The sequence below is a fragment of the Brachyspira hampsonii genome, assembly GCF_001746205.1.
GTDB classification, from domain to species: Bacteria; Spirochaetota; Brachyspiria; order Brachyspirales; family Brachyspiraceae; genus Brachyspira; species Brachyspira hampsonii_B.
In genome coordinates, this window is the sequence record NZ_MDCO01000012.1 from 403,698 (window position 1) to 461,368 (window position 57,671).

The following is a 57,671-nucleotide window of genomic DNA, read 5'->3' on the forward strand; positions in this document are numbered from 1 at the left end:
GCATATTTTTTCATAGCATTTATATGTGCAAACAACTCATCAGATTCTATACTCATAACAACAGACCAGCCTGAAACAGGTTCCTTATAAAAAGTAGCTATAGAGTCTTTGCCATTGAAAGGAGATTTAAACTCATAATATCCGGATTCATTTGCAACAGCATATTGTATATAATCAGCATTTCTTAAAACTTCGCTTCTAACATGTGAAGGGATAGGATCTGCTATAACCCATCTGTCAGGGTCCACAATAAATGGGTGTCCAGTATTTCCAAATTTTACAAGATTTAATTCCTTATCTATAAAACCCAACCAATCTATCATTGTTGATATTGCCCCAACCACATTTCCGGATGCATTTTTTATAGGTGAAAAAATCTTTACTACATATTTTGTATTATCAGCAGGGGAAGGATCTACTGTAGGAAGTACCGAAGATTGACCTGACATAACCTTTTGCCATACAGCTGTTCCTCCAAAATTTCTTGTATTTGGAGAATTAACAACCTTTCCATCCAAACTATCGGATACCACACTACCGTTAGAATCTAATACTACAATACCTTGTATATTATTATTATTTGCCACAACATTTTTAAGACTTGTTTCAAGAGCAACCCTATTTTCAGGCGTTCTATCTTGAAGGAATGTTATTAATTGAGGATATCCTCTGCTTATGGCTTCAGATGTATATATTGACTGTTCTAGCCATACATTTATCATTCTAGCATATACTTTGGTAGTAGATTCAAATCCAAATATGGCAGAACTTCTAATACCTTGAGAACCTATTCTAATAAGAAGTGTAACCAATATAATTGTCATTACAGTAACAAGCAGCATTACAAAAAATGGTATTTTTACTTTCAAGGATTGCAATTTTCTCACTTTCAAACTCCAACAATTATTTTACAAATATATTATAATACATATATATAATAACAATATTTTTTCTGAAGTCAAGATATATTTTTCATATATCGCAATAATTATCGTATATTTTTTATATATTTTTAATAATTAAAAGGAATTATATAATTTTTCATTTATTCTTTTTATTTTCAGCTTCGCTATTTCTTAGATATAAAGGCAGCAAATTGAAAATATTATCAAAGTTATTGGATTTTATTCTTGGTATTGATAATTTTATACTATTAGAAGCTCTTATTATATTGAATGATTTATCTAAGTTATTTATTTTATAGTCTTTTAAATTTTCTTTAAAATAATCTTGATTTTTATAAAATCCATCTCCGCATAAAGTAATATTTTTATCTGAACTGTCAATGGAGTTAATTATGTCTATAAACTGCTGATAGGTGAGGTCGGTATTTTCTATTATTTTTCTACTACTACTATTATATATATTGGCATAGATACTGCCTTTTCTGGCATCTATCATAGCAGCTTTTATACCTTCTTTTTCAGAAATATTTTCATATAAAGTTTCTAAACTTGAAATTCCAACTATAGGAATATTTTTAGTATAGCAAATTGTTTTTACTGTTGCAAATGCTATTCTCAATGCAGTAAAAGATCCAGGACCAATCCCCAATACAATACAACCTATTTTATCCAATGAAAAATTATTTACTTTTAAAAAGTTATCTAAAACAGGCAGTATTTCCTCATTATGATTTCTAACATCTTCTTTATTGTATTCTATTATTGAGCCATCTTCTTTTTGAATAGCTATAGAAAAGCTAGTAGATACTGTATCGAATGCTAGTATATTCATGACATTAAATCTAATACTAAACCTTTGAGTCTCATAACCTTATTTGCTATGGCTATATGGTTTTTCTGTTCTGTCATAATTAATTTATATAATGAATCAAGTTCCTCATTAATTTTTGAAACAACCTGATATTCGCGTCCTCTTCTCATGTATGATGATACTATTCTTATCCTGTATGCATCTTTTACTAATTTGTCTGTTAATGATCTTATCAAATCTCTAAATTTTTGAAAATCTTTTATATTGGCACTTTTTTCTAGCATGTTTCCAGCATCGTATATTTGTCTTTTTAATTCATCTAATTCATAAGAGTATCTTTTTATTTCTTTTTCTTCTTCAAGCATTGTTGCAAATGGAGATGATGATACAGCTACTTTCATAGAGGAAGCCATTGAAGAATCTTGTGAAGTCATAAGTATACTGTTTAAATTCATCTCTCTATTTCTTCTGTCTTGAACTCTCATTTATTTTTCTCCATAATTTATTTTTAATATATTATGTTAACTTAACATGAATCAGATAAAATTTCAATATATAATAAATCGTATTTTTATAATTTTGCTTTACTATTTTATTTATTATTAATATATGTATTACTGTATAGTATTTTGATAAAATTCTGCTTTATTGAAAAAAAAAATAAAAAGATTTATAATAAGACAAGGTATTTATTTGCGGACATTTTATTATGAACAGAGATGAAATTTTAAAAAGATATAATTTGATAGAAGATAATATTAACAGAGTAAAAGAAAAGTATAATATAAATTATGATGTAACTTTAGTAGCAGTAAGTAAATATTCTTCTATTGAAACAATAAAAGAGTTTTTATCATTAAATATAAACTTGCCATTGGCAGAGAGTAGGGCACAAAGTTTGAGAGATAGAGTAGGGGATATAGGTAAAATAAAAGATAATGTAAAATGGCACTTTATAGGACGCATACAAAGCAATAAAGTAAAATACATAGTAAAAAATGCGGATTTAATACAGAGTGTAGATTCTATAGAGATAGCAGAATGTATAAATAAAGAAGCATTAAAAAATAATAAAATACAAAATATACTGCTTCAGTTCAATATAAGCGATGAAGATCAGAAGGGCGGATTTAGAGCAGATGAATATATAGGAGTATATGAGAATATTATAAAAATGAGTAATGTATCAGTAAAAGGATTAATGGCAATAGGAAAAGATACTGAAGATACTAATATTATAGAGGAAGAATTTGAAAAACTTAACATAATATATAAGGAAATAAATAAAAAATATGATAATACTTTATCAATTCTTTCAATGGGCATGTCATCGGACTATGAGTTAGCCATAAAGCATGGTTCAAATATGGTTAGAATAGGAAGCAGTTTTTTAGGCAATTCTTGAATATTTTTGTTTTTTGAAGTAATGTAATATAACAATAAGTTTTTTAAAATAAAAAATCAAAAAGAATGTAATTAAGTTAGGCTAGGGTATAATACTGAAATACTTTAAATAATAAAATTTCACTAAGTATTATTTACAAATATTATAAGTAAAACAAATTATATTAACATAGTACATATTTTAAAAATATACGGCTGCAATAAATAAGATATATTACTGCTATGAGTAATAATAATACATTAATATTTATACTATGTAATTTCAGGAAATATATTTTTATTATTTTATGATAATAGCAAATTCCTATAAGAAAATAACCTAAAATAATAATTAGCAAAGTATTAGGCCTAAATAATAAAAATCAATATCACTGAAAACGTCTTGGTCTGTCTATTGTTATTAAATAGTTCCAAACATAGTAAAATATAGTATCTTTTGTAGCAAAGTTTTCTACAGCTTCATCTTTTTTTAGTTTTATCATACTATTAGAGAAAGCCTCATCTTTTTCTAATTCTTCTATTTTTAAGGATAATTCATCTGTATGTGCCTTTACCTTAGACATAAGTTCTACGGGAAGATTTCTCTCATAGTCTTTACTTGTTAAAGTTTCTAGGGCATATTCTATCTTGTCTGGTGTGATCCTTGCTGATATTTCTTGTTCTATTTGGGCTTCTGTATTTAGTATATTTTCAGTCCAAGTATTGAACTCATTAATCCATTCTTTATACATATTACCATATTTATCAGATTCTAAAGTATAATCATTCCTTATATCAGTTGGAAGTATATTGAGAAAATTCTTATATCTTTTTTCCATAGCGTATATAGATCCGCCGTCATTTTTGCATGATATAATTATTAAACTTAATATTAAAAAAAGTATTATTTTTTTCATTAGTGCATATCCGTAATTTTGTATTTATTTTTCTTTATTAATGATATATTATACTATAATATATAAAAAACTTCAATTGTTAATAAAATTGCTTGTATAAATATTATGTATTGAGTTTTTAACTTTTTTATTTATTATAAAAACATAATAACTTTAAGAAATTAAAAATGGAAAATCATGTAAACCCTTTAGTATATATTGGTATAGTGATAACTATATCATTGGGTTTATTATCAATATCATAATAAAGTCTATAAAAAATAACATGCATAAGTTAACATAATATACATTATCGGAATATAAATTTATTCTTTTTACGGCTTATTACAGCTTATAGCTTTTATCATTTATATTTAATATCAAAAACTTTAGCCATACTTTAATATTTCAAATTCTACTAATGCCTTAAATATTATAATTTTCTATAGATTTATTTTTTCCTTCTTACTTACTTAGAATCATTGTTTATAGTAATGACTAAATCATCACACATACACAGATTTTTATTAATTATTTATATTATATATAATAATTATAACAGTTTATTTTTATTATACAAATCATTATAAAGACTTAAGAATTCTTATATACACATATATTATATTTTTTATGCATTATATTTTTTACCAAAAATATATTATACATGCTGCAAAATGAATATGTAGATAAAATTACTGTAAATAAAATTATATTGTATATTTCTAATATTAACTGTATAAATTTACAAATTTATTATTTTAAAATTTATTATTTTATATTAAATCGATAATATTAATTATTGTATATAAATACTCAGTCCTTTGCCTAACATAATAATACAAAGTTTTGAAACATGTCTATTCTTATCTTGAAATAATACTGCATCATAATATGCTTATTTCAAAATTAATTTCATTTCTATAAGATTGTATGAACTAGCCATACGAAATGCACAGTCATACCAAACCACAACTTATTTTTCAGATGCTTTTCGTATTATCTACCCTAGCCTTATTTAATCAAATTAATAACAGCTGTAATTTTTATGCAGCATAGTATTTTTATATTATTTTCTTATATTGAGCATAAACTCATTTATAATATAACTATCTCATTAGAACAAGTATGATATATATATAATCAAATATTATCAATATATAATTTAATTATATGTTTTTTATATAATTAAAAATTATAATAAAATATTTGACATAAAAAATAAAAGCATTATATTATAATATTTAGTAAAAAAATAGGATTTTATATGGCTACAATAAGAGAAATAGCTAAACTTGCAGGTGTTTCAATAGGAACTGTTGATAGGGCTTTAAATAATAGAGGACGAATAGATCCTGAGGTTGAACAGAAAATACTTGATATTGCTAAGTCATTAAATTATAAACCTGATAAGATAGCCAAATCATTAGCCATTAGAAAAAAGAAATTTAAAATAGCTGCAGTACTTAATACTTATAATAATGTATTTTTTGAAGATGTTATAAAAGGTATAGAAATTGCTGGAAAAGAAATAGAAGAATTTGGAATGTCTGTTATTATAAAACGCTGTAAAGATTTTGATGCAGACAATCAATTAAATCTTATAGATGATGCTGTTAAAGAAGGTGCTAATGCTATGGCAATAGTTGCTATAAACGATAATAGAGTTATAAATAAAATATCAGAGCTTCATAATAATAATTTTCCTATTGTGCTTTTAAACTCTTTTATAAATAGCAATAATTGTATAGCTTATGTTGGATGCAATTATGATTTAGCAGGAGAAATAGCCGCTTCTATTTTAAATATTATATCTAATGGAAAGCATATTAATTTACTTGTATTTTCTAATAATTTTAATAAAATGCTTGGAAATAAAAAACGTGTTGATAGTTTGGTAAATAGACTTAAAACTGACTATCAAAATGTTAGGCTTCAGTCTATAATAGAAATGGAAAAAGATAATAATCTTAATTTTAATAAAAGTAAAGATTATTTATTAAAATATAGAAATACGGATGTTGTTATATGTCCCGGTGCCGAAACTAGTAAATATGTTATAAATGCCATTAAAGAATTAGGGCTATACAATAAAATAAAAATAATAACTTATGACTTTTCAGATGTTGTAAAAGAAGGACTTTTAGACAGAGGTATTATAGCTTCAATAACACAAAATCCAAAAGAACAAGGATACAGAGCAATAAAAGTTTTGTTTGAATATTTACTCACAAAAACTATACCGGATAAAAGATACACATACATAGAAACGCAAGTAATATTCAGAGAAAATTTATTATAGCATTTTATATTATTATTTATTTTTAGTATATATTACCACCATTTTATAAGTTCGGTTATCTCTTCTCTATATTCAACAAATTTAGGATCAGCAATATTTCTTGGATGCTGCAAATCTATATGTATTTCCTTTTTTATAGAAGTCGGCTTATTAGTCAATACTAAAACTCTTTCTCCCAAATAAACTGCTTCCTCAATATTATGAGTAATGAATATTATTGTAGTTCCTAAAGTTTTCCATATATTTAAAAGTTCATCTTCTAATTTAAACCTTAAAGATACATCTAATTGTCCGTAAGGCTCATCCATTAAAAGAAGTTCTGGTTCCACTGCAAATGCCCTTGCTATAACTACCCTTTGAAGCATACTAGCAGAAAGTTCGCTTGGATAAAAATTTCTAAACTTTTCAAGTCCTACCATTTTTATAACCTTATCAACTCTTTCATTTATTATATTTTCAGGCAGTTTTTTTATTTTTAATCCGAATTTAATATTATCTTCTACTTTAAGCCAAGGCATAGTAGAATACTCCTGAAATATATATGCTATATCATGTTTTTTCAAATCTACATGTTCGCCATCTATTTGTATAGCACCATAAGTAGGCTTATATAATTTTGTAAGGCTATTTAAAAATGTAGTTTTACCGCATCCAGTAGGACCTACTATGCATAAAAACTCACCTTTCATAACATTAAATGATATATCATTTAAAACCAATAAATCACCGAATTTTTTTGTAAGTCTGGAAACTTTTACTTTAACTTCTCTAGTATCATTTGTCATAAGTATATCCTTTTAATGTTATAAAGTTATATCCATATTGTCATTTATTTCATTTCTAATTTTTAAGAAATTAGGATCTGTTAATTTTCTAGGTCTTGGCAAATCTATAATATATTCTTTTTTTACAACTGTAGGACAATTTGTAAGAAGTATTATTCTATCGCCTAAATATACAGCCTCTTCAATATTATTAGTAACAAATACAACAGTTCTCTTTTCTTTCTGCCAAATTTTTTCAATTTCTTCTTCCATCATATACCTCGTTTGTGCATCCAAATGTCCGAAAGGCTCATCAAGAAGCATTACAACAGGTTCATTGCAGTAAGCCCTAGCTATACCTACCCTCTGCCTCATACCTCCTGATAATTGATTAGGATAACTATTTTCAAATCCATTAAGCCCTACTAGATCTATATAATATTTAGCTTTTTCTCTTCTTTCTTTTTTTGGTATGCCTCTTGCTCTAGGACCGAACTCTACATTTTCAATCACAGTTAAAAATGGAAATAAAGCCGTAGTCTGATATACAACACCTCTTTCAGGGTGCGGTGATGTTACCTTTTTACCATTAACTACTATATCTGAGTCTTCTGATGTTTCTAGTCCTGCTATTAAATTTATTAATGTAGTTTTTCCGCATTGACCAGGTCCGAATAATACTACAAATTCGTTTTCTTTAACTTCAAGACTAATATCTTTTATAACTTCTTTATATCCATGTTCGCTGAAAAATACTTTATTTACATGATTCATTTTTATAATAGTTTTATTTTCCATAACACAACCTAAATTAATTTTATATTCCTGTAGAATTCCAAATAGTTAATCTTTTTTCTATATATCTCATTAAAGAAGATAATAATAAACCAACTATACCTATAGTTATCATACCAGCCAAAACCTGAGGTATATTTGCAGTATCAGATCCTCTTATTATAACCCATCCTACACCTGCAAATGAACTAACCATTTCTGCTGCTAATACGCCCATCCAACTTACTGAAAAACCTACCTGCATACCATTAAATATTTGAGGCACTGAAGCCGGTAGTATAACATGCAAAAATATATCTCTGTCATTAGATCCAAGCATTTTAGCAGCCCCTATTAAAGTAGGATTAACCTGAGAACTTCCTGCATAAGCGTTTAAAGTAACATTAACAAAAGTACCAATAAATATTATAAATACTTTTGGAACCTCCCCTATTCCGAACCAAAGTATAGCCATAGGTATCCAAGCTATAGGAGGTATTTGTCTGAACACTTCAAAAAATGGTCTTACTATGGATCTTACATATTTATTTACTCCCATAGATATACCAAGTATAATTCCTGTTACAGCACCTATTGCAAAACCTGCTAATACTCTGAATATACTTATTAGTACATGACCTAATATGGTCTGCTGTCCTATATTATGACTAATACTCCATATTAAAAACTTAAATACTTCTAATGGTTTAGGTGTAGTTATTTTTATAGGGGTATAAGTTGTTAATAATTGCCATACAATTAAAAATCCTGCTATGGATATAATTGCCCAAATAGGTTTTTCAAAATCGGATAATTTAATTCTTTTTTTATCTTTCATAAATACCACCTATCATCTCTTAACAAATTTTTTCTCTAAATATCCTAATCCTACTGATAGAATAGCACCTACCGCCCCTATTGTAAGCATACCAACTATTATTAAATCAGCTCTGGCCAATTGTCTGTTTAACTGTATCATAAATCCCAAACCTCTGCTTGCAGCAAGCATTTCTGCAGCACATAGAGAAGTCCAAGATGCCCCCAATGATACTCGAAGTCCTGTAAATATATAAGGTAAAGCTGTAGGTATTGCAACTTCTTTAAGCATTTGCCCTCTTGAAGCTCCGAAAGTTTGAGCAACCCATAAATGTACCTGCGTAGTAGCTTTTATTCCGCTGTATGTGTTAATAACACAAGGCACAAATGCTGACATAAATACTATTGCTGATTTTGCTCCTAATCCTATACCAAACCATAATATCATCATAGGTATCCATGCTATAGTAGGTATTGGTCTTATAAGATCGAATAATGGAGTAGCTACTAAATTAAATTTACTAAACCAAGCCATGCATATTCCTAGAGGTATTCCTATAAGAGCACCTAAAAAATAACCTGTTAATGCTACTTGCAAAGATGCTAATATATGCTGCAATAATGTACCATTATCTGGAGCTTTGTTTGTAAGTTTATAAATAAAAGATTTAAAAACTGTATAAGGACTTGGAAGAGAATACGAAGGAAATAATTTAAATACATCTGTTATTAACTGCCATATTATAAGAAATATTACAACAGATATTACAGATATAATAAAAAATTTATTTCTCTCTCTTTTTTTATTGGCTATGACAATTTTTTCTTTTTCTCTAAGTGAGGAATTAATTATTATATTCTCTTCCATATAAAGTCCTTTACAATTATAATTATTATTAATTTAATGCTTTATTTAATAATTCAGTATCTACATTCTTATCAACAATAGGCAATTTATCTTCTGTAATAAGTGATTGGCTTGCAAAGAAGTCAGCTGTTATTCTTACAGAATCACCTGTTTTTATATTTTTAATTTCTTCTGTAGTAACAAAAGGACGAGTAGCTACTTCAGATTGACAAGCCTCTATAGTAGAGCTTGAGCCGTTTTTTGTATACCAATTTAATAATTCTTCTGCTGCCATATTAGTATCAGCTTGTAATGCATCGCATGCTTCTAAGAATGCTTTAATATATAAAACTATAGTATCTTTTTTATTATTAAATGCTTCATCTGACACTATTATTGAGTCAAACTGAGGTATATTTAATGTAGTTAAACTTGAAACTATTTTCATTCCGTCAGCTTCAGCAGAAAAAGAAGTAGGAGGATTCAAAGCAGCAGCATCTATTTTTTTTGCTTTTAATGCCTGATATGCTTGAGGGAATTCCATATGAACTATATTCACAGTATTAGGATCGACATTTATAGCTCTTAGCCAATGTATAACATTTAAATGTGATATTGTTCCAGTAGGTACAGCTATAGTTTTACCTTTTAGTGTAGCAGCATCTCCGTAAACTTCTGGAAAGTCTTTATTAACACCTTTTACAGTTAAAATGTCAGAGTCTGGATTAACTAATACTTCTATTCCGCCTTCAGAGTGTCCTATATCAGCAACAACATGAGCATTATAATTAGCTAAGGAATAAACAGAAGCAGCACTTAAAGTACCAACTTCCCACAAACCTGCACCTAATGCTTCGTTCATAGGACCGCCTGATGGAAAATATACTGTTTCAATTGTAAAACCATATTTTTCATCTAATTTATTATTTATCATATACTCAATAGGTACAGAGTTTAAAAAAGGCATTACAGATACTTTTAATGTTTTTGCATCCCCAGAAGATGATCCTCCTTTATTAGAACATGATGCTAATATAAACAAACCTGTAACTGCAATTAGCAGCGTAATAATAAATTTTGATATTTTTTTCATTTTATTATCTCCTTTAATAATATTTTATTTAAATAAAAATTACCAACTAGCATATCTTTTGTTCAGAGGATCACTGCACTCTATCAGCTTATGACACATTTCAAGAAGTAATTTATTTTTTATATCATCATATTCTTTATTAAAAAATAAATTATTCTCTTCATTAGGATCTTTTTCCAAATCATATAACTCACCATATTCTTCATCTAAAAATATAGAAAGTTTGTATTTTTTAGTTCTGTAAGTTTTTATAAATATTCCTCTATCATGAGCATCATAAGTAACAATAGCACCTTTTTTATATGTTTTCTCTTTATCTTTTCCCGTAAGTATATTTTTTATACTATGACCTTGTATACCATATGGTACTTCTTTTCCTATTAATTCCAATACTGTTGGTACTATATCTATATTTTCTATTATCTCATCACTTTTATTTTTTATAATATCTTTTCCATAAAATAGTAAAGGGGTTTTTATGAGGCAGTCATACATAAAAGGACCTTTTCTTAAAAGTCCATAATCTCCTAGATATTCTCCATGATCACTTGTAAATACTATTATTGTGTTATCCCACTCATTTTTTTCTTTTAATTTATCTATAATCCGTCCTATCTGTGCATCTATAAAACTAATCATACCATAATATAGTTTTTTTATCTCTTCAATTTCTTTTTCTGAATAGTTATGTTCTTCACCTCCCCCCGGCCAATAACCTCTGTCTCCTTGTTTAGTTAAATATTCTGGTCTTCTGCTATCTAATTTTAATTTACTGTTAAGTTCTTTAGGTTTAGCATCTTTATAAAGATCATAATATTTTTTTATAGGGTCAAATGGATGATGAGGATCTACAAAACTAACCCACATAAATAATGGGTTATCAAAATTATAATTATCTATCTCATCTATAGCTTTCTGTGCTGTCCAATAAGTTTGATGTAATTCTTCTTTTATAGGGTTAATTCCATCTTGTCCTTTACCTGTTTCCAAATTGCATCCATGACTATTTGCAAAATCTAAATACTCCCCTTGTTTATCATCTTCTGTTATATGTGTTATATCAAATCCATAATATGTTTTATCTCTTTCTCTTACCCTATCTCTTTTTGGAACATCTTCAAATTCCCAATTCAGATTTTTTAACTGAGGCCTGAAATGCATTTTACCTGAAGCTACATTGAAATAACCTTCTTTCTTTAGATGATCTGCTAGTGTTATTTCATCTTCATTTAATTCTGTGCCTATATTCCAAGCACCTGTATTCATAGGATATCTTCCTGTAAAAATTGATGCTCTTGATGGTGTGCATACAGGACTCGAACAAAAAGAATTAGTAAATACGCTTCCATTTTCTGCTAATTCATTTAATACCGGTGTTTTTACTTCATCATTTATGTATTCTATAGAATCGGCTCTCATTTGATCAGCTGTTATTAATATAATATTAGGTTTTTTATTCATTTTTTAATCTCTTTTATAGTTGCGTGTACTGTAACATTTATATTTATAGTATAGTAAATAAATCTTTGATTGTCAATTCTTTTATTAAATATTTTTGATTTTATTTTATTATTTATTAGGAATATAATAATCTTATGTTAATATTAAAATTTAATATATAAATACTTTCTTATACTATTGAATTTTTTGTTTAATAAATTAAATATATTATAATTTATTAATGTATAACAGTAATAAATAGAATATTTATTTTAAATGGACTTAATTAAAATTACATATACTTATTTCAAAATTAATTTATTTATAATTGAGGAAAGTATTCCCCTACCCGCTTAGCGTACAATACAAAAATTATTATAAAAATTAGACTGCTATTTATTAAACAGCAGCCTAATTTTATGAAATATTATTAATATTTATTTTTTAGATTTAGCTTTCATAACTTCTTCAGGTGTTAATAGTTTATCTATATAAATTTTATTATATTCGAAATAATCAAAGTCAAACATTTCGCTTTTTGATAAAGATGATGCAGAAGAAGAAATATTTCTTGCATTAATCCATATAACATCATTAGGATTAACTTCCCCTTCACTACTAACAGAATTAAAATTGCCATTCCATGCTAAATAAATATTATTTTGAGAATCCAAAACTTCTTTTTTAACTTCATTATTGTTCAAATCATATTCATCAGCATCATAAATAACGAATCCTCCAGGTGCCAAAGGCAATCCTTTACTAGGATCTGTTAAAGAATTAACAAATGCATCAAATGGGATATTTTGAACTTTAATATCTGTAAGATTACCTTTATATATATCTTTTATCCAAGAAATAAATATCTCCTCTAGACTATTACCAATATTTAAACTTTGAACAGAATTAACCAATCTAGTTTTTGAGTCTAATGAAGGACTTGAATGTGCTATGGCTCTAATAGCTTCTTTACCGCCTATATGGTTAATCCACCTCATAAATACTGACGAAGAACAATAACTAAAATAAAGAGAATTAATAGAACTTTTTTCAGTATTTATATTCCCAATAATTTCATTAATCTTCCAAGAAAAAAAAGAATAATAAGGATAGTTATTAAAAAATCTTTTTCTAGAATCGGCTGTCAAAGGTTCAAATAAAACAGATGTTGATTCTGAAAGTGCCTCGTTCATCCATACATCCATTTCCTTTCCTGAATTTTTTAAATTTACACTAGCATTAATTAAATGCTGAAATTCATGCAACATTGTACCAACTACGGCATCAGGATTATTTATACTATAAATATTTATATACATATATTTACCTTTATTAGCAGTTGCCTCGTAGTCAAATAAATCGGCTCCATAAAAAAAACCTGCAAAATCTCCAGGCTCTGAATTAGGATAAAAATTATATATCAAGAATACCATTTTATCATCATTAATACTTGGAAAAGATATTGGTTCACCATATACTCTTATTTCCTCATCATAATTTACTTCAAATTTAGTAAATAATTTCTTTACATTATCCATATCAAATGATTGACCATTTTGAATATAAATTATAGCATTATCCGATTCAGCAATTTTTTTAAACTCTGTATTAATAATATGAAGATCAGCACCTATATAAATAAGAGCATTAAATTTACTTATTTCTACATTGTTAGGATCATAATAAGTTATACCATCAATACTCTCTGGCGGATTTAAAACTTTGTTACCGCATGAGACTATAAATGTCATAGCAATAGTTAAATAGATAAATAGTAGTTTGTTCATTTTAATTCTCCATAAAATAATAATTTTTTTAATGAAAATCATTAATAAAAATATATTTGCTGAGAATTATAATATATATTTACTAAAATTCAATAATATTAATACAGGTAAGTAAAAATTCTCTAGTTTGGTATTAAAATTTCGATATTAATAACACTATATAGGAATATTTTAAATTAATTATAAAAGGCAATATTTATATGAAAGGCAAGCGTATAATAATAATAGGTGCTGGTTTATTGCAAGTACCTGCAATACAAATAGCTCAGGAAATGGGACTTTACACAATAGTTTTTGATTATAATAAAGATGCACATGGAATGAAAATAGCTGATTATCCTATGGTAGTTTCTACTAGAGATGTTGATGGAAGCGTAAGGGCGGCAAGAGATTTAAGTCAGAAAATGGAAATACATGGAGTTATAACTGTAGGTACTGATGCTTCTTCTACTGTTGCCGCAGTTGCCAATGCTTTAGGACTTCCGGGAAATAGATTTGAAGATGCTTATGCCGCATCAAATAAAATAAGAATGCGTGAAAGATTCAAAAAGAACAATGTACCTCAGCCGAATTTCTTTCCTGTATGGAATTATGAAGAAGCTATGGAGGCATATAAGCATTTAAATACTCCTGTTGTTGTTAAGCCTGCTGATAATATGGGTGCTCGCGGTGTAATGAAAGTATCAAGTGAAAGCGATATATTAGCAGCATTTAATAGAGCTAAAAGTGCCTCGCCTTCTGGGGAAGTAATAGTAGAAGAGTTTATGGACGGTCCGGAACTATCTATTGACATGCTTATATATAATGATGAGATATATGTTACAGGGGTTGCTGACAGAATAATAGAGTTTCCTCCATTTTTCATAGAAACAGGTCATATTATGCCTTCTGCATTAGAAAAAGAAAAGATAGATGATGCTATAAATGTAATGAAAGCTGGTATAAAAGCATTAAATTTGAAAATTGGAGCTGCCAAAGGTGATATTAAAGTTACAAAAAATGGTGCTATGGTTGGAGAAATTGCTGCAAGATTATCCGGCGGATTTATGAGTGCCTATACCTACCCTCTTTCTACAGGTGTTAATCTAATAAAAAATGCAATAGAAATAGCATTAGGAAATCCTCCAAGCGATTTAAAACCTAAATGGGATAAAGTTTCCGTTGAAAAAGCATTTCTTCCGGGTACAGGAATAATAGAATCTATTGAAGGGGTTGAAAATGCTAAAAAAATAGAAGGTGTTAAAGAAGTATTTATAAAAACAAAAACAGGAGATATATTAGTAACACCTACAAATAACTTGGAAAAAGCAGGTAATGTTATAACTGTAGGAAAAACAAGAGATGAGGCTGTAGCAATAGCAAATAAGGCTATAAATGCTGTTCATTTCAAACTTACAGATGAAAAAAGTATAACAGTAGAAGAAATAAAAAGAATAGCTCAGGAAAAATTAGCATCAAAACATAATGCAAATTATCTATTTAAAGATAATATAGATGAAAAAACAGGACTTTCAAATTATTCATTTAATCCAAGTATTATACATGAAGAAAAAGAAGTGAAATTAGAAACGACATTATTTAACACTCATGTTTCTCAGCCTGTAATTATAGATACAATACATAATTTAACTGAAGTAATAGATGGAATAATGGATATAAGAGAATATTATGAAACTGTAATGGATAGTGCTTCTAATTGCGAAGTATTGGCTATATTAAATGATTTCAATAATGAAGAATTATTTGAATTATCTATAAAGACTGTAAAAGATAAAAAAAGAGGTATTATTATGATTGATGGTAATAATACCCAAGATGTTTTACTGCAAAGATTAAGAGAATCTGAAAAGAATGGTGCTTGTGCTGTGGGAATAGATTTCTCATATTGTTATAATATTAATTCCAATAATAAAATACATATAAGAAGCGAAAAAGAATTGTCAAAATTAATAAAAGAAATAGATATACCTGTAATAATTAAAGGAATATCTAATGAAAATGATATACATCATATTAATTCGGCACATGCAAATGCTGTATATTTTTCAAATAATAATAGGTATGCATTAAAAGGTATGGAAAAAGTTGCCGATACTATTAATAGAGTAGCATGTAATCTGCATAATAGTCATAAAATGCAGTTATTATGGCTTACTGAATCTCCTAGATATGGGGCTGATGTGTTTAAATACTTTATGTTAGGAGCTAATGCAGTTTCTATAACAGAAGAAAGTTTTATTTCTGCTATAAGTAAAGGCAGAAAAGGGCTTGAATATGCTATTTATTCTAATAAAATAGAATTAGAAAAAATGATGAAAGTATTTGCTCAGCCTAAACTTAAATTTAATAATGCAATATGGCGAAAAAATTAGGAACTATTTATGGAAGATAAACAAATAAACTTATCTAAATCATATATATACGGCTTTTTTGCCGCTATGATATGCACTTTGATATATAGTGCTGTAATTATACCTATATATATATTATTGATATCGCCTAATACTCAGAATTTTTTTGTTTACTTATTATATACTCTTGATGTTTGGGTATGGATATGGATAGGTATTTCTATATTATATGCTTTCATTATAGTATTAATGCAGCCTACTAAAAGTTATACAGGTATTTCTAAAACAATAGAAAATTTACTTTTTTTTGCTGTTACTTCTATAATACTGATATTATCTATTAGTTATGTTCCGGAAATACAAAAGTTATTATATAAAAGAGATTATACTTTTTACAGCAGTATATTGGCAATAGGATTGTTTTTTATATCTATACAATTATCATATAATTTGAAAAAACTTATTATATTTATGTATAAAACTATATTATATAATTTAGGTTACAGTATAGAAGATAATATAATACAAGATGATAATGATGAAAATAGCGATTATGAAGTTGTTAAAATGGATAAATCAGAATATGAAATATTTTCAAACACTATTAAAAACATAATCGCATTTTCACAAAGATATAAGCATGCTATAGGTATTATAGCTTTTAAAATATCAAATGAAAACTCTATAAGAGAAGAATATGGAAATAATGCTTATAAAAAATTAGAAGATGAACTTATAAAAGCAATAAAGAAAAATGCCAGAATAGGTGAAAATCAATGCATGCTTTATGAAGGTGTTATATATTCTGTAATTTTTGCAAATGAAGAAGAGGCTTGGAAAGCTACAAAAAGATATTTTAAGGCATTGAAAAATTATAATTTTGAATACAATGATGAATCTGTAGATATTAATGTATCTATAGCTGTAAGCGGATTTGATTTTTCTCATAATATGTCAAATAAGATTTCTGTATTTGTTATTAAAGACAATATGATGAAAAAAATTAAAGATGCTTTAAATGAATCAGAAGAAACTGGAAGTCCAGTTATATATTATGAATAAAAGGGATAAGAACCGTGGAAGCTTCATTAATTGTAATATTAGTATTAATTGTTTTATTAGGTTTTGCTACTCAATATGTTATAAAGAGCGGCTCATACCCTATTAAACTGAAAAAAATTGTTCAGGCTTATAATGAACAAAACTATGATGTAGCCATGCGAGAGATTAATACTTTAGACCCTAAATATAAAAAAGATGCTAATATATTATGGATGACTGCTAATATGTACTATAAACAGCAGCAATATATATTGGCTATGGCAGCCCTTCAAAATATGATAGACGGAGCTTATTTTACAAAAGAATTAACAGAATTGAATGTAAGAGAGTTTTTAGCAAAAATATATGAACAAACAGGAAACAGTAAAAAAGCTATAGATGAATATGATATGATTACTAAAATTAGGGATCAGGATTATGATTCATTATATAAAGCAGGACTTGTATGCTATAATTATGAAGAATGGGTTCAGGCACAAAAATATTTATCATTAGCTGCGGCACAAAATGACAGCAATCCTCAGCTATTATATATGTTGGCATTTTGTTTTTATAAAATTCGTTCCTATCATGCTGCTCAGCAGAATATAGAAAAGGCTATTGCTTTAGATAATACAAACCCTCAATATCACCTGCTTTTAGGTGAAATATTATCTTCAAGCAGAGACTTCCAAAATGCAATAAAAGAATTAGAAATAGCTTATGAAAGTAATGAAATATCTGATAAAGATGCTATATCTTTGAATCTTGCTAATTCTTATTATGAGATTGGAAATTTCAGTAAAGCAAGAGAATATTACGGACAAGTTTTAACTAAAGAAAATATACCAAATGAAAAAGTTGTAGATGAGAGATACAGATATGCTGAAACTTTGGTAAAAAATAAGCAGTTTGAAGCGGCTGTTAAACAATGGGAAATAATTAAATCTGTAAGAAATATATATTTAGATGTTGATCAAAAATTAAAAACTTATAGTTCTATTATTGCCAATAATGCATTCAGAACTGCCTTGGAAATGGATATTATAGAATATCTTGAAAAATACTTCTATAGAATATTAACATTAAACGGCTATGTAGTTACAGATCATACTAAAAAATCTGACACATTAGTATTCTTTGTAACTATTAAGAAATTCGGTTCTGAAGGACAGTCATATAAGAGTACATTTGCATTAGATACTTCAGGATATCCTATGCGTCAGGATACAGTAGATCAGTTTATGGAATATGCAAGACAATACAAAAGTGCTCACTCTTTCTTGATAAGTATAGGAGATTTCGCACCTAACTTGAAAGTAGATGATACTGTAATGATTATTGAACCTGAAAGATTTGAAGCGATTATTGAAGGTGTTATATCATTCAGCGATTAATAAACTAATAACTCATTTATTATACTCATTTTAAAAAGGTTATGATATAAGTCATAACCTTTTTTGTTTTTATAAAAATAAAACGGATTACTATTAAAAAAATAATAATCCGCTTAATTTTTTATTTTAAGTTATTGTTTAATTATAAACCTAATGCAACAATTACAAAGTTTTTGATAGTTGCTTGAGAACCTGCTTCTTTAGATATTTCATCTATCAAACTTTTAATAGTGATTTTATTATCAGTAAATAATTTTTGATCTATAAGAACGCTTTCAGAATACCAAGAATTCATTTTACCATCAACAATTTTTTCTATCATGTTTTCTGGTTTTCCTGCATCTCTTACTTGTTTTTCAAAGATTTCTTTCTGTTCTTTAACAGCATTAGGGTCTATTCCTTCCCTATTCAAAGCTAGAGGTTTTTCACTAGCAACATGCATAGCTATTTGATCTGCTATTTCCAAACATTTACCTTTAGGCTTAACATCAAATTCCACTATAGCAACAAGTTTATTATTGAAGTGAGCATAAGTACCAAAAAAGCCGTCTGTTTTCATAACTTTAGCTTCAGCAAGTACAGTTTTTTCACCCCATTTTTGTATGCCCTCATTTATCATACCTTGAATAGTATCACCATTAGAACCTTTAGCATTTAGAACTGTTTCTACTGATACATCATCTAAACCCATAGCAGTATTAGCAATTTCTTTAGCTAAATTGATGAATAATTCATTTTTAGCAACAAAATCAGTTTCGCATTGAAGTTCTATACAAGCAGCTTTAGTTCTATCATCATTAATGCAAAAACCTATAGAACCCTCTTTAACAATACGTTCGTTCTTTTTAGCAGCAACAGCCGCACCTTTTTCTTTAAGAAGGCGAATAGCTTTATCCATATCGCCGTCAGTTTCCTGAAGAGCTTTTTTACAGTCCATTATACCTACGCCGGTACGCTCTCTAAGCTCTTTAATAGTATCCATACTAATATTTGCCATCAATTTTTTCCTTTATATTAAATATTTTATTATTAACAAATTATATTAATTATTCATCATCTTCTTGAGAAACACCATATTTTTCAGCAACAGCCTCAGCAGCTTCTGTAGCACTATTATCGTAAACTTCTTCAGCAGGCTCTTCAGAAGAACTGTCATGCTTAGCTAATGTTTCTTTTCCTGCTTCATTCTGACCTTCTATAACAGCAGAAGCAACAACACCTGCAAATAAACTTATAGCTCTTATAGCATCATCATTTCCAGGTATAGGATAATCTATAACTTCAGGGTTACAGTTAGTATCAACAACTGCAACAACAGGTATTCCTAGTTTTCTAGCTTCGCTTACAGCAATGGCTTCCTGCATAGGATCTATTACGAAAAGCATATCTGGTAAGTTTTCCATATCTTTAATACCTGCAAAGTTTTTTTCTAATCTTTCTTTTTCTTTAAGAAGAAGTATAACCTCTTTTTTAGGAAGTTTATCAAAAGTACCGTCAACTTCTTCTTTTTCTATTTTTTTAAGTCTTGCAATACTTTTTTTAATAGTAGCAAAATTTGTAAGCATACCTCCTAACCAGCGATTATTAACATAATACATATCGCATTTTTCAGCAGCTTCTTTGATGCTTTGAGATGCTTGTTTTTTAGTGCCAACGAAAAGAACATTTCCGCCGTTTCTAGCCATTTCTTTTACTGCTTCATGAGCTTTTTTAACATAAGTTAAAGTTTTCATAAGGTCAATGATATAAATATCATTTCTCTCTTGGAAAATAAAAGGTTTCATTCTAGGATCCCATTTTCTAGTTGGGTGTCCGAAATGTACGCCTGCCTCTAAAAGGTCTTTCATAACTGGTAATGACATAACATATCCTTTAAAATAAAAATAGAGTACCGATTAAGGCACCCTATCCATAAATTTCATATATAAACATTAGTATCATAAAAATCATAATGCTTTGATTACTAAATTAAGTAACAATGTCTTTTTTATATTCTATATTTTTAGAAATTATAAAATAATTAAGAACATTTTGCTATTATGGAAAAGTTTACCAACATAATCGGTTTACTGTATATTACCATAATATAAAAAAAAGTCAATTACAAATATCAATTATTTCTAAAAAATAAAGCGGCACATCCCAAAACACCTGCATCATTTCCTAAAGAAGCGGGTTTTATTTCAAAATTATTAACCATCATTCTAAGCCCATAATTTCTAACACCTTTATTAATATGCTCTATCATCATATCAAAATCTTTACAAAGTCCTCCTCCTATAAGAACCAAATCCAAATCAAGCATATTCAAAGCCTGTGCTATAGACATACCTAAATAATAAGAACATTCAGCAATAGTTTCTTTAGCAAGTTCATCTCCTTTTTTGGCAGCATCAAATAAAGCCTTTGCCTTACCTTTATCTAACTCTTCATAAGTAAGAGATGTAGGAATAACTCCTTTATGAATTTTCTGCTTAGCCATAGCAATAAATCCTGTAGCTGATGCATATCTTTCTATACAGCCGCTTGAACCGCAATTACATTTATCACCGTCAGGAACTACAAATACATGACCAATCTCACCAGCTCCGCCCAAAGAACCTGTAAATAATTGTCCGTTAAGTACAAATCCGCCCCCAACTCCTGTTCCAAGCGTAATAAACATTACAGATTGATAATCCTTTTCTTTACCGCTTCCATATTTTGCTTCTCCTAAAGCAGCCATACTAGCATCATTAGCAGTTCTTGTAGGCAAATTAAATTTATCTCCAATGTCTGAAAATTTTAATCCTTTAAGTCCAGGTATATTTTCAGCTCCTCCCATATGAAGTGTTTCTCTATTCATAACTCCCGGACAGTCTATTCCTAAACCAACTGCTTTATAATCATTAGGTATATTGATTTTTAATTTTTCAACAAATTCTGTAATAACCTTTTTATGTTCCTCTGTTGTATGACTAGGATTTACATCAAAATTATCTTTATATAAAATATTGCCGTTTTCTTCTATAACAGCTCCTTTCATAGATGTTCCGCCAATATCTATAGCTATAACTGCTTCTTTCATAATTTAAAACTCCTAGTTTATTTATTTTTTATAATTGTAGTATTAAGAATATAAATTGTCAAGAATAAAAATAAATTCTAACTATCTCTGTATGCGTCCTGAAGCGTCCCCATTATAAACTGTCATAACCTCATCAATAGTTACAATATTAAAATCACCATCAATAGAATGTTTCAAACAGCTGGCAGCCGCAGCAAATTCTAATGCTTCTCTGTCATCTTTGCCATTTAAAAGTGAATATATAAGTCCGGCAGCAAAACTATCTCCGCCTCCTACTCTATCCACTATTTTTATTAAATACTCTTTTGAAAAGAAATACTCTTCTCCATTATAAAGCATACAAGACCATAGATTCTCACTTGCCGAAATGGAACCTCTCAAAGCAATTCCAACTTTTTTTACTTTAAATCTATTCACTATTTCTTTAGCTACATCTTTATAGCCTTCATGAGATAATTTACCCTCTATAATATTACTGTCTTTTGCTTTAATACCAAATACTTTTTCAGCATCTTCTTCATTGGCAATACATATATCAACATAAGGCATTAATTTGCTCATAGTTTCATTAGCTTCTTTTGATGTCCATAATTTTTTTCTGTAATTTAAATCTAAACTAATTGTAATGTTTTTTTCTTTAGCTTTTTTGCAAGCCTCAATACAAACTTCAGAAACATTTTTACCAAGTGCCGGAGTTATTCCCGTAAGGTGAAACCATTTAGCTCCATCAAAAATTTTATCCCAATCAAAATCTTCTTTAGTACACTTAGATATTGAGGAATTAGTCCTATCATATATAACTTTAGAACCTCTTTGACTCGCACCTTTTTCAAGAAAGTATATACCTATTCTATCTCCGCCTAAAACTATATTCGATACATCAACACCATATCTTCTTAATTCATTGATGCACGATTGACCTATATCATTATTAGGAAGTTTAGTAACAAATGAAGCATCAACTCCGAAATTAGATAAGGCAAAAGCAACATTAGCCTCGCCTCCTCCAAATCTTACATCATAAGAATTAGCCTGTACAAACCTTAAATTTGAAGGAGGAGAAAGCCTTAACATTATTTCCCCAAAAGTTATAACTTCTGACATAAAAAATCCTTTAATAAATCACATAATTAACATAATAGTACATTATATTTATAATTATTTCAATAAAATTCTATAAATAAAAAAAGAAAGGAAATAAATTCCTTTCTTTTTTTATACTTTTATATAATATTAAATTACCATCTTCTCATTATAGCAGTTTTATCTGGAGGTGTATAAGCATCTTTTCCATCTGTAAGCCATCTTAAATTAAATCTTCTAAATACAATATTATAAAGTTCCTTAGTTGCATTCTGAGGTAAGTTTGCCTGCCCGCCCTGTTCCTCACTAAGAGTGACTATAGTACCATCATTTAATCTTGCCAATGCTGCATATCCAGCTCTTCCAGAATTTAAAACTCTTTGTTTTTCCCAGGACATACCTTCATCATAACTTATAAAAGCAGTTAGGTTTCTTCTATCTGCATTAGAATCCAATGCTAAATGTATAAGTCTATTTTTATCATAACCGTATTTAGTAGAAGTAAATAAAATACCCTCAGCATTACAAGCTCCGTCATAAAAATTACCTGTAGGAGTAATTTCTTCCCATTGAGAACCTAATTCAGCAACAGACCTGAACCATACTCTTTTCTTTTCTTTAGTTCGCCAATCTCCAGAACGAACTGACAATAAAATTCTCCCGTCATTTAACTGAGTAACAACTTTAGGTTCATTTTGAGTCCCTGATTTTCTTTTAGCTATACTTCTAACTGTCCAAGTATTACCATTATCAGTAGAAACTATGACAGCAGCCGCTACCGTATTATTTCCAGTTCCTTTATTTACAAGCATAGCCCCCATTAAAGTTCCATTAGCAAGTCTTGCTCCTGTACCAGAAGCTGCAAATCCTCTATCATAACCAGACAATAACCCCTGTCCAAAACTATTAACATTTCCTTCAGCAAGTTTCCAATCGCTCCAACTAATTCCATCATCAACACTTCTTGATACCATAATTTTTGACCCGCCAAATTCTTGTTTTTCCTGTGCATATGCCCCTCCAGCAGCACATAAAACCACTAAATCTCCATTAGCACATGAAAAAAATAGTGAATCGCCATGAGCATCATTAGCACTTGTTGCAAGAGGTGGAATGATTATCTCAGGTCCCCAGCTTTTACCTCCATCTTCACTTCTTTTTACAACAATATCTATAGCTTTTGAATTAGCGAAACCAACATCTTCATAGCTATTTTTTCTGCTGTCTGCAACTGCTATTATGGTATTTTTTTCTGAAACTGTTATTCCCGGTATTCTATATATATGTTTAGGACTATTTTGATTATTATTATTTACCTCACTTGTAAAAATTAGAGTCTGCTCCATAAAAGGTTCAATTTGTTCTTCAGGATCTAAAAACCATTCAGGTTCATTCTCATCATTAGGATTTTCTATAGGAGGAATAATTGGAGGATCTATAGGAGTTGTTACTTCTCCTCCTCCAATATTTTCACTGCTTCCATTATTATTAGGATTAAAAGGATTTAATCTCTTAGAACATGAAATTATAACAAACATAAAAAACACAATCACTATACAAATCAACAAAAGAAAACGTTTGACTTTCATTTTTACATACCTTTCCAACAATAGATAATTTATTTTTCATAAATAAGTAATTAAAATATAACAAAATATAACAAAAAGTAAAGATATTTTTTCAAAATAATTTTTTTATTGACTATAATTAAAAAATTATTAACATTATATAATTAATATTAGAAATTTTATTGGAGTTTATATGTTCAAGAAAAGAATATTTACATTAATCATATTATTTATAATGATATGTAAAACAACATTTACACAAGTAAAAGGAGGTTTTGAAGCAATAGTTAATATTCCATTAGGTATGGGTATTACCGTTATTCATAAAAATGTAGAAGTTCAGGGTAACCCTAAGGGCAAAGTCAATTTTCAAGGCGGTATTGAGGCAAATTTGGGGTATATGTTTCAAATAAAGGAAAAAATGGGATTTAGTTTATTAGGGGTATTGGGATACAGCTATACTGAAACTAAATATTCTAAATATAATAATACAGTAAGATACAAATTTATAGATAATGATCTGTACTTTGGTATAATGCCTAAATTTAATTTTTATTCTTGTTCAATAGGATTAAATGTAGGATACAAAATTACATTAACTCCAAATTCTTCATATTATACCACTGAAATAGGTGATATAGAAATAAAACATGATATATATGCAAGACTTTATATAAAAGCTGTATTTGATTATTTATTCTTTGTAGGTATAGATTCAGCAGTTAATTTAGGATTTTATATAGGATACGACTTTGGAAATTATTGGGCTCAGACAAGCAGCTACTTAAATGTTGTAGAAAATGAAACATTTGGTAATGTGGATATTGGGGTACAATTTGGATATAGATACGGACCTAAATTTTAATAATAAATAAAAAAGCCTGAATTCTAATTGAATGCAGGCTTTATTTTATACAAAATATATTAATTATACTGACATATTATTATTGAATGTTATCTTTTTATTTTCTTCAACAGACTCTAAAACTATACAGTTAGCTCCTATAACAGTATTCTCACCTATAGTAGTATTGCCGCCAAATATTGAAGCATTAGCATATATTGTAACATAATCACATACTGTAGGATGCCTTTTCTGACCTTCCAAAGATCTGCCATTAGTCAATGATAATGCTCCTAATGTAACACCCTGATATATTTTTACATGATTGCCAATAATAGTAGTTTCACCTATAACAATGCCTGTACCATGATCTATAAAGAAATAATCGCCTATTTTAGCTCCAGGATGAATATCTATACCTGTTTTTGAATGAGCAAATTCAGATATAGTTCTAGCTATTAAATATTCCTTTTGTTTATAAAATATATGTGCTATTCTATAATGAAATATTGCTCTGAATCCGGGATATGTAAATATTATTTCATCATAAGATTTTGAAGCAGGATCTGACTGATAAAAAAACTCTAAATCATGTTCTAAACTTACAACAATATCATCAAGCTGTTCTATAAAATCTAATAAAGAAGAATCATTAGTAACTATTTTCATATAAAGTTTGGCTATACTTTTTTTGACAATATCTCTATTAGGAGTTTCTCTAAAAAAATTAGGAAACACATAATCTCTTATAAGTTTAACTATATCCTTGATATCTTTTTGATTAGGCAGTTCATTAAAAGTCTTTAATTTCATAAAAATACACCATTAATTCCAAGAATATCTTTCACCTGTATCAGGCAATATACAAAGCATTTTTATTTTTTTATCATTACTCTCATTTCTGATTTGTTTAGAAAAATCTATGGCAGCATAAACACTAGCTCCAGAAGATATTCCTACAAATAAACCTTCATTTTCACATAATTCTCTTGCTGTATTTATAGCATTATCATTAGAAACATCTATTATTTTCGCTATTACACTTAAATCCAAAATTTCCGGAACAAAATTAGCACCTATTCCCTGTATTTTATGAGGAGCGGCATGTCCTTTAGTTAAAAGAGGTGAAGATTCCGGCTCTACTCCAATAACTTTTGCATTCTTATTATTATCTTTTATATATTTTCCGATTCCTGTAGCCGTACCGCCTGTTCCAATTCCAGAAAATATATAATTTACATCATCAATATCTTTAAATATTTCTGGTGCAGTTGTAAGATAATGAGCCATAACATTAGATTTATTAGTAAATTGCCCCGGTATAATAGAATCAGCAATTTTTTTATTTAAATATTCTGCTCTTTCAACTGCAACATTCATTCCTCCATCAACTAATTCTAATTTTGCACCGTAATCTCTTATTAATTTTCTTCTCTCTTCAGACATTGATGAAGGCATAACTATTATAACATTAAGTTTTAAATATCTTCCAATAGCAGCCATAGCAATACCTGTGTTGCCTGAAGTAGGCTCTATTATAGTGGAACCTTCTTTTAGCTTACCTTCTTTGATTAGGTCTGTTAATATTTGCTTTACTGCTCTATCTTTTACTGAACCTGCTGGATTAACTTTCTCTACTTTTCCATACAATTCTATATTACTGTCTAAATTGAATTTTCTCTCAATATTTTTTAACCTTACTATTGGAGTATTTCCTATTAAATCAAGTATATTATTATAAATCATATTAATGCTCCTTAATAATATTAGAATGTCTATTAGTATATATCAATGTATTAATAAAAACAATACACTATAATATCAAATTGATCATTTAATATTTTTAATAATTTCTTTCAAAACTTTCCATATTGTATCAACTGAAGATATGCTTAAATATTCTTTAGGAGTATGAACATTATAAATATTAGGTCCCATACTAATAACATCAACATCTTTTAACGTTTTCTTTAATATACCGCATTCCAAACCAACATGTACAGAAGATACAGAAACATCTTTACCCGTAACTGTTTTATATGCTTTTACAGCTATATCTCTTACTTTTGAATTAGGATCATACTCCCAAGCAGAATATCCATCTTGATCTATAAAATTAGAATTTGTCATCGAAGATAAAGCCTTAACCCTTAAAACTATTTCATCTGATGAACTTTCTACTGAACTTCTAATAAAGATATTAAATGTCAATTTATTATTTTTTTCTTTAAGCACTCCATTATTAGCACTTGTCTGTACTAAGCCTTCTATATCTTTACTCATATAGAGAACTCCATCAGGAGATAGAATCATAAAATTTATAATATTATTAGTTAATTCTTTTTTATAACATTCTTCTACATTCTCAGTATTTGCAACAAGTATCTGCATATTAGGATCAGCAACTTTATATTCAAATTTTATATTTTCAGAAAGCTCTTCTATAATATTTTTTACTTTATTCGTATCTTCAGCAGTAACAACAGCATAGGCATTTTTAGCAATAGCATTATGAACAGAACCGCCTTCTATATATGCAATATTTATATAGTCTTTAACAGAATACAAAACTCTTCCTAATATTTTTATGGCATTTGCTCTTTGTTTATCAATTTCCATACCAGAATGTCCGCCTTTAAGCCCTGTAATCTCTATTTTTAATGCAGGATAATTATTTGACTCTCTCTCTATATTAAATTCAGATAAAGCATTAATACCGCCTGCACTGCTTACCCAAAGAACACCCTCAACTTCAGAATCTAAATTAATAAGTGTTTTACCATTTAAATACTCATCTGTAACAGAAAATGCTCCTGACATGCCATCTTCTTCATCAGATGTAATGAGAACTTCTAAAGCAGGATGAGCTATATCTTTAGAATCAAGCAAGGCTAAACCATAAGCAACAGCAATTCCGTCATCTGCCCCCAAAGTAGTATCATTTGCCCTTAAAACATCTCCTTCTACTATTAATTCTAAAGGATCTTTATCGAAATCATGTTTAGACTCATTAGTTTTTTCGCAAACCATGTCCATATGTCCCTGTATAATAACAGGTGCTATATTTTCATATCCTTTTGATGCTTCTTTCTTAATTATTACATTATTTTCTTTACTCTGATATACTTCTAAATTTCTATCTTTAGCAAATTGCACTAAAAAATCACTTATCTGCTTTTCATGTTTAGACCTTCTGGGTATTTTACTTATTTCAGTAAACCATCTGAAAACTTCTTTAGAATCGAGATTATCAAAATTATTTAAAAACATATAAACTCCCTCCAAAACTACTATAATAACAAAATTCAGATATTAATCTATATAATATACAATAAAAAACAAGGGATTTTTTCTCCCTTGTTTTATAAATAATAAAATATAATCAATATTTAATTTTTATCATTTTCTAAATAAGCATAGAAAAATTTATGTTTACCTAAAACATCATACTGCACATCTTTCAAATTAGGATTAACAAGTACAGGTAAAGTATAGAAATATAGAGGTATAATAGGCATTTCAGACATAAATAAATCCTCTGCTTTATGAAGTATAGGCATTCTTACATTATTATCACCTATAGAAGAAGCCTGAGCTAATAATGCATCATACTGAGGGTTATTATAACCTTCCACATTTTGAGCACTATGACTTAAGAACATACCTAAAAATGTCATAGGATCATCATAATCTCCAACCCAAGCATTTCTAGCAACTACATAAGACTTATCCAAACGAGTCTGCTGAAATACTGCCCATTCCTCACTTGATATTGTACTGTCTATTCCTAAATTATTTTTCCACATCTGCTGAACAGCTTCAAATATAGAAGTATGTTCTCCAGGATTAGTCTTAAAATCTAATACCGGAAATCCTTGACCATCAGGATATCCTGCTTCTGCCAATAATTTTTTAGCTTCTTCTACATTTTTTGTATAATCTTCTGGTTTTACACTGTAATAATCACCTCCATTAGTTCTGAAACTACCATTAATATCTGATATCAATCCCGGCACAAGTCCTGCTGCTGGTATCTGTCCGCCTCTTGTAACCTGCTCTACTATATAATTTCTATCTATAGCCAAAGATAATGCTTTACGAACTCTTACATCTTTTAAAACTTCATTAGTATTATTCAAACTATAATAATAAAGAGCCAAATATGGTTTTATTTGTAAATATCCTTCTTCTTTTAAAGAATCCATATCCTGAGTAGGAACTCTGTCAGAAAAATATATAGAACCTTCTTTAATGCCGGCTACTACTGAAGTTCCATTATCCATTAGAACAAATACTAACTTTTTAGGCACTATAACTGAAACATTCCAATAATTAGTATTAACTTCCATAACTATTCTGTCATCAATAGATCTTTCAGTCATTTTGAAAGGACCATTTCCTATATAAGTTTCAGGATTCATAGTCCAAGTATCAGGATTAGCTTCTATAATATCCTCTCTTAAAGGAAAATAAACAGGATAAGCCATAAGCTGATCAAAATATGGTGTAGGAGCTTCCAATGTTACTTCTAAAGTATTATCATCTAAAGCTGTAACTCCCAATGAATCTACAGGCATTTCTCCTGCTGTAATCTTTTTGGCATTTTTTAAAGGCTCCATCTGATAACTATAATTAGCAGCTGTTTTTGGATCTGTTGCTCTTCTCCAACTATAAACAAAATCATTTGCTGTTACGGGCTTTCCATCTGACCATTTAGCATTACTTCTAATATGAAATACATATTTAGTTCCGTTATCACTAATATCCCAGCTTTCAGCAACTCCTCCTACTATACTACCGTCCTTATCCTTATTAGCAAGCCCTTCAAAAGCATGAATTATATACATACTTCCGTCTATAGCTGAATTCAATGTTGGATCTATTGTTTGAGGCTCTGGTCCTACATTGAGTCTCAATACTCCTTCTTCATATTTAGAATTTCCTCCGCCGCAAGAAATAGAGAATATAAATATAACTATAGAAAAAATTGCATATTTTAATAATTTAACCATAAAATAAATCTCCAAAAAAATAGTTTATATATTTTATCACAGCATAAAATTTCAGTCAATGACATATTATCAAAATACCATAGATTTAAAATTAATTATTTGATTTATTAGATTTAGATTTAATTAGGATAATACAATTATTCCTCACCAAACTTATTTTGCCATAGTCAACATATCTACTTGGCAGAGATGTTGTTTCTATACAAACAAAAAAGCAGCCTTATATATGAATTGACAACATTGCTATTTATTAAATTTAAGAAAATATATATTGATATTAAATAATTAAAAGTCATAATATATATTGTAAATTTTTTAATAGATGTTACAATATAACTTAATACAGTAATATCATTTTTAGAAATCATAAAAATATAATATTACTAACTTTTGTAATAATTTTAAGGTTAATTTTATTAAAACAAATTTAAATTAAATTTTAAGGAGTTAAAAATGGAAAAGAAAAAAGAATTTAAAGTTGCAGTTGCAGGATATGGACATGTTGGAAAAGACACAGTAAAAACTATTATAGAAAATAATTCTATAATGGAAAAAAGAACCGGAATAAAATTAACCATTAAAACCATTTTTAGCAGAAATATTGATAAAGTAAAAGATGATAAATTTTTAGATAAAATAGAAATAAAAACGAAAGATTTAAATGATATTTTAAATGATAATGATATTGATATAGTTATAGAAGTGCTTGGCGGAATGGATACAGCAAAAGAACTTCTTATGAAGACAAATAAACCCGTAGTTACAGCTAATAAAGCATTGCTTGCTAATTGTTTTGGAGAACTTATAAAAAATAGAAAAACAGATATAGCTTTTGAGGCTTCTGTCGCAGGTGCTATACCTATAATAAAGGCAATGAAAGAGAGTTTAGTTTCGGATAGAATGGAAAATGTTTATGGAATATTAAATGGAACTTGTAATTACATATTAACTAATATGACAAAGAATAATTTAGATTTTAAGGATGTTCTTAAAGATGCTCAAGATAAAGGATATGCCGAAGCTGATCCTACATTTGATATTGACGGAATAGATACAGCACATAAATTATGTATACTTTCATCTATAGCTTTCTGCAGTGTTATAAATTTCGATAAGATATTTATAAGAGGTATAAGAAATATTATATTAGATGATATTGTTTTTGCTTCAGAGCTTGGACTTACTATTAAATTAATAGCGGAAGCTGCATTAGATAATAATGATAATGCTTATATATATGTTATACCTACATTACTTAATGATAAGAATATGCTTTCTAAAGTTGATTATGCATTTAATGCAATAACTGTAGTAGGAGATCGTTCTGGTGATACTGTATTCTATGGTTCAGGTGCTGGAGGAAGACCTACAAGCAGTGCTATAGTTTCTGATGCTGTTACTTTGGCTAGAAATAGTTTGATTACTGATGAGCTTAGAATACCAATACTTGGTTTTGTAGAAGAAAATAAAGAGCTTAAAGTAAAAGATTTCAAAGAAAAAAATGAAACTTTTTATGTAAGATTTAAATCAAATAATAATAATCTGCTTGCATTCAATGAAGCTTTTTATGATATTAATATTGAAAAAAGCGTAGAAAGAAATGGAAATTTCATGTTTGTTCTTAAAGATGTTAATATTAATTCTATAATTAAAGCAATAGAAAGTGTTGAAAAAATAGAGGATATATTTATAGCGAAAATAAAATAAGTTAAAATAAAAACAAATAATGTTATATATGCATTATTTGTTTTTTATTTTAAAGCCATACTTTTTAATTTATTCACATGCAAATTTTTATTATATATTTTGCTCTCTTTAACGCACGTTAAATAAAATCTTAGTTTATAATTTAAATTGCAATTATTAATTAAGCTATATTCATAATCTTATTCACCGTGCGAAGTATATATCATAAATTTAAAAAAATTTGGCGGGCAGCTAAAATATGAGTTTATAATTTAAAAGAAAAATAATATTATAATTCTATAAAAAACAGAAAGCCTATAGGGTGGGATTGTAAAATAAATCAATAAATATTAAAGTACGATTCTTTCATTTCCTTCTTTTCTTACTAATTTTTCTCTTTCTAATGCATTTAATATAGGAAGCACATATTTTCTTGAAAGTCCTGTCTTATCTCGTACGGATGCTATAGTTATTATATCATTAGTTTTTGTATTTTGCATAACAAGTTTTTTTATTCTATTATAAACATCTATATGATAATATATACCGTCATCAAGATACATAGCTTTTTTTGATAAGGATAATACTTTTATATCTTTCATTCCATTAGTAAATGTTTTTATAATTTTCTCATCTAATCCGTTTAAATCTTCTTTTTTTAATTTTTCTAATAATAATTTCTGAGAATTATTCAAATCAATGTTTTCGCTATATTTTTTGTATATGTTATTAAAAGGCATTATTATTTTATTTTCAACTGAATATGATATAAATACTTTTGTAAATGAATTATTAATATTTAAATAATTTCTTATATCTTCAAAACTTATACCATCTTTTTTATTTTCTATTAGATTTTTTAATTTTTCTAATGAACTATTTAAATAATCCTTTTTAACAAAAAAATTTGAAATTTTAATAGAATAATCAGGAATCTCTCCCTTAGCTTCACAATAACCATTAACCGACATAAATAAATCATTATATTTTTCTCTTTTTACTTCTCCTAAAAAAAAGTCTGCATTATCAATAATTCTTTTTCTAATAAAAGGAGTAGTTTTTTCTCCCCAAAATATATTGCCTACTGCTATTATACTGCTTCCGCCTTGGCTTATTAATATTCCTCTTTCTTTCCAAAATACTGATATAGGCTCACTAAATTTTAATCTTATAAATCTATTATCTATTTCTTTATTATTTTTATCCGTTTTATCATTTGAATATGTTTTATAAATAGGTATTATTTGTGCAATTAAGCATTCAGTTCCTACAGCAAATTCAGCATTCTTTATTTTCTTTAAATATTGAATATCATCTTTATTTATTAATTCCAATATTATTTCATCTGTTGAAAATATTTTTTCTTCCTTACAAGATAATAAATGCCCTCTTCTTATTTCTTCTTTCTTTATATTTTTTATATTAATAGCTATTCTAGAATTAGAGTAAACAATTTCTTTATCTTCATGGTACGACTGAATATTTCTTATTAAAATTTCTTTTCCGCTTGGATAATGTATTAAAGTATCATCTCTTTTTATACTGCCTCCTCTAATACTTCCAGTAATGGTAAGACCAGCACCTTTTATAGAAAAAACTCTATCAACATAAATATGTGTTTTTATATCTTCTTCGTATTTCTCATTAATTAATATATCTGTAATTCTTTCTTTTAATAAATCTATATTAGTGCCATTTAATGCAGAAACTTTTACTATTTCTATATCCTTATTAAATATTCTATATAAATTCTTTTTAATATCCTCTTCGCTTTCTTTTAATTTCTCTTCATTAACTAAATCAATTTTATTCATTACACATATAACATTTCTTATACCAAGCGACAATGCCACTTTAGCATGTTCTTCTGTCATATTCATCCAGCCTTCACTGGCACAAATAACCAGCATAACCAAATCCAAGCTCCACATACCAGCAACCATGTTTCTTATGAATCGTTCATGTCCGGGAACATCTATTACACCTATTGTAATATCATCATTAGGCTTAAAAAATCCAAAACCTAAATCTATGGTCATCTCTCTTTTCTTTTCCTCTGGTAAACGCATCATAGCAATACCTGTAAGTGCTTTAATTAATTCTGATTTACCATGGTCAACATGCCCTGCTGTCCCTATAATTCTATTCATACTATGAAACTCCTATTATTGCTATGTCACCTGTAAGGGTGCCTACTTGGTCGCCTACGCCTATAAATAGCAAATAAATAAATTTATTCACACATCTGTACCATTGTATGGCTAGCTCACTTTTTTTATTATCATATATTTTATTATTACTAGTGATAAACTCGCATATAAATAACTAAAAACTTATTTCATCAGTTATAAGTTAATAATTTATAACTTAAAAACAATTCTTATTTTTACTATTTTTTAAGCTGCTCTATTTCATTATAACCTTTTTCTTTAGCTATATCAAAAATAGTTTTACCTTCTTTGTTTACTGCTGAAGTATCTGCTCCATATTCTATAAGTAATTTTACCAATTCTATATTATCTTCTTCAATAGCGGTAAATATTAAGTTTTGAGTTTCTTTGCTGTAAGGATCCATTGTACTTTTAGAATTTACACTCGCTCCATTCTTTATTAAATATTCAGCTATATTAGTAGTTTTATTATTAAATGTTTTATTAAGCAATGAAAATTCTATATTTCTATAATCCGTATAATTCATAGCAGGATCAATACCTTTAGATACTAAATATTTTACTATATCAATACAATCATTTTCAACAGCCTTAGCTATTACTGGTATACCATAATAAGAGTTTTCAATATCAGCACCAGCCTCTGCAAGAAGTTTAAACTTTTCTGCATCACAACTATAGTAATCAAAGAACTTATCTATTATAGTTAGTGTTTCATCTTCGCTATCTGGAAGAGGATAATCTCTGTAAGCAACAGCACCAGCATTTAGCAATTCCTCAACTATTTTTGTACTGTTTTTATTAGTAGAATATACCGCACATGATAAAGCATCGGTTTGTTCATGAAGCATTATATTAACATCAGCACCATTTTTTATTAATTCTTTTACAAGTTTTAAATATCCCCTAGAAGAAGCCTCCATTAATGGAGTATATCCATAATCAGCACGTTTATCTATATCTGCTCCGTAAGAAATCAATTCAATGGCCTTTTCTTCTGTAGGAAAATATTGACATGCAAATATTAATGGAGATTCCTCAGCATATACTGACTGCCAAGCATCTAAAGAAGCTGTATCTTTTACAGATTCAAGTTCTTCAATAGCAATTAATTCATATTCATTTAATTTTGTAAGTAATTCATATATGTCATCTTCATTAGATGCATATCCGTCATAAATATCATCTATATATAAATTATTAGTTTCTAAAATATTTTTATTATCATTAGAAGTATTATCAATTATATAATTGGTTTCCATATTGTTAGTTACTGAATTATTAATTTCTGAACTATACACATCTTTTTTATTTTTACTGTCATTACAGCTAACGATATTAATAAATATCAAAGTTATTAAAATAAAGCCCTTTTTCATATATCTATTTTATCTCCTTATTATAAATAATCAGAAAACACATAATACTTTATACCAAGAATTATATTGGTTTTTTATTTATTACTAGCTAACTCACTTTAAAAATAATTATCTTTTATTTGTATTAAAACTTCTTTTATATAATTTATATCTTCATCATTTATAGTTATTACATATATAATCACAGAATCCTTTTTTACTTTTGGTATAATAGGCACATCTAAATTATGCATAAACTTTATTACGGACTTTATATCTTTAGGCTTAAAGCTTATTGCATAAGACGGATAAAAAGTATCAGGCATAGCACCGCCTCCTGTTTCTATATCTTCTTCAACAACTTCAAAGCCGTCAATATTTTCTATAATATTTAAAGCCTTTTGTTTTATTATTTCTTTATCTATACTCAATAAAGTTTCACAGTATCCTTTGAAATTGCCTTCAGCATTCAATCTTTTTATAAGGCTTTTTTCTAATATTGATAATACAGTCTTTCCGCATCTGAAAGTTCTCATAAGAGGGTGTTTCGATATTTTTTCTATATATTTTTTCTTTCCTACTATAATACCAGCCTGCACACTTGAAAGCATTTTATCGCCTGAAAAGCATACTAAATCAGCACCGCTTTTTAATGCAGATTTTACATGTTCTTCTTGAGATAAGCTCTCATCAAGTATTCCAGATCCCTCATCATATACTATAGGTATATTTTCTGCTATAGCTTCTCTCAATTTTTTTAATGAAGGAGATTTTACGAAGCCTCTTATTTTAAAATTTGAAGTATGTACTTTTAATATCATAGCAGTATCTTCTGTTAAGGCATCTTCATAATCTTTAATATCCGCTATATTTGTAGTACCGACTTCTATAAGTTTTGATGATGCTTCTTTTAGTATATCAGGTATTCTGAATCCTCCGCCAATTTGTACTTGCTCTCCTCTCGAAACTATGACTTCTTTATCAGATGCTAATGCCTTTAATATCAAAAATACTGAAGCTGCATTATTATTAACTACCAAAGAGGCTTCTGCTCCTGTTAATTTATTTAAAAGAGAATGAACAAAATCTCCTCTTATTCCCCTTGATTCATTATTAATATTATATTCAAGATTGCTGCTGTTTATATTCAATTCTCTTACACTATCCCAGATTTCTGCATCTATAGGAGAACGCCCTAAATTAGTATGCATAATTGTTCCTGTGGCATTTATAACCTTTTTCATTATGAGATTCGATTCTTCTCTTATTTTGTTTTCACATATTTTTATTATATCTTCTTTGCTGAATGATGCATTATTATATCTTATTTCTTTTCTTAATTCCTCTAAAGTTTCTCTAATAATATCTGCTGCTATTGGACGAGAAATAATTTTATGATATGGTTTTATGGATTCATCTTCTAATACTGCATTAGTTTGTATTAGATTAAATTTATTATTCATAATTAATGTCCGTAATAAAAAATGAAATGATATTCTTATCGGAAGAGGCAGGAGTTGAACCTGCCAACGCTGCTATAGCGTCCAACGCTTTTGAAGAGCGCGGAGCCCACCGGGACTCATCAGCCTCCATATATTTTTAATATGATATATTAATTTTTAGTTTATGTCAATTTTTTAGTATACATAGTATTGGTATATTGCAATAAAATATTATAAGCATATAAAAAATGCACTTTAAAATTTTTATTAATATCATAAAATATATAAAAATGTTTTGGAGATTAAAAATGGACATTAAAGATGAAATAAAGCCGGAATCTAATTTTGATAATTTTTTGGCATTGGATATCAGAACAGGTACTATAATAGAAGCAGAAGATTTTCCAAAAGCTAAAAGACCTGCTTATAAATTAAAAATTGATTTCGGTAAATTGGGTATAAAAGTATCATCAGCACAAATAACAAAATTATATAAAAAAGAAGATTTGATAGGAAGACGAATAATTGCTGTAGTTAATTTTCCCAAAAAACAGATAGCCAATTTTTTCTCAGAATGCTTGGTTTTAGGTGCTGTCAAAGATAATGGTGAAGTTGTATTATTAACTGCAAAAGAGGAATGTGAAAACGGCACAGTTATAGGATAATATTTGTTATATAAATCATAATATAGAAATAATACGGAGAATGAGATGGGCTTACTTAATAATGAAGATATAAAAACATTAGAATCATTTAATACAGATAGCGGCGGATATTTTTATAAAATGCTTAATTATTTGCAAGAGTTTATTGAAAACGGTGTAAAAGAAAATAAGTTTACATTAGAAAAGGCTAAAGAGGATTTAGATATAGCATTATGGTATTCTTATGCCTGCAATAATATAGGCGATTATGAACATTATTATATGGCTAAAGAGTTTATGAAATACTCTGAGAAGAATGCCAAAGGATGCGGAACTTGGTACTATAGATATACTGTTGCTCTTATATATTGCGGTAAATTAGATGAGGCTTTAAAATATGCTGAAGAGGGTGTTATTGAAGAGCCTGATTATCCTTGGGGCTGGCTTGAACTTGCTAAATTAAGACTTCATTTCGGAAATAAAGAAGGTGCTGTGAAAGCTAATAATAAGGGATTGGAAATTGTACCGTGTGATTATGAGTTTTTAAGACAGGCTGAAGAGATAGAAAATTATTATTCTATAGAAGCATTAGAATATCATTATATCAATGAAGAAAGCGATAAAAATTTACTTAAAGGTCTCGATTATGGAGAAGAGAAATTAAATGCTATAGCTTATATATTATGCGATAGAGAAAAATTGCAGGCTATTAAAGATATTATTAATCCTATAGATTGGGAAGCTGATAATCCTTATTGTAGTTTTAAGTTTTATTTTGATGATGATTTGACAGACGGTATATTTTTAATGAATGAAGCTGCTATATCAAAGTTAGATAAAGAATTAATAAAGCAATCTTTAGAAGAATTAAAAGATGTAAAAGAAAAGTTAAAAGATGAAGAAAAGTCAAAATTAACATTTGTAAGATTCAGTATTGATTATACTATTGAAGCTGAATTTAAAAATGAAGAGACCAATAAAACTTTTTCAATTAGAAAAATGTTTAATAAAGATTCTGAATATAAAAAAGTTGCAGATGAAATTTTTGATTCTTACGGAATGCCTTTGAGTCCATATTTAGAGGAGCTGCCTAATATTGTTACTTTGTATAAAGAAGAATACGGATTTATGTATTATGCTGAATGCTGGATAGATGAAGGAACTATAGTAAAGCATACCGGAATAGTTGGAAGCAGCGGAGAGGTTAAAGAATATGAATGCGGTAATCCAAGAGAATATAAAATTTTTTTAGATGATTTTTATAAAGAGTATAATGATTATAAAAAAATTGATAATGAGGATTGCTATTATTTGATTTTGCAATTTGAAGCAGAAGATTTTGAAAATGAACTGCCTGAAAAATATGCTGATGCTTTAAATAAAATAGGAAATGTTTTAAATTCCGTTTTGAGTTGGAATGGTGTTGGTTCTTTAAATTCTTGGAATGCTGGTGAAACTGAAAATATAAAAGGAAAATATGTTATTAATTTCTTTTCTGTAGTTGTAGATGTTGATATTGCTTTTAGGCTTATATTAAATGAAGTTATAGAAAAAATTAAAGATGATATAAATTGCGAGCATATAAAGATAGCTTATGTTCCATATATAGATAATGGAGAAAATGTTACTTTAATATATTCATCAGATGACAGCACAGAATTTTTTATTTGATTTTTATATAAAAATACTATAGTGTAAAATTTATAATTGTTTTTATAAAGCAAATGCATTATAAACTTATAAAAAATATAAATATAAAATTAGTCTAAATATATTTTGAAGTATTGAGTTTACTTATATTAATTATTTTTTCTTTTTCCATTCGGATTTTTAGAAGTTATATTCTTATGTATATTTTTCTTTTGCGGCTTTAATTGTTTTAATTGATTAATTTTTTCTCTTATCTCAATAGCTTTTTCAAATTCTAAGCTGTCTGATGCTTTTTTCATCTCTTTTTCAAGCTCTTTTATATAATCATCGCTTTTCTGTTCAGGATCTATTTTTACTCTTTCATTAAATCGTCTGAAATCGAAATGAAGCTCATAAGATGTTTCAACTTTCTCTTCTCTTTCTATTATATCCTGTATTTTTTTTATGATTGTTTTAGGAGTAATATTATGCTCTTTATTGTACTCCATCTGTATTTTTCTTCTTCTCTCTGTTTCATCAATCGCAACTTTCATAGCATCGCTTATAGTATCAGCAAACATTATAACTCTGCCGTTTGCATTTCTTGCGGCGCGTCCTATAGTCTGTATTAAAGTAGTTGTATTTCTTAAAAAACCTGTTTTGTCAGCATCAAGTATTAATATCAAAGAAACTTCAGGTACATCAAGCCCCTCTCTCAAAAGATTTATTCCAACAAGCACATCAAATGCCCCAAGCCTTAAATCTCTTATAATTTCAACGCGTTCAACTGTCTGAATATCTGAATGAAGATAACGAGTTCTTACTCCGTTTTCATTTAAATATTTTGTAAGGTCTTCAGCCATTTTTTTTGTAAGTGTTGTTATAAATATTCTTTCATTATTTGATATAGTTTTCTTTATTTCTTCTAGTATTCTATCAATCTGTCCGTCAATAGGATATACTTCAATTATAGGATCAAGCAAGCCTGTAGGACGAATTATCTGCTCTACAACCTGACTGCTTTTCTTTAATTCATATTCTGCAGGAGTGGCACTAATATATATTGTATCATTAGTAAGTTTTTCAAATTCTTCAAAAAATAAAGGTCTGTTATCAAGAGCTGAAGGAAGTCTGAAACCGTACTTTACTAGAGTCTCTTTTCTGCTTCTATCTCCAAAAAACATTCCTCTAATCTGAGGCACACTTACATGCGACTCATCTATAATAGTTAAAAAGTCTTTAGGAAAATAGTCTATCAAACAAGCAGGTCTGTCTCCTTCTTTTCTTCCAGATAAAGGACGCGAATAATTTTCTATTCCTGCACAATATCCAACCTCTCTAAGCATTTCCAAATCATATTTTGTTCTTCCGTATATTCTTTCTGCCTCTACCAATTTTCCTTCGGATTTAAATTTATTATACTGCTCTTCAAGTTCTTCTTCTATTAATTTTATACCTGCAGCCAACTTATCGCCTCCTGTAACAAAGTGTTTTGCAGGATATATTACAACTCTGTCTTGTTCTGCTAATTTTTGTCTTGTTATGGGATTGATTTTTATTATACGCTCAACAGTATCACCAAAAAATTCTACTCTGATAACCTCATCAGAATAAGCACTCATTATTTCTATAGTATCGCCTATAACTTTAAATCTTGCTCTCTCAAGCACATCTTTAACTCTTTCATATTGAATAGATACTAATTTTTCGATTATCTCATCTCTGTCATATTCTCCGTCTTTTTCTATTGCTATATAAAGTTTTCTATAATCTTCAGGAGAACCCAATCCGTATATACAAGAAACAGAAGCAACAATTATAACATCTCTCCTCTCAAGAAGCGATGTGGTTGCTTTAAGTCTTAATCTGTCAATTTCATCATTAACAGAAGCATCTTTATCAATATACAAATCTTTAGCCGGTACATAAGCTTCAGGCTGATAATAGTCATAGTATGAAACAAAATACTCAACAGCATTATTAGGAAAAAAATCTTTAAGCTCCCTATAAAGCTGAGCTGCCAAAGTTTTATTATGAGACATTACTAATGTTGGTCTATTAGCTTTTTCTATTACATTTGCTATTGTAAAAGTTTTCCCGCTAGCTGTAACTCCAAGCAGAGTTTGATATTTATTTTTATTTTCAAGCCCTTTAACTAGAGAATCTATTGCAGTTATTTGATCTCCTGAAGGCTTAAAATTTGATTCCAATTTAAAATTCATTTTTGATTATTAATAAAAATTAACAGTTCTAGTCAATACTACAGTTTTATTATCAAAGTCAGTAACTTCAGCTTTAAATGTATATTTTCCTCTTTTAGGAACAAAAACGCCGCCCCTATAAAAATGCGAATCTACTCCGTACACTTCTTCAAAAGTATAATTCGGAGATATATAATATACATTGTCTCTTTTTATAAAATATGTAAAATCATAATCTCTTACTAAATCATCATTCATAAATATTTTTACTCTTTTAAGCCCCATAGGTATTCCGCCTAATAAATCATAAGCTTTAACAAATAATTTTATTTCTCCATTATAACTCATAGGCATTTTATCTTTTATCTGTATAAGTCTGTTTTCAGTTCTTAAATATATACCATGAATTAATGGTGCTTGAGTTGATCCTTTATCTATACTTAAATATTCTAATGGATCTACTACTAATCCCTCTTTCATGTTTTCTATAGTTAAATGTAAATGTGCTCCTCCGGATCTTCCGCTGTTGCCTGTGAGAGCTACCACATCTTTTTCTGTTACTTTAGCATAGGATTTTTCTATACTACCCGGTTCTATATGATAATAATAACTTCTTAAATTATCAGGGTGTTCTATCATAAGTACATTTCCAACACCGTAAAGAGGTCTTGTAGGATCTTCATCTTCATCAATATAATAAACTATCTCTCCGTCTTTGACAGGATATATTTCCATTTTATGTCCGCCGAAATCAACTCCGTTATGAAAATGATCCGTTCTGAACTCTCCGAATGTACTTGTTACCCTTATTCTGTTAGGATCTATAGGAACTCTTGCAAATAAAAATGAAGATATTATAAATAATAATAATATATATTTTTTCATAGCTTAACCCTCTTGTATGTATAAATCATTCTGTCTGTTACAATCATATATTCATTTTCTAAATTTGATATATCAAGATTGTATACCCAGCCGTCTAAATATTTTTCAAATACAATCTCTTTAGTATGATTATCGTATATTAAAACTACACTTTTTGCATCTTTAGATATACTCATAATAGTAGAATTAGTTTCAGAATTTAATTTCATATTGATTGCATTCTGCATATTATATTTTTCTAAATTAATTCTTTTTATTTCATTACCTTTATTTAAAGAATACAATATAATATCCCTGTCAGCAAGCATAAAAGCTGTCATTGATTTTTCACTTATATAACTAGATACATGTCTTCTTCTATTAAGTCCCGTATCCGAATACCATATAGTATTACCGGAAGCATCATAAAGAGTTATGTATTCAGGTCTTATTCCGCTTACTGCTAAAGCAAAACTTCCGTATTCGCTTATTGCCACAGACTTTACTATATTTATTTCACTAAGAATACTAGATATTGAAAAAGATAATTCTCCGTTTCTATTTATATATGCTATATCTCCGCTTGAAAAACCCGCTATATAATCGCCTGTATACAAAGCAAAAGCTCCGTCAGTTATTATCTCTCCATATTGTATATGTCTGCTAAGAGGATTATTATTAAAATCAAACATTTGTATTTTTGAATTGTCGCTTGAATGATATATTATTCTTTCAGCATAAGGAGCTATTTCAGGATAAATTGAAGTATTGGTACGCCATATAATTCCGCCCATATTATTATATGCATCTATATAATTTCCATATCTTTTATATATGATAAAATTCTGATTATTTAAAGTTGCTAGTTCGCCTCTTGATAAATTAGTGCTGTATATTGTATCTCCATTAAAATCAAAATAATGAATTATACCTTCAGGCTTTGTAAAAAAGTTATGTTTGAATATGCCGTCTATATAAAAATTTTCATCATGCGATGGCGAATCTAATGAATCACTTTTTTTACTCCAAACATTTACCATATTGTATTCATCATTAAGTCTATGAGTACCAAAGAAAAATACAAATAGAAATATAAAAGCCAAAGCACTTATTATAGTTAAATATCTAATAAATAAGGGTTCTATTTTATGTATATTTTCTGATTCTATTATTGATTTCTCTTTTACTTTCATTTATCACCGCAGCTGTATAAATTATAACTTAATATTTTTATTTTATTTGAGTAAGCATTTTAGTATTAAATGAAACAGGCTTTTCTAAAATACTTAAAGGATCAAATGTCATATTTCCTGCCCTCATTTCCCAATGACAATGAGGACCTGTAGACATTCCTGTAGAACCAATTAATCCTATTACCTCACCTTTTTTAACATACTGTCCTTCTTTTGCTATTAATTTTGACATATGAAAATATGAGCTGTATACTCCTTCTCCATGATCTATAACTACACAGTTGCCCCTAACAAATAATTCTCTTGATACTCTTACAACGCCATTATTAGCAGCTATTATAGGAGTTCCGTTTGTATTTGCTATATCAAATCCCTGATGATATCTTGCATAGTCTTTAGTGTATCCTCTAAAAGCTCCGAAACCTGATGAATATCTGCCTTGAGAAGGCATTATATAAACTTTATCTGCATAATTAGTAGGTGTATAACTAATATAAACTTTTCCATTTAGCAATTCTTTCTCTTCTCTGGATTTTTGCGGATTGCTTATAATATTTTTCATGGTAGAAGTTACTCCCGGTATTTGTTTTGGTTTTGGAGGAGGCGGAGTAAAATCTAATTGTATATCTAGAGCCACACTCAATACAGTTTTATCTTTTAATGTTATGTCAGAAAGAAACTGATATTTTTTATCCTGAGCACCTACATATATACCGAATATACTTTTATAAACTTTCATGTTTCTGTCAGCATCTTTTACTTCAAAAAACTTCACTATAGGTCTTGCACTTCCCATAAGTTTTGAATTTTCTATTTTTATTTCATCTTTGGAAGCTATAAATATAGTAGATACTTTACCGGCATAGAATGGAAAAGGATCTGCATATATTTTTATATCATTATCATATTTTTTGAAATCTTCTAAAGAATTAAAAGCATTATTTCTAGTATACATAGCACCGTTTATTAGAACAGCATTATTATTGCTTACTTTAATTTTTGTATTTGGAGCAAGATAATAATATTTATTTCCCATTTTGATTTCAGCAAAAGCATTTTTTTCAGTTTCTATAATATCATTTACTAGTATTTCATTAGAGGTTTTTATATCAATATTATTTCCTCCTCTGCTTAGAGAAGTATTTCCCAAATATTGAATAGTATTTTGAGAATATAAAGATAATGAAATTAAAAATATGATGCTGATAATATATTTCATAAAACCTCCGAAATTATTATTCTATTATTTATTTTATATAATTATTTTTTATATGAAGACTTATCTAATTTTAATAAATGTTCTTTTATATCCCTATTTGTAGGTGCAAGCTCAAAGGCCTTTGTCAAAAATTCCTTAGCTCTTTCATAATCATTTTTTTTGAGGAAAGCCCAGCCTAATGAATCCAAATATGCCGGATTATTCGGATCTATTGCTAATGCCCTTCTAATTTCTTCTATTCCTTCTTCTATATTTGTTTCAGTATCTGCTAAAATAAATCCCAAAGAGTTTCTTGCATTTGCACTGTTAGGATCAAGATTTACTGCCTTTTTCAAATGCTCTATAGCTTTTCTTATATTTCCTTTTTTATAATAAACATAGCCCAAAGCAGCATGTATCTGAGTATTTTCAACACCAGAGGATAATGCATCTATAAGTTCAAATTCGGCTAAATCATACATCTCTTTAACAGCATATATATATCCTACTATTATGTGAGCCTGCATAAGTCTAAGAGGATTATCAAGTCTTCTCATTATTTTATCAAATACCTGCAGAGTATTATCATAATCCTGAATTTGTGCATAGGCTAATGCTAAATGATATCCGGATTCAACATCATTTTTTTCTGAAAATATTTTTTCTAAAGAGTCTATTGCCTCTTTATAATTTTCATTTCTAAAAAACTTTATTCCGTCTTCTAATTTACTTCTGCTAGAGCCTATACTCATATATACTCCCTAATATATATATTTGATTGTTTATATATTGTATACTTATAATGTAAAAATCTCAATATATTTTAACTAAAACTTTAACAAAAAAATTATGTAAAGTATTATATTAAAAATATGTCATTGTAAAGTTTAAAATAGTCATTGCATAGAAATTGCATAGAAACAGATATTGATTTCATTATTAAACTATGTTATAATTACCAAACAGTTTAATTTTTATGGAGGTCAATTATGCCACGTGTTATAAATAACGATTGTGTAGCTTGCGGATCATGTATTCCTGAATGTGCATTCGATGCTATTAGTGAAGGAAATATCTATGTGATAGATCCTGACAAATGCACTGATTGTGCTGCTTGTGAAGCTGTTTGTCCAAGCAATGCTATACACCCAGCTTAATTGCTGCTGGCGGCATATCTGGGGCGGGTTTTAATAATATTTAAAGCCTGCCCTATTTTTATATACTAGTTTAAGGAATAATATTGATAAAAAATACAGAAGCATTTATACTCTCATACAACATATATAAAACTTCATCTATAATAGCATCTTTTCTTACAGATAATTCCATAATGCAGGCAATATGTCATAAAGCAAAAAATAACTCAAAAGCATTCGGCTCAGATTTGGAAAGCATATCAAAATTAAATATAAATATATATGAAAAAAAAGATAATCAGCTGTCTATATTAAAAGAATCTTCTATTATAAAAAATTATAAATTGTTAGAAAAATCTATATATTCATCTTTATCCGTGTTCTATATCAGAGAAGTATTATTATACTGTGCTAAAGACTTTGATAATAGATATTTCATTTTAATGGAAAAAACATTAGATGCTTTAGAAAGTTTAGAAGAAAATTACAGCAATGATGATAAAATAAAAAAAATGTATATAGATATTTTAATGCGGGCATTTGAAATGAAAACTTTGCATATAGCAGGAATATCACCTCATTTAGATAAATGTACAATATGCGAAAAAAATAATGATTTATTATATTATTCTATATTGGAAGGCGGATTGATATGCAAAAAATGCCAAAATCTAATTAAAGATTCTATAAGTATAACAGAATATAACATAGTCTTTATGAAAATAATAAAGCATACATCTCTCATAGAAATAATAAGCAATGAAGATTTAAAAAAAATGTATAGTGATTCTATAGACAATGTAAAAGACATAATGAATAAATCAATATTCAATCATATAAACAGAATAATAAAAAGCAAGAAAGTATTAGAAGAAATTTTACTTACTTAATATATCAAATATTTCTTTTGTATTATTTACTATATAAGAAGCATTTTTAAACTCTTCGTCATTTCCAAAACCATATTTAACAGCAATAGAATCAATACCAACATTCTTGGCAGCATCTATATCATCTATTCTATCACCTATCATTATAGTTTTTTCTTTTTCAAAATTTTCTTTTTCTAATGCTTCTTTCAATACATCTAATTTACTTTTAATTTTTCCTCCTAGTATAGGAGCATAAAAATTAGTAAAAAAATTTGTCATAGAAAAATGTTCAATTATTCTTAGAGCTGATTCTTTAGGTTTAGCAGTAGCCAAAAAAACTCTATAATTATTTTCATACAATGTTTTAATCAAATCATATATACCATCATAAAGTGTACAGTTAAATAAACCATCATTGCCGTTATAATCTTCTCTGTAAAACTTTATAAAATCAAGTGATAGTTTTTCATCATCTAAACAATATTTTTTAAAACTAGCATCAAGAGGAGGACCAATAAATTTTCTTAAAGTATTATCATCAGGAATATTGATGTTTAAATTATATACCTCATTTATTTTTTTTATTCCATATAAAGCACCATTTATTATACCCGGTGCTGAATCAGTAATCGTTCCGTCAAGATCAAATAATATATTAACATATTTAGGCATAAATAAATCTCTCTTTTTATCCGCAATTTATTTCTCTACAAAAATATATCCTGAAGCAGGTATAATTTCAAAATCTTCTTTAGTTTTATCTTTTATAGCTTTAAATAATAAATTTATTCCCAAACTATCGCTTGATATATGTCCGGCACATACAACATTAATATAATATTTTCTGCACTCATCTAAAAGTCTGTCAGATATATTCATCATTAAAATGGTACTCACACCAGCCTTAGATAAAGCTTCAATCATTCCTACATCAAAAGATGCTCCCCCTGTCATATCCGCTATAAATTTTCCTACTTTAGATTTATTAGAACCATTAAATATTTTAGGAGGATTAAATCTTTTAGCAGATATTTTATATTCGTCTATAGTATATAAAATATCAATAATATCTGACAATGTATATGGATTTTCTTTTTTAATCTTTTCAGTTAAAAAAGATTCTACAAAATTATCAGCAACAGTATGCATGCACATATAATTTAATTTAAGAAGTCTTGCACAATCAACATCTCTATAATGATTAGAAGAAAAAACAGAACGGCTTACTTCATTAAGTCTTTTATTAGTTAATCCTTCGGAAACATTTACAGCAACATCATGCAAAGCATTTTTTTCAGCCTGCATAGCTATAACATCGTAAAAATTAACAAATCCATATCCATTTGGATGATGCGTTATAACTAAATCTATATTATAATTCTTTTCATTTAATCTATCAGCCAAAAGTAATTCAGCTGTCTGCATATCTATACCGCATAGAATCTTTTTTATATCTTTATCTTCAGCAATATTCAAGATTCTAGTATCTGAATAAGGATTAAAAAGAGTATCTTTATCAAAATATTCTCTATTTTTCTCATCCAATTTATCATAATTTTTTTTTATACTGCTAAGCTCTTTTTCTACAGTTTCCCTTCCTCTAGGATCAGCATCAATCGCACAATCTATAGCGGCTCTGTAAAAATCATTTATTTTTAAAGACATACTATCTCCCAATCACTACTCTTCATCATCTTGCTTTCTTTCATTTTTAGGTTCGCCTCTATATTTTTCAGTCTGAATCATACCATCTTGCTCAAAGAATGTAATAGCTTTATAACTTTGTCTTATGGAGAACTCAGCATTTCCTATAAGCAGCTCTACACCAGGAAGCATTTCTTTACCAGCACTTACTGTAGATTCAACTTTTTCTATTTCCATTTCCTGAATTAGAGCTTCTCTATTTAATACTATTTCTTCTCTTCTAGTATTAGCCTGTTCTAACTGTTCTTTGTAACTTTGAAGCTGCTCTTTTTTTTCATCATCAAGTTTTTTAAGTTTTCCAGCCTGTTCAAGGGATTTTATATTTCTTTCAGTTTCTTCTATAGAAATATCTAACTCTGCTTTTTCATTATCTAAATCATCAACTGCATGTCTTTTAGCTGGGCTTATTCCTGTTTCTATATATGTTTTAGCACCTGCTTGAGAACCTAATACTTTACCATTAACCTCTCTTAATGCTCTTAATCTTCCGCCGCTTGCTGAAGCTCTCTTGCCTATAAGTATTATTCTATTATCAGCATCAATATTAGAATTAAGTATCGCCTCAGTAACTACGACATTATTTCCAGCTTGAACATTAGAGAATTGTATAAATTTAGCGATAACATCTCCTCCAGCCTTTACCTGACTATTTTCATTTCCTTGAATACCAAGTTTAACCATAATATCTCCCTTAGCTTCAAGATCACATTTACCAACAGTTCCATGTACATCAATATTACCTTCTGCCTTAATAGAATAATTATCGCTGACACTTCCTTTGACAACAACGCTTCCTATAAAATTGATGTTTCCTGTTTCAGGTCCTACATCTCCAGCTACTTCAAATATCGGTTCTACACTTAAAAGTTTTCCTCTAAGTACAACCTGTCCGCTTATAGAAGCTATTATATATTCTCCGTCTTCTGACAGCTCAACATTATCACCAATTATCTCTTTGATTTCAATATTTTTTCCGCTTTTTGTTTCTATTTTTACACCCAATACAGTTCTTCCAGCTTCTCCGTCTGTAGCAGGAGTTTTTCTAGCTAATTTCTGACCTTGCTCTACATTCTCAACTATAGTTAAATCTTTATAATCTATACTTTGATCTTCACCTATAAATTTAGGAATTACTTTTTTATTTACATTAACCAAATATTCTATTTTTGCATTCTGCCCATTCACAGGAGGACGGCCTTCTGCAGCAAGTATAGGTACATTAAAAGTACCTTCCTCTAAACATTTTTTTACATTTTCTTCTTGAAAGCCAAAAGTTACCCCGCTATTTTCAAGAAGTTCTTTAACATCTTGTAAATCCATTTCTCTTCCGCCCTTATTAGGCTTAGTAACTGTAACATAGGCACGCATTTTATCTTCTGTTATTGTATAACTAATTTTGGCATTATTAACAGATTTAGATATATCCCATTCAGCTATTTTTTCATATTCTCCTGTCTGCTCATGAAGCATTTTTTTAGCTAAATGAGAATCATATTCTTTTATTCCTGCATCTATCAATTTTTCTTCCAATGCTGTAATATCTTCTATTTTTTTTCCCTCTGCTACAGGAGGATTAACTTTAAAAAATACACCGTCTCTCCTAACTCTTACTATTATTTCTGTATCTTTATTTAATACTACTTCTTTCTGTGAATTTCCTTCATATACTTCTTCATAATTATTAGCTTTACTGACTCCCATATCAGATTTATCATAGGTAATATGGGTATATCTTACCAAAAAAGGCTTAGCTCCTATATTGAAAAAACCCTTGCTGCCGTCTTCAAGAACTTTGTAGCTTAATTCATAAATAGGACATTGAAATATAGCAGCCGCTTCCTGCATACCTCTCTCTAAAGAAGCAACCGATAATTCTACTGAACGAGTATTTTTATTATTGTAAATATCTTTATAAAAATCACTTTGCAATATTTTTCTTTTTAATTCATTCATAAAAATCACCTATTTTTATAATAATTGTTTTTTTATCTCAGAAAGACTATATTTTAACTGCTGTATCGCTTTTGTATGAATCTGCGATATTCTGCTTTCTGAAACATCTAATACTTTGCCTATCTCTTTTAAAGTAAGATCATCATAATAATATAGTATTAAAACTTGCTGTTCTTTTTCCGGAAGTTTTTTTAATGCCGCTATTATTTTATTTTTAACATCTTCTCTTTCTGCTAAATATTCCGGATTAGTTTTATCATTAGATTTCAATGTATCTATTACTGATATTTCATTGGAATCATCACCTACATACCAAACATCGCTTAAAGAAGTAGGAGAAGCCTCTATATACCTTTTCATAGTCTCATTATATTTGCTTATTGGTATTCCAAGCATATCTGCTATTTCCTGCGGCTTAATATTTCTGCTTAATCTAGCTTCTAATATTTCCCTTGCCTTTTCTATTTCTTTAACATCTTTACGAATAGATCTAGGAAGATAATCTAATTTTCTAAGCTCATCATATATTGCACCTCTGATTCTAGTAACTGCATAAGTTTTGAACTTAATATCTCTGTTTGGATTATACTTATCAATAGCATCCATAAGCCCAAAAGATCCGAAGCCGACTAAATCCTGAAATTCAATATGCTTATGAGATCCCATATTAAAAGAGATCTTATTGGCAACATATTTTACTAAAGGAGAATATTTAATAATTAGAGCCTCTCTTATATGAGGCGAAAGAGTCTTTTTAAACTCCAACCAATATTCCTGCTCATTCTCATTAGTAATATTTGGTATTTTATCTTTTTTATTCATCTTCATAATATTCACTCTAGTTATTAATTTTTTACTATATAATTTTTCTAAATAATTTATTATTTAGAATTATCTATTTTTATCTTGTATCATTATTATTGCAGACTTAGTAACCTTTTTAGGCATATTTTTCAATAAATCTGCTATTTTATTCTTTGCATATTTCATATCTGTAGAATATTTATGATTAGTTTTAGATTTTAATGTATCTATTACAGATATTTCATCATAATCATCATCTACATACCAAACATCGCTCAAATATGCTGTAGAAGTCTCTATATAATTTTTCATAGTTTCATTATATTGGCTTATTGGTATTATAAAAATATCAGTCATTTTCTGAGGCTTTGTATTTCTGCTTAAACTTGGCTCTAATATATCTATATTCTCAATTATTTTTTTAATATTTTTAATAGCTTTTGTATGCAGCTGAGATATTCTGCTCTCTGATACATCTAATAATTTAGCAATATTTTTTAATGTAATATCATAACAATAATATAATATAAGCAAGTTTTTTTCTTCTCTAGGAAGTTTTTTAAAAGTTGATAATATTTTATCTTTTATTTTTTCTTTCTCACTAAAATATTCATAATTAGAATGAGATTTTAATCTATCTATTACGGTTATTTCATCAGAATCATCTTCAGCATACTCAATAACTCTTTTATATTCTGATGGACAATCTAGTTTTATGAGTTCATCATATATAGCTCTGCTAATTTTAGTCGTAGCATAAGTTTTAAACTTAATATCTATATTAGGGTTATATTTATCAATAGCATCAATAAGTCCAAAAGTTCCGAAACCTATCAAATCCTGAAATTCAATATTTTTATCAGACCACATATTAACATATATTTTGTTTGCAGCATACTTTACCAATGGAGAATATTTAAAAATGAAAGCTTCTCTTATATAAGGCGAATGAGTATTTTTGAACTCCTGCCAATATTCATGTTCATTGTCATTAGTAATATTTGGTATTTTATCTTCATATCTCATGATATTTACCCTAACTATTAAATTTTCTATTTTAATATATTTTATTTATTATCTTCTTCATCTTTAGCCATCATAGTTCTAACTGCCTTAGCCACTTTTTCAGGATCCTCTTGAACTTCTTTTCTAATTTCATTATCAGAGACTTTCTTATCAGGAAACATACTGCTTGTACTGCTTGTAGTGCTGTAATTTGTACTGCTGCTAGCAGAAGGTTTCCCTGATATTATATCTCCTATATCAGCTCCGGAACTATGATAATCTGTATTAGACCTTTTATCAAGATTTATTGAATCTGCAGATATACTAATATTATCAGGATTAAATTCATCACTTGCCTTATCTGCATTACCAGCAGAATTATTATTTGTAATGGAATTATCATCTATTGGATTATAATCTATATCCATATTGGTGCTGCTATTACTGCTTTCTATAACATCTCCCAAATACCTTTTTAACAGCATTCCTATTAAAAACAATATACCTAAAGTTATAAGACCTGACAGCAGTCCTTTAAGTAAAGATATATCTATTCTATTCTTATACATAACAGATAATATAAATGTTACAATAAATGATAAAATAGATATTATGCCGTCTAATTTACCAAAATTAGATGAAAAATACTGTTTTACTCTTTCTGCTATATTATTCATAAATTCCCTCTGCTAACATTTGTCATTTTTTACTTACAAAAGATAATAAAGATTCCATAAACCCTCCGAATCCTTTTACTTCTCTATTTTCATCATATTCCATGTCAATTATTCTTTTTGCTATATTATATATGGACATAGAAGCCTGACATTTATTATCATACTTATAGAATGGAAGCTGCTGAGAAACTGCATAAGGAATAGTTTTATCTTCCATAACATGTCCCAAATATTTCACATCCATATCCAAATATTTTTTACTTACCATAATAATTTTATCTCCAACTTCCTTTCCTTCAGAAGCCTTTGTAACTCTATTAACTAATATTTTTATATCAGCATTTGCATTTTCAGGCGCCATAGATTTTATTACACCATACGCATCTAATATGGCTGTAAGTTCAGGAGTTGTAACTACTATACTTTCATCTGAAGAAAGCAAAAAATACAAAACATTATCAGAAATTCCAGCCCCTGTATCAACTATTATTATATCAGCATCATTTAAAGAATCCATGCTATTAACTAACTTAGTCAAAGCTCTTCCTGAAAGATTAGCCAAAGAGGAAAATCCAGAAGCTCCTGCTATATATCTTATGCCGTAATCTGTTTCAAGTATAACCTCATGTATTTTTTTCACACCCTTAATAACATGATACAAATTATATTCAGGCATATTTCCAAGTATAACATTAACATTACCCAATCCAAGATCTGCATCAATTAAAAGCACATTCTGCCCAAGCTGCTGCAATGCTATGGATAAATTAATTGCTATATTGGTTTTACCTACACCACCCTTACCGCTGGCTATGCTTATTATACGCTGGGGGCGTTTATCTTTTACGCTCATCATTTTTCTTAATTCATCAGCTTGATCTTTCATAATATACTATAAATTTCCTAATTATTTTTTCTTTTTATAAAACCTTATTTTAATGTCCAAATAAACCTTCTATTATTTTATAACCATATTTCTTAGCTGTAGATATGTCCTTAGGAACACCCTGTCCATGAGTTATATAAGTAATAGGTAATTTCTTTTTTGTAATAGCACAAATTGAAGAAGCTAAATAATCTGTTTCATCAACTTTTGTAAGTATTACACCTTTATAATTTGTAGGTTTAAATCCGTTCAAAATCTTTAAAGCATCTTTATATTTTGCTGTTGCACTCATAACAAGCTGAATATCCATATCAAATCTTCCAACAGTAGTGAAATATTTTGACATAGCAACTATATCTTCAGCTCCTTTAGGGGATCTTCCCATAGTATCTATAAATAATAATGAAGAACTATCCATCTTTCTTATCTCTGCTCTCAAAGCTTCAGGAGTGCTGGCACTTGTAAATGGCACTTTCATTATGCTGGCATATCTTTGCAGCTGATCTACTGCTGCTATTCTATAATTATCTATAGTTACAAAAGAAACTTTTTTACCGGATTTCATATACTGAGCTGCTATTTTAGGTATTGTAGTAGTTTTTCCTACACCGGTAGGTCCTACAAATACTATGATTTTTTTCTTCGCTCCAACTTCTATACCATTGGCAAGTATTAATCTTTCAGCAAAATATTTTTCTACCTCTTCTCTGATAACATCTTTAGATTGAAAAAATCTTGCATTACTTGAGGTAAGTAAATATTCTCTCAACTCTAATAATATCTCTTCCGGAAACTCTCTGTCTCTTAAATAATTAAAGCTCTCTTCCATTCCATCAGTAATACTTGTATTAGACTTACTTTCAATATCATTTTCTTCATCATCGTAATCTGATTCTTTTATATCATCGTTAAAATAATCTCTGACAGTATTTTTATTTTCTTTTAAATTATTTTCTTCATTACTATTTAGTTCTCTATGTTCCCTTATTCCCCTTAGTTCTCTTCTATTTTCTTTTATTTCTTCTATTGCATTTTTTATTTCATCTTCCTCAGAAGAAATAAAAGAAGAAGTTTTATTTTGATGTTTTAAATCCTCATAAGCATTAGAATTATTGGAATTATTTTTATTTAAATTTATATTAGGGATATTAGTTTCTAAATATTCTTTTATAATATCTCTTATCTGTTCCTGAACTAATTTTTTAACATTATCATCTACAGAGTTATTAATATTATTCTGGCTATTATTAGTATTGTTATTATATATATTGGCATGATTATTCATAGCATTATTATTATTAAAGTTATTCATAAAGCTATTATCATTATTATTAGTAAAATTGCTGTAATTATTAATAGGAGAAAAACTATTATTATTAGAATAATCTGAAAGCATAGGATTTCTCATATTAGCAAATGTAGAACCTTGAAAATTAGAATACTGATTATTACTAAAATTAGGCAATGGAATAAAATTATCAGCATTTTTTTCTCTTATACTATTATTATCTTCTGCATTTTCTTCAGCAACCTTTGAAGTATTATTATTGCTATCATCATTTAATAATTCTTCAGGAATATTTTCATTTTCTGTAGTATATGAATTTTCCTGAATAGAAGAACGAGAGGAATTATTATTAGAAGAAGAATGATTATTTCTATTGGCACTCTTTTCTTTTAATGCCTTAGTTATAGAAACTATTCTGTCTGCCATTTCACTTGCATCTATGGTTTCAGATGAATGTTTTTTCATTTCTATTCTGTCGCTTAATAGCTTGCTTCTATACATATCATCTTCATCTTCTAAATAAGAATCTTTATCTTCACTTATAGTATTATTTTTTCTATCATAAATAGAATTATTAAGCATTATTCTAAGCTCATGCTCTGTTTTGGTTCCAAGTCCTAAAAAACCGCCGACTTTTACATCTTTACTAGTTAAAATAACAAAGTTGCCGCCATATTCTACTCTAGCTTTGGCAAATGCATCATTTTTATTCTTACCTCTAATAGTTCGTATATCTACCATTTTGTAACTCCTATAATCATCATTCTATCACTTATATTTTTTTATACATTTCAAGGTATTATCTAGAGTATGCAGATTATTATCATTACATAGTAATATTTCTATAACATTACCATTGCCAAGCATTCTTCTAAGTTCATGTTCTCTTTTCATTCCAATACCTAAAAAGCCGCCGACTTTTACATCTTTGTTGTATAGCATACTGAAATTTCTGCCGTATTCAGCATCAATAATAGCATCAGTTTTATTCTTAGCATTTATAGTACATATTTCAGCCATATAATACTCCTAGATTATCTCTTAATTATTTATTAATATTGTTCTAGTATGCCGATAGAAACTTCAAACTCTTTTTTAATCATACCAAATATGTTTTTTCTCTTACTCTCTCTAACACTAATTATAAAATAGCTTTCACCATATTTGTCTCTAGCCTGTTTTTCAATTTCTTCTCTGTTTTTTCCAAAAATTTTAATAGTTTTCATATTATAACTCCAAGTAATATGTTATTATTTATATCTTAAATTGCCCAATTAGGCTTTATTTTATGCTGGCAATACCCTGTACATTATACCCCTGTGCTATTTCAGTAGTTGCTATAACCTTATACTTACCAATATTTTTAGCTATAAACTGATAAAGCGGTCTTCTTATTATAGGAGAAGTCAAAAATACTATATCATCAACTCCAGAATCACTTACAAGTTTAACAGCATCTTTTATATTCTTAATTAAGTTCTGCATACTTTCAAAACTCATAGCTATCATCTGTGAACCTTGTAAATTACCTGTATTAGCAAGATTCTGAGCTATATTATTTTGTAATTGCTGGCTTAAAGTAATAACTCTAATATTTCTGTCCTGATCTGCAACCATCTGAGATATTTGAGATGCAAGTCTGCTTCTTACAAGTTCAGTAGCCTGTTCGCTTCCCATAATAGCTATAGCATCAGCAACACCCTCTAATATAGCAACACTGTTTCTGATAGGCACTTCCTCTTGAAGAAGATTCTGAAGCACTTTCTGTATATATCCGAGAGGGCTTTCATTATGAGGCTTAGCTGCAAGCACTTCGGATACAAGAGCCTTATGATCATCTTTGATAAGATCAAGCATATTCTGCACCTCTTCACGGCCAATAAGAAGACTAGCATTTCTTTTAATAGTTTCGCTGAAGTGTGTAGCAATAACAGAAGTAGGCTGAAATAACATAAAGCCTTTTTTCTCAGCCATATCTTTTTCATCAACTTTAATCCAATATGCAGGAAGTCCGAATGCAGGCTCTCTTACTTTCTCACAATCCGAAGAAGGTCCGTCTGGAGAATTAGCATTCAAAGCCAAAAGCATATTAGGACGAACGAATCCTTTAGCCATTTCAGTACCATTTATACTTACTGTATATTCATCAGGTTCTATTACGCTGTTATCAACAATACGAACAGGAGGAACAACAAGCCCAACCTCTAAAGCAAGCTCTCTGCGAATCTGACTTATTCTATTGATTAAATCTCCTCCTTCAGATTCCAATGCTAAAGGTATAAGAGAAGCCCCAACTGAAAGCTCTATCTTTTCTACTTTTAAGAAAGGAGTAACATCTAAAGGTCCTTGATGTACCTGTTCACCGGCATCTGTTTTTGTACCGTCCTCATTAAGTCCAAGCTCCTGCTGTTCTTTTTTCAAAGCATATCCGGCTAGGAATAAAGCCAAAGCTATTACAAATAATGCAATTTTTGGGAATCCAGGTAAAAGCATTAAGAAGAATGCAAAACCAGCACCAATAAATAAGTTTTTAGGCTTAGCAAAAACCTGAACTGCAATCTGAGTAGACAAATTATCTTCGCTGCTGCTTCTAGTTACCAATAAACCTGTAGCAAAACTCATAAAGAAAGAAGGTATTTGGCTTACTAAACCATCACCAACAGTAAAACGAGTATAAGCATTAACAGCCTGATTAAAAGCCTCTCCTCTCATTGTCATACCAATGATGAGTCCGCCTACTATATTTATAACTGTGATTATAATACCGGCTATAACATCTCCC

At 28.4% G+C, this 57,671-nt stretch carries 50 protein-coding genes and 1 tRNA gene (2 of these 51 cut by a window edge); 11 read left to right on the plus strand and 40 right to left on the minus strand.

Annotation, left to right across the window (positions count from 1 at the left end):
* The 3 genes from BFL38_RS10750 to BFL38_RS10760 all read right to left on the minus strand — a co-directional run.
* A protein-coding gene (locus tag BFL38_RS10750) for a methyl-accepting chemotaxis protein (RefSeq protein ID WP_069727036.1) crosses the window boundary here: on the minus strand, window positions 1-887 show its 5' portion. It extends 1,243 nt beyond the left edge of the window; only the first 887 of its 2,130 coding nucleotides appear in the window; it begins with the start codon at window positions 885-887; its stop codon lies off the left edge, out of view.
* A gap of 154 nt (window positions 888-1,041) precedes the next feature.
* Entirely contained in the window at window positions 1,042-1,737 is a 696-nt protein-coding gene (gene tsaB / locus BFL38_RS10755; protein WP_069727037.1) for a tRNA (adenosine(37)-N6)-threonylcarbamoyltransferase complex dimerization subunit type 1 TsaB, read from the minus strand.
* Window positions 1,734-2,201: a YaaR family protein gene (locus BFL38_RS10760; protein ID WP_069727038.1), complete on the minus strand. Its 468-nt coding sequence runs from the start codon at window positions 2,199-2,201 to the stop codon at window positions 1,734-1,736. The genes tsaB and BFL38_RS10760 overlap by 4 nt, the downstream gene beginning before the upstream one ends.
* Before the next feature lie 224 nt (window positions 2,202-2,425).
* Here BFL38_RS10760 and BFL38_RS10765 point away from each other — a divergent pair, with 224 nt between their 5' ends.
* Window positions 2,426-3,121: a YggS family pyridoxal phosphate-dependent enzyme gene (locus tag BFL38_RS10765; RefSeq protein WP_069727039.1), complete on the plus strand. Its 696-nt coding sequence runs from the start codon at window positions 2,426-2,428 to the stop codon at window positions 3,119-3,121.
* Window positions 3,122-3,488: 367 nt separating this feature from the next.
* Here BFL38_RS10765 and BFL38_RS10770 read toward each other — a convergent pair whose 3' ends face one another.
* The gene (locus BFL38_RS10770; protein ID WP_069727040.1) at window positions 3,489-4,016 is read right to left on the minus strand and encodes a hypothetical protein; all 528 of its coding nucleotides are present in this window, start codon (window positions 4,014-4,016) and stop codon (window positions 3,489-3,491) included.
* A 1,243-nt stretch (window positions 4,017-5,259) separates the two neighbouring features.
* Here BFL38_RS10770 and BFL38_RS10775 point away from each other — a divergent pair.
* On the plus strand, window positions 5,260-6,294 hold the full coding sequence (locus BFL38_RS10775; protein ID WP_069727041.1) for a LacI family DNA-binding transcriptional regulator: 1,035 nt from the start codon (window positions 5,260-5,262) through the stop codon (window positions 6,292-6,294).
* A 32-nt stretch (window positions 6,295-6,326) separates the two neighbouring features.
* Here the strand turns inward: BFL38_RS10775 and BFL38_RS10780 are convergent, their stop codons facing one another.
* The 7 genes from BFL38_RS10780 to BFL38_RS10810 form a co-directional block, all read right to left on the minus strand.
* Window positions 6,327-7,079: an ABC transporter ATP-binding protein gene (locus BFL38_RS10780; RefSeq protein WP_069727042.1), complete on the minus strand. Its 753-nt coding sequence runs from the start codon at window positions 7,077-7,079 to the stop codon at window positions 6,327-6,329.
* Window positions 7,080-7,097: 18 nt separating this feature from the next.
* Entirely contained in the window at window positions 7,098-7,856 is a 759-nt protein-coding gene (locus tag BFL38_RS10785; protein ID WP_069727043.1) for an ABC transporter ATP-binding protein, read from the minus strand.
* A gap of 19 nt (window positions 7,857-7,875) precedes the next feature.
* The gene (locus BFL38_RS10790) at window positions 7,876-8,670 is read right to left on the minus strand and encodes an ABC transporter permease (RefSeq protein WP_069727044.1); all 795 of its coding nucleotides are present in this window, start codon (window positions 8,668-8,670) and stop codon (window positions 7,876-7,878) included.
* A gap of 12 nt (window positions 8,671-8,682) precedes the next feature.
* Window positions 8,683-9,516, minus strand: a complete 834-nt coding sequence (locus tag BFL38_RS10795) for an ABC transporter permease (protein WP_069727045.1) — start codon at window positions 9,514-9,516, stop codon at window positions 8,683-8,685.
* 28 nt (window positions 9,517-9,544) lie between these two features.
* The gene (locus tag BFL38_RS10800) at window positions 9,545-10,588 is read right to left on the minus strand and encodes an ABC transporter substrate-binding protein (RefSeq protein WP_069727046.1); all 1,044 of its coding nucleotides are present in this window, start codon (window positions 10,586-10,588) and stop codon (window positions 9,545-9,547) included.
* A 39-nt stretch (window positions 10,589-10,627) separates the two neighbouring features.
* Window positions 10,628-12,049, minus strand: a complete 1,422-nt coding sequence (locus BFL38_RS10805; RefSeq protein WP_069727047.1) for a sulfatase family protein — start codon at window positions 12,047-12,049, stop codon at window positions 10,628-10,630.
* Between the two features lie 416 nt (window positions 12,050-12,465).
* A complete protein-coding gene (locus BFL38_RS10810) occupies window positions 12,466-13,815 on the minus strand; it encodes a hypothetical protein (protein ID WP_069727048.1) in 1,350 nt (449 codons plus the stop codon).
* Between the two features lie 200 nt (window positions 13,816-14,015).
* Between BFL38_RS10810 and BFL38_RS10815 the strand changes: the two genes are divergently transcribed.
* The 3 genes from BFL38_RS10815 to BFL38_RS10825 are packed head-to-tail and all read left to right on the plus strand — an operon-like array spanning window position 14,016 to window position 18,604.
* Window positions 14,016-16,187: an alpha-hydroxy-acid oxidizing protein gene (locus BFL38_RS10815; protein WP_069727049.1), complete on the plus strand. Its 2,172-nt coding sequence runs from the start codon at window positions 14,016-14,018 to the stop codon at window positions 16,185-16,187.
* Between the two features lie 9 nt (window positions 16,188-16,196).
* The gene (locus tag BFL38_RS10820) at window positions 16,197-17,228 is read left to right on the plus strand and encodes a hypothetical protein (RefSeq protein WP_069727050.1); all 1,032 of its coding nucleotides are present in this window, start codon (window positions 16,197-16,199) and stop codon (window positions 17,226-17,228) included.
* A gap of 14 nt (window positions 17,229-17,242) precedes the next feature.
* Window positions 17,243-18,604, plus strand: a complete 1,362-nt coding sequence (locus BFL38_RS10825; RefSeq protein WP_069727051.1) for a tetratricopeptide repeat protein — start codon at window positions 17,243-17,245, stop codon at window positions 18,602-18,604.
* Window positions 18,605-18,746: 142 nt separating this feature from the next.
* On the opposite strand, the gene tsf is transcribed toward BFL38_RS10825, so the two are convergent.
* The 5 genes from tsf to BFL38_RS10850 form a co-directional block, all read right to left on the minus strand.
* Window positions 18,747-19,601, minus strand: coding sequence for a translation elongation factor Ts (tsf, locus tag BFL38_RS10830; protein ID WP_069727052.1), 855 nt, complete (start codon window positions 19,599-19,601; stop codon window positions 18,747-18,749).
* A gap of 49 nt (window positions 19,602-19,650) precedes the next feature.
* Entirely contained in the window at window positions 19,651-20,466 is an 816-nt protein-coding gene (gene rpsB, locus BFL38_RS10835; protein ID WP_008725173.1) for a 30S ribosomal protein S2, read from the minus strand.
* Between the two features lie 248 nt (window positions 20,467-20,714).
* Window positions 20,715-21,671 (minus strand): ROK family protein, encoded by a 957-nt coding sequence (locus BFL38_RS10840; RefSeq protein ID WP_069727053.1) that lies wholly within the window; start codon window positions 21,669-21,671, stop codon window positions 20,715-20,717.
* A gap of 81 nt (window positions 21,672-21,752) precedes the next feature.
* On the minus strand, window positions 21,753-22,775 hold the full coding sequence (locus BFL38_RS10845) for a sugar kinase (protein ID WP_069727054.1): 1,023 nt from the start codon (window positions 22,773-22,775) through the stop codon (window positions 21,753-21,755).
* A 134-nt stretch (window positions 22,776-22,909) separates the two neighbouring features.
* The gene (locus BFL38_RS10850; protein WP_069727055.1) at window positions 22,910-24,292 is read right to left on the minus strand and encodes a sialidase family protein; all 1,383 of its coding nucleotides are present in this window, start codon (window positions 24,290-24,292) and stop codon (window positions 22,910-22,912) included.
* A 223-nt stretch (window positions 24,293-24,515) separates the two neighbouring features.
* Here BFL38_RS10850 and BFL38_RS10855 point away from each other — a divergent pair, with 223 nt between their 5' ends.
* Window positions 24,516-25,187: a hypothetical protein gene (locus tag BFL38_RS10855; protein ID WP_069727056.1), complete on the plus strand. Its 672-nt coding sequence runs from the start codon at window positions 24,516-24,518 to the stop codon at window positions 25,185-25,187.
* A gap of 63 nt (window positions 25,188-25,250) precedes the next feature.
* Here the strand turns inward: BFL38_RS10855 and epsC are convergent, their stop codons facing one another.
* The 4 genes from epsC to BFL38_RS10875 all read right to left on the minus strand — a co-directional run bounded on the left by epsC (window position 25,251) and on the right by BFL38_RS10875 (window position 30,178).
* The gene (gene epsC, locus BFL38_RS10860) at window positions 25,251-25,979 is read right to left on the minus strand and encodes a serine O-acetyltransferase EpsC (RefSeq protein ID WP_069727057.1); all 729 of its coding nucleotides are present in this window, start codon (window positions 25,977-25,979) and stop codon (window positions 25,251-25,253) included.
* A gap of 12 nt (window positions 25,980-25,991) precedes the next feature.
* The gene (locus BFL38_RS10865; RefSeq protein WP_069727058.1) at window positions 25,992-26,912 is read right to left on the minus strand and encodes a PLP-dependent cysteine synthase family protein; all 921 of its coding nucleotides are present in this window, start codon (window positions 26,910-26,912) and stop codon (window positions 25,992-25,994) included.
* An 84-nt stretch (window positions 26,913-26,996) separates the two neighbouring features.
* Window positions 26,997-28,436, minus strand: coding sequence for an aminoacyl-histidine dipeptidase (locus tag BFL38_RS10870; RefSeq protein ID WP_069727059.1), 1,440 nt, complete (start codon window positions 28,434-28,436; stop codon window positions 26,997-26,999).
* A gap of 119 nt (window positions 28,437-28,555) precedes the next feature.
* The gene (locus tag BFL38_RS10875) at window positions 28,556-30,178 is read right to left on the minus strand and encodes a peptide ABC transporter substrate-binding protein (RefSeq protein ID WP_069727060.1); all 1,623 of its coding nucleotides are present in this window, start codon (window positions 30,176-30,178) and stop codon (window positions 28,556-28,558) included.
* A 453-nt stretch (window positions 30,179-30,631) separates the two neighbouring features.
* Here BFL38_RS10875 and BFL38_RS10880 point away from each other — a divergent pair, with 453 nt between their 5' ends.
* Window positions 30,632-31,885 carry a homoserine dehydrogenase gene (locus tag BFL38_RS10880; protein WP_069727061.1) on the plus strand — a complete coding sequence of 418 codons (1,254 nt, stop codon included), beginning with the start codon at window positions 30,632-30,634 and terminating at the stop codon, window positions 31,883-31,885.
* A 329-nt stretch (window positions 31,886-32,214) separates the two neighbouring features.
* Here the strand turns inward: BFL38_RS10880 and selB are convergent, their stop codons facing one another.
* The 4 genes from selB to BFL38_RS15195 all read right to left on the minus strand — a co-directional run bounded on the left by selB (window position 32,215) and on the right by BFL38_RS15195 (window position 36,984).
* A complete protein-coding gene (selB, locus tag BFL38_RS10885; protein ID WP_069727062.1) occupies window positions 32,215-34,014 on the minus strand; it encodes a selenocysteine-specific translation elongation factor in 1,800 nt (599 codons plus the stop codon).
* A gap of 239 nt (window positions 34,015-34,253) precedes the next feature.
* Window positions 34,254-35,414, minus strand: a complete 1,161-nt coding sequence (locus BFL38_RS10890; protein ID WP_069727063.1) for an ankyrin repeat domain-containing protein — start codon at window positions 35,412-35,414, stop codon at window positions 34,254-34,256.
* A 98-nt stretch (window positions 35,415-35,512) separates the two neighbouring features.
* A complete protein-coding gene (selA, locus tag BFL38_RS10895; protein WP_069727064.1) occupies window positions 35,513-36,856 on the minus strand; it encodes an L-seryl-tRNA(Sec) selenium transferase in 1,344 nt (447 codons plus the stop codon).
* 38 nt (window positions 36,857-36,894) lie between these two features.
* Window positions 36,895-36,984 (minus strand) — tRNA-Sec (locus BFL38_RS15195).
* Between the two features lie 159 nt (window positions 36,985-37,143).
* Between BFL38_RS15195 and BFL38_RS10900 the strand changes: the two genes are divergently transcribed.
* Together BFL38_RS10900 and BFL38_RS10905 are read left to right on the plus strand one after the other, a co-directional pair.
* Window positions 37,144-37,500 carry a tRNA-binding protein gene (locus tag BFL38_RS10900; RefSeq protein WP_069727065.1) on the plus strand — a complete coding sequence of 119 codons (357 nt, stop codon included), beginning with the start codon at window positions 37,144-37,146 and terminating at the stop codon, window positions 37,498-37,500.
* A gap of 45 nt (window positions 37,501-37,545) precedes the next feature.
* On the plus strand, window positions 37,546-39,150 hold the full coding sequence (locus tag BFL38_RS10905) for a tetratricopeptide repeat protein (protein WP_069727066.1): 1,605 nt from the start codon (window positions 37,546-37,548) through the stop codon (window positions 39,148-39,150).
* Window positions 39,151-39,278: 128 nt separating this feature from the next.
* Here BFL38_RS10905 and uvrB read toward each other — a convergent pair whose 3' ends face one another.
* From uvrB to BFL38_RS10930, 5 genes are read right to left on the minus strand one after another with little or no spacing between them, the layout of a single operon-like run.
* Window positions 39,279-41,330, minus strand: a complete 2,052-nt coding sequence (gene uvrB, locus BFL38_RS10910; protein WP_069727067.1) for an excinuclease ABC subunit UvrB — start codon at window positions 41,328-41,330, stop codon at window positions 39,279-39,281.
* Window positions 41,331-41,339: 9 nt separating this feature from the next.
* Window positions 41,340-42,194, minus strand: a complete 855-nt coding sequence (locus BFL38_RS10915; RefSeq protein ID WP_069727068.1) for a M23 family metallopeptidase — start codon at window positions 42,192-42,194, stop codon at window positions 41,340-41,342.
* On the minus strand, window positions 42,191-43,366 hold the full coding sequence (locus BFL38_RS10920; protein WP_069727069.1) for a TP_0783 family beta-propeller protein: 1,176 nt from the start codon (window positions 43,364-43,366) through the stop codon (window positions 42,191-42,193). The genes BFL38_RS10915 and BFL38_RS10920 overlap by 4 nt, the downstream gene beginning before the upstream one ends.
* 37 nt (window positions 43,367-43,403) lie before the next feature.
* Window positions 43,404-44,585, minus strand: coding sequence for a M23 family metallopeptidase (locus tag BFL38_RS10925; protein ID WP_069727070.1), 1,182 nt, complete (start codon window positions 44,583-44,585; stop codon window positions 43,404-43,406).
* A 41-nt stretch (window positions 44,586-44,626) separates the two neighbouring features.
* Window positions 44,627-45,316 (minus strand): tetratricopeptide repeat protein, encoded by a 690-nt coding sequence (locus BFL38_RS10930; protein ID WP_069727071.1) that lies wholly within the window; start codon window positions 45,314-45,316, stop codon window positions 44,627-44,629.
* Window positions 45,317-45,553: 237 nt separating this feature from the next.
* On the opposite strand from BFL38_RS10930, the gene fdxA reads away from it, so the two are divergent.
* Complete coding sequence (gene fdxA / locus BFL38_RS10935; protein ID WP_069727072.1) at window positions 45,554-45,721, plus strand: 4Fe-4S ferredoxin; 168 nt, start codon at window positions 45,554-45,556, stop codon at window positions 45,719-45,721.
* Between the two features lie 83 nt (window positions 45,722-45,804).
* Window positions 45,805-46,590: a DNA repair protein RecO gene (recO, locus tag BFL38_RS10940; protein ID WP_069727073.1), complete on the plus strand. Its 786-nt coding sequence runs from the start codon at window positions 45,805-45,807 to the stop codon at window positions 46,588-46,590.
* Here the strand turns inward: recO and BFL38_RS10945 are convergent.
* The 11 genes from BFL38_RS10945 to BFL38_RS10990 form a co-directional block, all read right to left on the minus strand.
* Window positions 46,579-47,244 (minus strand): HAD-IA family hydrolase, encoded by a 666-nt coding sequence (locus BFL38_RS10945; protein WP_069727074.1) that lies wholly within the window; start codon window positions 47,242-47,244, stop codon window positions 46,579-46,581. The genes recO and BFL38_RS10945 overlap by 12 nt on opposite strands.
* 27 nt (window positions 47,245-47,271) lie before the next feature.
* The gene (locus BFL38_RS10950; protein WP_069727075.1) at window positions 47,272-48,237 is read right to left on the minus strand and encodes a hypothetical protein; all 966 of its coding nucleotides are present in this window, start codon (window positions 48,235-48,237) and stop codon (window positions 47,272-47,274) included.
* Window positions 48,238-48,252: 15 nt separating this feature from the next.
* Complete coding sequence (locus BFL38_RS10955; RefSeq protein WP_069727076.1) at window positions 48,253-50,229, minus strand: FapA family protein; 1,977 nt, start codon at window positions 50,227-50,229, stop codon at window positions 48,253-48,255.
* A 15-nt stretch (window positions 50,230-50,244) separates the two neighbouring features.
* A complete protein-coding gene (gene whiG / locus BFL38_RS10960) occupies window positions 50,245-51,057 on the minus strand; it encodes an RNA polymerase sigma factor WhiG (protein WP_008725128.1) in 813 nt (270 codons plus the stop codon).
* Between the two features lie 63 nt (window positions 51,058-51,120).
* Complete coding sequence (locus BFL38_RS10965; protein WP_069727077.1) at window positions 51,121-52,059, minus strand: sigma-70 family RNA polymerase sigma factor; 939 nt, start codon at window positions 52,057-52,059, stop codon at window positions 51,121-51,123.
* A 41-nt stretch (window positions 52,060-52,100) separates the two neighbouring features.
* A complete protein-coding gene (locus BFL38_RS10970; protein ID WP_069727078.1) occupies window positions 52,101-52,715 on the minus strand; it encodes a hypothetical protein in 615 nt (204 codons plus the stop codon).
* Window positions 52,716-52,737: 22 nt separating this feature from the next.
* Complete coding sequence (locus BFL38_RS10975) at window positions 52,738-53,601, minus strand: MinD/ParA family protein (protein ID WP_008725119.1); 864 nt, start codon at window positions 53,599-53,601, stop codon at window positions 52,738-52,740.
* Between the two features lie 49 nt (window positions 53,602-53,650).
* Window positions 53,651-55,630, minus strand: a complete 1,980-nt coding sequence (locus BFL38_RS10980; protein WP_069727079.1) for a flagellar biosynthesis protein FlhF — start codon at window positions 55,628-55,630, stop codon at window positions 53,651-53,653.
* 27 nt (window positions 55,631-55,657) lie between these two features.
* Window positions 55,658-55,909, minus strand: a complete 252-nt coding sequence (locus BFL38_RS10985) for a GTP-binding protein (RefSeq protein WP_069727080.1) — start codon at window positions 55,907-55,909, stop codon at window positions 55,658-55,660.
* A gap of 32 nt (window positions 55,910-55,941) precedes the next feature.
* Entirely contained in the window at window positions 55,942-56,115 is a 174-nt protein-coding gene (locus BFL38_RS15200; RefSeq protein ID WP_008725115.1) for a hypothetical protein, read from the minus strand.
* A gap of 55 nt (window positions 56,116-56,170) precedes the next feature.
* On the minus strand, window positions 56,171-57,671 hold the 3' portion of the coding sequence (locus BFL38_RS10990; protein WP_176720585.1) for a flagellar biosynthesis protein FlhA. The gene runs 611 nt beyond the window's last position; only the last 1,501 of its 2,112 coding nucleotides appear in the window; its start codon lies off the right edge, out of view; it ends in the stop codon at window positions 56,171-56,173.

Coding starts and splice junctions, on each gene's coding strand:
- BFL38_RS10955 (WP_069727076.1), bottom strand. CDS start 50,229: ATGAATGAATTAAAAAGAAAAATATTGCAAAGTGATTTTTATAAAGAT.
- whiG (WP_008725128.1), bottom strand. CDS start 51,057: ATGAAGATGAATAAAAAAGATAAAATACCAAATATTACTAATGAGAAT.
- BFL38_RS10945 (WP_069727074.1), bottom strand. CDS start 47,244: ATGCCTAAATATGTTAATATATTATTTGATCTTGACGGAACGATTACT.
- fdxA (WP_069727072.1), top strand. CDS start 45,554: ATGCCACGTGTTATAAATAACGATTGTGTAGCTTGCGGATCATGTATT.
- BFL38_RS10980 (WP_069727079.1), bottom strand. CDS start 55,630: ATGGTAGATATACGAACTATTAGAGGTAAGAATAAAAATGATGCATTT.
- BFL38_RS10845 (WP_069727054.1), bottom strand. CDS start 22,775: ATGTCAGAAGTTATAACTTTTGGGGAAATAATGTTAAGGCTTTCTCCT.
- BFL38_RS10790 (WP_069727044.1), bottom strand. CDS start 8,670: ATGAAAGATAAAAAAAGAATTAAATTATCCGATTTTGAAAAACCTATT.
- BFL38_RS10800 (WP_069727046.1), bottom strand. CDS start 10,588: ATGAAAAAAATATCAAAATTTATTATTACGCTGCTAATTGCAGTTACA.
- BFL38_RS10770 (WP_069727040.1), bottom strand. CDS start 4,016: ATGAAAAAAATAATACTTTTTTTAATATTAAGTTTAATAATTATATCA.
- selB (WP_069727062.1), bottom strand. CDS start 34,014: ATGAATAGAATTATAGGGACAGCAGGGCATGTTGACCATGGTAAATCA.
- BFL38_RS10915 (WP_069727068.1), bottom strand. CDS start 42,194: ATGAAAAAATATATATTATTATTATTTATAATATCTTCATTTTTATTT.
- BFL38_RS15200 (WP_008725115.1), bottom strand. CDS start 56,115: ATGAAAACTATTAAAATTTTTGGAAAAAACAGAGAAGAAATTGAAAAA.
- BFL38_RS10970 (WP_069727078.1), bottom strand. CDS start 52,715: ATGAATAATATAGCAGAAAGAGTAAAACAGTATTTTTCATCTAATTTT.
- BFL38_RS10985 (WP_069727080.1), bottom strand. CDS start 55,909: ATGGCTGAAATATGTACTATAAATGCTAAGAATAAAACTGATGCTATT.
- BFL38_RS10890 (WP_069727063.1), bottom strand. CDS start 35,414: ATGAAAAAGGGCTTTATTTTAATAACTTTGATATTTATTAATATCGTT.
- uvrB (WP_069727067.1), bottom strand. CDS start 41,330: ATGAATTTTAAATTGGAATCAAATTTTAAGCCTTCAGGAGATCAAATA.
- BFL38_RS10925 (WP_069727070.1), bottom strand. CDS start 44,585: ATGAAATATATTATCAGCATCATATTTTTAATTTCATTATCTTTATAT.
- BFL38_RS10930 (WP_069727071.1), bottom strand. CDS start 45,316: ATGAGTATAGGCTCTAGCAGAAGTAAATTAGAAGACGGAATAAAGTTT.
- BFL38_RS10965 (WP_069727077.1), bottom strand. CDS start 52,059: ATGAGATATGAAGATAAAATACCAAATATTACTAATGACAATGAACAT.
- BFL38_RS10850 (WP_069727055.1), bottom strand. CDS start 24,292: ATGTTTGTTATAATTTCATGTTCTAAGAGATTAAATCCTTTTAATCCT.
- BFL38_RS10865 (WP_069727058.1), bottom strand. CDS start 26,912: ATGATTTATAATAATATACTTGATTTAATAGGAAATACTCCAATAGTA.
- tsf (WP_069727052.1), bottom strand. CDS start 19,601: ATGGCAAATATTAGTATGGATACTATTAAAGAGCTTAGAGAGCGTACC.
- BFL38_RS10855 (WP_069727056.1), top strand. CDS start 24,516: ATGTTCAAGAAAAGAATATTTACATTAATCATATTATTTATAATGATA.
- BFL38_RS10840 (WP_069727053.1), bottom strand. CDS start 21,671: ATGAAAGAAGCAGTTATAGCTATAGATATTGGCGGAACATCTATGAAA.
- BFL38_RS10950 (WP_069727075.1), bottom strand. CDS start 48,237: ATGTCTTTAAAAATAAATGATTTTTACAGAGCCGCTATAGATTGTGCG.
- BFL38_RS10795 (WP_069727045.1), bottom strand. CDS start 9,516: ATGGAAGAGAATATAATAATTAATTCCTCACTTAGAGAAAAAGAAAAA.
- BFL38_RS10920 (WP_069727069.1), bottom strand. CDS start 43,366: ATGAAAGTAAAAGAGAAATCAATAATAGAATCAGAAAATATACATAAA.
- BFL38_RS10810 (WP_069727048.1), bottom strand. CDS start 13,815: ATGAACAAACTACTATTTATCTATTTAACTATTGCTATGACATTTATA.
- BFL38_RS10775 (WP_069727041.1), top strand. CDS start 5,260: ATGGCTACAATAAGAGAAATAGCTAAACTTGCAGGTGTTTCAATAGGA.
- BFL38_RS10805 (WP_069727047.1), bottom strand. CDS start 12,049: ATGAATAAAAAACCTAATATTATATTAATAACAGCTGATCAAATGAGA.
- BFL38_RS10780 (WP_069727042.1), bottom strand. CDS start 7,079: ATGACAAATGATACTAGAGAAGTTAAAGTAAAAGTTTCCAGACTTACA.
- BFL38_RS10875 (WP_069727060.1), bottom strand. CDS start 30,178: ATGGTTAAATTATTAAAATATGCAATTTTTTCTATAGTTATATTTATA.
- BFL38_RS10975 (WP_008725119.1), bottom strand. CDS start 53,601: ATGAAAGATCAAGCTGATGAATTAAGAAAAATGATGAGCGTAAAAGAT.
- BFL38_RS10765 (WP_069727039.1), top strand. CDS start 2,426: ATGAACAGAGATGAAATTTTAAAAAGATATAATTTGATAGAAGATAAT.
- BFL38_RS10820 (WP_069727050.1), top strand. CDS start 16,197: ATGGAAGATAAACAAATAAACTTATCTAAATCATATATATACGGCTTT.
- rpsB (WP_008725173.1), bottom strand. CDS start 20,466: ATGTCATTACCAGTTATGAAAGACCTTTTAGAGGCAGGCGTACATTTC.
- BFL38_RS10870 (WP_069727059.1), bottom strand. CDS start 28,436: ATGTTTTTAAATAATTTTGATAATCTCGATTCTAAAGAAGTTTTCAGA.
- tsaB (WP_069727037.1), bottom strand. CDS start 1,737: ATGAATATACTAGCATTCGATACAGTATCTACTAGCTTTTCTATAGCT.
- BFL38_RS10900 (WP_069727065.1), top strand. CDS start 37,144: ATGGACATTAAAGATGAAATAAAGCCGGAATCTAATTTTGATAATTTT.
- epsC (WP_069727057.1), bottom strand. CDS start 25,979: ATGAAATTAAAGACTTTTAATGAACTGCCTAATCAAAAAGATATCAAG.
- BFL38_RS10905 (WP_069727066.1), top strand. CDS start 37,546: ATGGGCTTACTTAATAATGAAGATATAAAAACATTAGAATCATTTAAT.
- BFL38_RS10785 (WP_069727043.1), bottom strand. CDS start 7,856: ATGGAAAATAAAACTATTATAAAAATGAATCATGTAAATAAAGTATTT.
- selA (WP_069727064.1), bottom strand. CDS start 36,856: ATGAATAATAAATTTAATCTAATACAAACTAATGCAGTATTAGAAGAT.
- BFL38_RS10880 (WP_069727061.1), top strand. CDS start 30,632: ATGGAAAAGAAAAAAGAATTTAAAGTTGCAGTTGCAGGATATGGACAT.
- BFL38_RS10760 (WP_069727038.1), bottom strand. CDS start 2,201: ATGAGAGTTCAAGACAGAAGAAATAGAGAGATGAATTTAAACAGTATA.
- BFL38_RS10815 (WP_069727049.1), top strand. CDS start 14,016: ATGAAAGGCAAGCGTATAATAATAATAGGTGCTGGTTTATTGCAAGTA.